Source organism: Neorhizobium sp. JUb45, from assembly GCF_004343585.1.
Classification (GTDB): domain Bacteria; phylum Pseudomonadota; class Alphaproteobacteria; order Rhizobiales; family Rhizobiaceae; genus Neorhizobium.
In genome coordinates this window covers 1-47,128 of the sequence record NZ_SLYW01000017.1, presented here as the reverse complement: position 1 = coordinate 47,128, position 47,128 = coordinate 1, and the positions used below count along the sequence as shown (strand labels likewise).

Genomic DNA, 47,128 nt, shown 5'->3' with positions numbered 1-47,128 from the left:
ATCATCGAAAGCATCGAGGAGGCACAGGAATTCGCCACGCAGTGGCTATGGACGTACAACAACGAACGGCCCAATATGGGCATCGGCGGCATAACACCCGCACAGAAACTGAAAATGGCCGCGTGAATTCTACTGCGGAGCCCCGTTAAAAACGGGGGGATTACCCAATCGCAATACAAACGAAGTGAACAAACGGTTTCATCAACAGATATACGTTCTTATCGCTGATAGATCTAAATTTCCGTCATAATACAATCGCAAAATGGGTATTTTTACGATAGAATTGGCAAGGTATATTTACCTTACGCTGATCATCGGGCGGCGTTTTTTCGAATCACAACCGTTGGCTTGTATAGGTTTAAGACCGCCGTTCAGCACGCTGAGAATACCTTACGAGATTTTCCTGAATTAGTCGCGAAACTCCGACACACCAGATGTGTCCGACCTCAAGCCTGCCACGGATTCACGAGGACAACGCCAGTGCCTTGGAAATCCTGAATGTTGCGCGTCACGACAGCAAGCCCGTGCACGAGCGCTGTGGCGGCAATGATTGCATCGGCTTCATTGCGGCGATCTGGAACATGTAAATGAGCGCAGCGCGTCGCAATTGCATCGTCGATAGGTAGGATACGTTCCGAAAACTCCGGTCGAACCCGGCTATCCATCCATGCCCGCAGGCGAGAACCCTGCGTAACATCACGACGTTGGATACCGAGGATCCCACGTTCAAGCTCTAGAATTGTTATCGCAGAAATATACAGATCACGGGCATCCTGCGCACTTATCCAGGCCGTCACGTTCGGATCAGCCTTGCCGTCGCCAACCTTCCGGAGTTCGGAAACGACGTTTGTGTCGAGCAAATAATTCAAGACAAATCAACTTCGCGAGCTGCTGTGATTGCTCTCGGCGGATCAAAATCGATATTCGCCAAGCCGGGCATTGATAGGGCATCGACAAGATTGTGACGTTTACCTGTCAGGCGCTCGAACTCAACATACGTCATCAACACGTGTGACGGTCGGCCTCGATCAGTGATAACAACCGGTCCCGCCTCAGCAGCCCTTTTTGCTCTGCCGACATCGTGGTTCAATTCGCGACTGGTCAAGCTGCTGGTACCCATATGCGCCTCCATGTAGGAACGTAACTACCTATAGCGCTCTCACATTCAAGGCGCAATGGTGCTCAACGCACTTCGTGTCCCGACCTGAGCTTTTAAGCTCTTGATGAGAATCGAACCCACAACCCGCTTCTCATTTTAAATGAAATAACAGTGAGCCGTGAAAGGGCTTTGCTAAATACCCGGAAATTCGAATTCGCCTCTCGAAACTGCCGTGTGGCTGCTTCATGTCAGCTGCACATGAAGAAGCTATCAACTGACTTGATCTTGCTCACCTAGAACACAACCCGGGTTCATTATGCCCTGCGGATCGAATGCGTCTTTAAGTCGCTGCATTGACTGAAAGCCGGCTTGGTCGGTTCGCTTTCTTAATTCATCGATCAACTTGCGACCAATGCCATGTTCTGCACTGAAGCTGCCGCCCAGCGCATCCGCGCAATCGTTCACGATGGTGCGGATAGCGACCACCGTGCCGGCCGGATCATCGTAGCGACCCCAATCTCGGTGGCTGAATCTAACTGCAAAATGCACGTTGCCATCTCCCATGTGGCTAACGACAACGATTTGCGCCTCTGGATAAAGTGTGCGCACTGCGGCAGACGCGGCGGTCAAAAACCGTGGCACAGATGACACGGACACGGAAATGTCGGCGGACAGCACATGCCCGATATTACGGTTGGCATCAGCCGTGCCATGTCGTAGCGCCCAGAAATTATCGCGTTGCGTGCCGTTCTGCGCAATAGCGGCATCCAAAATCTCACTTGCATTCATTGCCGCTTCCAGAGAGGCAAGCAGCATTTCACTTAGCAATTCCGGACCTGACATATCGGCGAGTTCGATCAGCAGATGCCAGGGAGCATCGATCGGTGATGCGGCAATCGGTCGATAAGCGATAACGCTCGCAAGCTGTTCTTCGTTCATCAGTTCGAACGTCGTCAGCCGTTCACCGCAACACGATTGAAGCCTGTTTAGAAGCCGCAACGCTAATTCGGGATCCGCAACACCGACCCAAGCGGTTGAATGAACGTTGGGCAAGGGATGAAGCTTCAACACCGCACCGGTGATGATGCCAAGCGTTCCTTCCGCCCCGATGAACATATGCCGCAGAGCATAACCCGCATTGTCCTTGCGAAGTGCCTTCATGCCGTCCCAGGTCGTACCGTCGGGCAGTACGACCTCAAGACCGAGAACGTTTTCGCGGGTCGTTCCGTAACGCAGAACATTGGTGCCGCCGGCGTTGGTGCTGATGATGCCACCAATCTGACACGAGCCTTCTGAACCGAGGCTAATGGGAAACAGGCGGTTCATACAGATTGCGGCATACTGAACATCGGAAAGAACACAGCCGGCATCGACGTCGATGGAACCGTTGATCGCATCGATCTTGCGGATGCGCCGCATTTGCGAAAGGGACAAAATGACCGGCGGCCTGTCGCAGGCACCCGGCACACCAGCACCGGTCAGCCCGGTCCTCCCACCCTGTGGAACAATGGCACGCCCGGCGTCTGCACAGGCGCGGACGATTGCAGCTACATCTTCCGTCGTTTTGGGCAGGGCCACGCAGAGCGCGGGACCTGTCTGCCGCCCCCACCAATCTTGCAGATAGGCGGACATGTCATCGCCGGTGAGGACGGCACCAGCCCGCAGAAGCGAACCCAGCTGTGCCGGCAAATCCATCAGTAACCACCGGTCAGGAAAACGGTCTCGCCGGTCATGAAACTGCAGGCCTGCGACGACAGGAAGATTGCGGCACCCACCATTTCTTCCGGCTGTCCGGCCCGTCCCATCCAGTTTAACGTGCGGGCATATTCTTCCCAGCCTACTGGATCTGCATCCCGACGATGAGCGTTGCGGTCGGTATCGATCAGGCCGGGCGCAAGCGTATTGAGAAGAACATCGTCGCGTGCGTAATCGCGTGCCTGGCTTTGAATCAGATTATGCTGCGCCGCTTTCGTGGCGGCATAAGCAGTGACAACGCCTTTGGGGCGAAGCTGGTTAACCGAGCCGATCGACACCACACGCCCCCATTTTCGGGCAGCCATGAGCGGCAGGACCGTCTGCAGCATGTCCACAGTGGATCCGAGGTTGACCGCCAACTGAAAGGCAAGATCGTCCGGCGTCAGATCCACCAACGTCGCGTTAACCTGGGCGCTGGCATTGATGACGAGGATGTCCAAAGGCGCAATGGCTTCGGCGCGTTCGATGAGGTCGCGGCCGGCACCGGGGGCGGAAAGGTCGCCTGCCAGTTCCTGCGCCGTACCCCCCGCATCCGAAATACGCTGTTGCGCAGCGGCCGCGCTCCCGGATTTCGTGCCGTGCAGGATGACATGCGCGCCGGCACCGGCCAAACCTTCCGCAATCGCAGCGCCGATGCCGCGGCTGGAGCCAGTGACAAGCGCTGTGCGACCTTTCAGGCCAAAGACGGTTTCGAGACGCATCTTCTTATCCTTGAAACAGGGGAATGCGCGCACCGGCAACACCGGGACGACAGGAGAACAGGCCGCCGGACAAGGGGGCATCCGCCAGGGCGGAGGCCGGCAGGCGCGTGCGGGCGCTGGTAATGAACATGGTCGACAGGTCCTCACCACCGAAGGCGATGCTGGTCGGGCGCGGCACCGGCAGTTCGATCACTTGGTCGAGTTTGCCGTTCGGCAGGTAACGGCGCACGCTCCAACCATCCCAGATCGCACACCAGACGCCGCCTTCGGCATCGACCGCAAGCCCGTCAGGCCGGCCATCAGCCACGGGAACCCGGGCAAATTCACGCCGCCCCGACAAGGCGCCGGTCAGCGGATCGCAGTCATAGGCATGGATGAAACCCGGCACCGTATCGACGAAATAGAAGGTACGCCCGTCAGGGCTCCAGCCAAGTCCGTTCGAAACGACGATGCCGCCTTCCTTGCGCTCGAAAGCGCCGGCGGCGTTGATCCGGTAGAGCGCTCCGGTCGGTTTTGAGGCATCAATGCGCATGGATCCCACCCAGACGGCACCATCCGGTCCGCATTTGGCATCGTTAAGGCGATTGTCGACGATGCCGGCTTCCGGGCTGACGAACGGCGTCAGGCGACCGGAGGCAAAATCCAGCCATTCGATACCGTCCTGCGAAGCGACCAGCAGGCGTTCCTGCGTCACCGGAATGACGGCGCTGACGAGTTTGCCGGTTTCGGTGGTTTCGTTGCGGCCGGTGGCCGGATCGAAGCGATGCACCGCCGGATGCAGGATGTCCACCCAGTAAAGCGCCTTTTCGGCCTCATGCCAGACAGGGCTTTCGCCCAGTTGGGCACCCCAGGGCAGAATACAGCTGAGATCCGCCATCGGTCGGCCGACGGCGGTGCGCGGACGGGGGCGCGAACTGATGGCAACGGCGCCCGCCGCACCGGTGATCCGGCGAGCGGCCGCAATCAGCTCACGACCGGCCGGATGGATGTTGGAGGCATCGAGGCGCGAGGACGGGCCAAGCGCCACGAGCACGCCGATCGGCGTGTTGTCGCGACCCATGACGGGCGCCGCTACAGAATTCACGCTGCGAAGATGTTCTTCGTAGGAAATCGAATATCCCCGTGCCCGCGTCAGCGTCAGGTCGGCCTGCAAGGCATCGAGCGCGGTAATGGTCTGCGGCGTCTCGGCGTCCAGCGTCAGCCGGTCGATCAGGGCGCGCCCGACGGCGGGATCCTGGAAGGCGAGAAGCGCCTTGCCGGGTGCCGTGCAATGCAGCGGCACGCGACGACCGACCTCGACACGCACCGAAAGCCCGTTGGGAGAACGCTCGGCCAGATATTGCGTCACCACCCCATCGAGGCGACACAGTGCGACGGTTTCACCGAGTTCGGATGCAAGCCGCTCCAGTTCCGGCATCGCCGCCGAGACGAGATCGAAACTCTCCCATACCTTGTGGGACATTTCGAGAAAACGTTGCCCTAGCACATAGGTGCCTCGCGCCTCGTCCTGTCGCACCAGCCCGTAGGCGATCAGAGTGCGCAGAATACGGGCAAAGGTGGGCTTGGGCAGGCCCGATGCCCGCAACAGTTCGGCAAAGCGCAGCGGTTCGGGCGCATCGGCCACCATGTCGAGAAGCGTCAGCCCTTTTGCAAGTGCCGCCGTGCCGCCGGGTGTTTCCGGTTTCATTGCCTCGTCCTCCCGGCGAGACGGTGCAGCCTTGCGGCGGCCGCCTCTTCCAGCATCCGGTCCATCGTCCATTCCGCTTCAAACCCCAACGTGTTCCTGATCCGCGCGTTCGAAGTGTGGTAATAGACGCCTGCGCCGGGAAAATCGACTGGCACAAGTGGAAGGCCCGTCAACTCCGCCATGCGCGGCAGAAGTTCAGCAAAGTCTGCCGGTTCATCGGAGCCGAGATTGAAAACGCCGCCTGCCGCATCGGCATGATCGAGCGCCAGCAGAATGCCGGCGACCATGTCGCGGGTATCGGTGATATGCATGCGGAACGGCCGGCCGTTTTCATTTCGCGCCAGCACATGAGCGGGCTCGCCGATATCCTTGGAGCGCAAAAGATCCGCCATGGCCGTGTTGCCGAAATTGTACTGCTGCCGGATGCGAGGCTTCAGGAAAAAGCGCGGGCCAGAGAAGAAACTGTCTTCGTCCAGCAGCTCGGCCGCATCCTGCGTATGGGAAAAACGCAGGGTCACCGTCTCCATCCGGCCGGTTCGCTGATGGAAACGCACCAGCTCCTCGCCCAGAAACTTGGTCAGGCCGTAGGGAGAATTTGGTGCCAGCGGATGATCTTCGGTTACCGGCAGGAATTCCGGACGATTTTCCGGGTAGACTTCACCGGAGGATGCGAACACGAAGCGACGCACAGATTGCGTGGACGCTGCATCCAGCAGTCGCCGCGTGCCTTCGACATTGACGGCAAACATGCGATCGCGATCCGCCGGTGCCCAAGACATGAAGGCACCGAGATGCAGGATGTCGCTCACGCCCTCGACAGCTCGTGCCACGGCATCCGCATCTTCAAGCGACCCCACGATGTCTTCGCCGTCGGCTGAGGACGGCCGCAGGTCGAAGCCGCGCACGGCTCGGCCTTTTGCCCGCAATGCAGCGACCACGGCACGGCCGACACGACCAGCCGATCCCGTGACGAGGATCATAGCCGTTCACCCGTCTTGAAGTCGAAAAGGTAGAGCTGGGCAGGATCGAAACCGAGCCTGATCTCCTCGTTTCTCGGCAAGGTGCCGCTATGAGACACGCGGGCAATCAGGCCTTTCGACTTGCCGTCTTCGCCATCGGTGATCCGGGCGCCTTCAGCTTCGAAATAGACGTATTTCTCCGAGCCGAGGCTTTCGACCAGCGTCGGCCGCACGCGGAAGGTCACGGGCCCTTCACCGAGCGTCAGATGTTCCGGCCGCAGGCCAACGACGACCGGTCCCTGATGGGTGGTAGCACGCGGGAGCGAAATCTGCTGCCCGAAGGCGGTAAGCTGGCCATCACGCAGTTCCGCATTGAGGAAGTTCATCCCCGGCGAACCGATGAAACCGGCAACGAAGAGATTGGCGGGGTTGTTGAACAGCTCGTCGGGTGCGGCTATCTGCTGGATGAGGCCTCCCTGCATGATGACGACGCGGTCGGCCATGGTCATCGCCTCGACCTGATCGTGGGTGACGTAGACCGTGGTGACGCCGATGCGCTTGTGAAGCGCGCCGATTTCGGCGCGCATATGGACACGCAGCTTGGCATCGAGGTTGGAGAGCGGCTCGTCCATCAGAAATGCCTGCGGCTGGCGCACGATCGCACGGCCCAAAGCCACACGCTGGCGCTGCCCACCCGAGAGATCCTTGGGCTTGCGGTCGAGATAAGGCGTCACCTCGAGGATGCGCGCCGCGTCGTCGACACGGCGGTCGATTTCCGTCTTGTCGGTGCCGCGCATTTTCAGCCCGAAGCCAATGTTCTGGCGAACGGTCAGGTGCGGATAAAGTGCGTAGTTCTGGAACACCATGGCGATGTCACGATCACCGGGCGCTAAGTCTGTCACCTCGCGTTCGCCGATGAAGATCTGACCTCCGCTGGCGGGTTCCAGGCCGGCCAAAATTTTAAGCATCGTGGACTTGCCGCAGCCGGAGGGACCGACCAGCACAACGAACTCGCCATTCTCTATTTCAAGCGAGAAGGGTTGCAGGACATTGAGCGCGCCATAGGACTTGCTGACATTGCGAATGGAAATATTGGCCATGCTTATTTCTCCGCGCCAGCGGTCAGGCCGCCGACCAAATAGCGTTCAAGGAACAGATAAATTGCGATGATCGGCAGGGCGATGAAGACCGAGGCGGCGGAAATGTCATTCCAGTAGGTGACATATTCGCCCTGCATCGTGGTGATGCCGAGATTGGCCGTCCAATTGTCGGGCGAGTTCACAAGGAAGGTCCGCGCGTATGCGTAATCCGCCCAACTGAGCACGAAGGCATAAAGCGCGGTGGCGGCCAGGCCCGGCGTTGCGATCGGCAGAACGACGCGCACCATGGCACCGATCGGCGAGCAGCCATCGACCATTGCCGCCTGTTCGAGTTCTTTCGGTATGGTGTCGAAATATCCCTTCAGCATCCAGGTGGCGAAGGGAATTATCATCGTGGAATGCGCGAGCACGAGCGTCCACAGGCTGCCGATCAGGCCAAAACTGGAAAAGATCGAGAACAGCGGGATGACCAGCAGCGTCGCCGGCAGCATCTTGGCTGTCAGAACAAACAGCCCCATCGTTGCGCCGCCGCGCATCGAATAGCGCGACAGAGCGTAACCTGCACTGACAGAAACCAGCATGGACAGCGCCACCGAGCCGACGGCGGCCAGCATCGAGTTCCAAAGCCACATGAGGATGGGCTTTGCCGCCCAGACACGGGCGAAAATATCCCATTGCGGATCGGCAGGCCAGAAGGTCGGCGGCAGGCGATAGAGTTCGTTTGTGGTCGAAAGTGCCGTGACGACCAGCCAGTAGACCGGAAACAGGATCATCAGCAGCGTGAAGATCACCGTGGCATAAAGAGCGAGGCTCTGGGCGAATGTACGTCTCATCGAGGCCTCCTCAATAGATTGATTTCGAGCGCCGGCCGAGCATCAGCAGGCTGGCGATGATGCAGATGACCAGCGTCAGCACGCCGACGGCCGCGGCACGGCCAAAGTTGTGGTACTGGAAGGCCTGGTCGTAGGTCATGATCGACAGCGTCTGCGTCGAGCGCAGCGGACCGCCGCCGGTCAACACCTTGATGATCGAGAAGTCGCGGAACACCCACAACAGTGTCAGGACAAGCGTGACGCCCAGAACCGGCATCAGAAGCGGCATGGTGATCCAGCGGAAACGCTGAAAGACGCTGGCACCATCCACCTTGGCGGCGGCGTAGTAGTCGGATGGAATGGACTGTAGGCCGGCAAGGCACATGATCGACACGAAGGGAAAGCCCTTCCACACCATCGTGATCGCCACCGCCCAGAAGGCCGCCGTCGAACTGCTGACCCACGGGATCATCTGGTCGGAGAAGCCGAGCTGGATCGCCAGCCAGCCGAACAGGCCGAAAGAGGTGTCGAACATCCAGGCAAAGATGACGACCGCGATGATTTCTGGCACCGCCCAGGGTAGTGCGATGCCGAGACGCGCCACGGTGCGGCCCTTGAAGCGGTTGTTGGCAAGTAGTGCCGTACTCAACCCCACGGCGACGCTGCCAGCTGTTACGACCACCACAAGCTTGAATGTGACCCAGCAGGCCAGCCAGAATTCCTCCGAGGAAAACAGCCAGGTGTAGTTGTTGAGCGAGAACGGACGGCTGGCGCCGCCAAGCCGAGGGATCTTGACCTGCTGGAACGACAGATCGATCGCCAGGATCAGCGGCCAGACGATGATGGCGGCAACCATCAGCACCGCGGGCGCGATAAGGATGTAGCCGAGAAGATGCTGACGGCTGGGGCGCGCAAGGTCAAAGAACTTGCCCCGCCCCGCCCGAACGGTGTCGGTCATGAATGGTTCTCCTGCCGGATGCTTTCGTGATGTCCATGGCCCGCGAGACGGCGGGCCATGATCTCGAAACGGATCAGCCCTTGATGCTTTCTGCCTTGGACTGCATGGTTTTTGCCACTTCCGCCGGATCGAGATCCTGAATGATCATCCGCTGGGTTTCTTCCATGATCATCTTGCTGAACTCATTGTAATAGAGCTCCAGCCCGATCGGCACCCGGTCGATGCCCTTTTCGGACGCCGCCTTCATCGTTTGCAGCAGAACAGGGAAATGCGGAATGGTCTTTTCGACGCCCGATACATCGGCCTTCGGGCTTGGCGGCGTATTGCCACCCATCGTCGCATAACTGCGCTGGAATTCAGGTGTCATCGTCAGCTTGATGAAATCCCAGACAAGTTGCTTCTGATCGTCGGGAATGTCGGACGGCATGGCCAGCACATTCGACGAGCCGCCGAGCGGCGGCGTCAGCGGTGGCGCGGCGTAGACGATATCGCTCTTGGCCGTTCCCTTTTCGGTAGTGCCATAGAGCCATGGACCATCCAGGCGCATGGCCATCTTGCCGTCTGCAAACAATTTGCGCACATCGCTGGCGCTCATGTCGACCGGGCTGATGCCGCTTTTCATCACGGTTTTCCAGCGCGTCAGGCCCTCGACCATTTGCGGCGTATCGATGGTGATATTGCCGTCCTTATCGGTCCAATAAGCGCCGGCATCGATGATGTAGTTCAGCATTTCGGTCAGATACTGGCCCGGACCGCCCTTGGTTTCATGGCCGGTTCCGAACTGGTCGACAATGCCGTCTCCATTGAGATCCTTGGTGGTGGCCTTGGCGGCGGCAAGAAACTCGTCGTAGGTTTTCGGCACAGCGATGCCGGCAGCATCTAGCATCTTCTTGTTATAGGCCATGACGAAACCGAAATAGTTGGTCATGATGCAGACGGTTTCGCCGTTCCATTCGCATGTCTTCTGGCCGGCCCAGCCGGTCATGTCGATGCCGTCCTTCTTCAGCCACGGATCGAGCGGTTCAAGCCAGCCGCTATCGGCAAACATCTGAAATTCGAAGGATGCGAGATGCACGATCTGCGGCGGCTGGTTGGCCGCAAACAGCGTCGTCATCGTGTCCGCGTAGGAACTGCGCTCCGCCTTGGTGAATTCGATTTTGACGCCGGGATGCTGTTTTTCGAATTCGGCGATTGCCGAATGCCACCATTCTCCAGTGCCGGCATCATCGGTCTGCCACGAGATGAATTTCAGCACGGTGTCGGCCATGGCGGGGCCAAGGCCGCTCATCATCATCACGGTTGCAGTCGCGGCGCCGAGCGCCAGGTTTTTCACTCTCTTGTTCATGGTTTCCTCCTCCAAAGAACCAATTCAGATACGTTCGAGTAGCGCGAGCGCCGCCTCCGACGGCTTCACCCCTATTCCCGGCCCTGATGGCAGGTAATAGCGACCTTCGCGGCAATCCATGTCGCCGGAAAGAAGGCGACGGTTCGGCTCGAAGATCGAATGCTGGAATTCGTGTCCTTTAAGCGTCGGTAGTGTCGACGACGCCTGCAGGCTGGCCGCCAGAAAGATACCGGCGCCGACGGTGGCATGCGGGATCACGTCGATGCCGTATTCGCTTGCCAGCGCGCCGATGCGAACGAAATTGGTGATGCCCTTGTGACCCATTTCCGGCTGCACGATGGCGATGCGGCAACGCCCTATCCGGGCGCGCATGTCCCAATGGGTGCGCCATTCCTCGCCGACGGCGATCGGGATATGGGTGCCTTTGGAAACCTTTTCGAGACCTGCGATATCCTCGGTCCACACCGGCGCCTCGGCAAACCACGGAGAGAACGGCGCCATTTCGGCAATTAGCTCCAGCGCCCGCTCCGGCGTCTGGTTCCAGTGCATGTCGGCAGCGATTTTTGCGTCAACGCCCAAAACCTTACGCAGGTTTTCCATTTCGGCCGCCGGGCCGTCATCGGCCACCGGCGTCGCAAACTTGAAGGCGTCAAAGCCGCGATCCTGCCAGTATTTCGCCAGCTCGCCGCGCGCCTGCAGCGTCTTTTCCGGCAGGCCGGACACATAAACCGGAAAACTTTCGACCCCGCCGCCCAACAGATCGCGCACGGACTTGCCCGCTTCCTGGCCGGCAATATCCCAGAGCGCGATATCAAGCGCTGCCAACGCATCGACGTAGAAGCCGCCGGTATAACCGCGCACGCGCATCATGTCGTAGAGATCGTCGTAGATCGCAGAAGGATCCGTCGCATCTCGGCCGATAACGAAACCGGAAAGAAGATCGTTTATCAACGCCGCCACCGCGCCCGGCGCGACAATGCCATAGGTTTCGCCCCAGCCAACAATGCCGGCCTCGGTCGTCATGCGGACCAGCACGCTGCGGTCGAAAGTGGGATAGACCGTGCGATTGCCCTTGCGAACGATGTAGCCGTTCGCATTGACCACTTCACCTTCCCTCAATGCGCCGAGATAGGGCACCTTGCGCGGCTGCGTGAGCGTGAAAACCTCGACCGTCGAAATGGGGCTGTTCATGCGGCCTCCGCAGAAAGCAGACCGAGCTCCACCAGATTGCCATCGATATCGGCGATTGCCGCCGCATCGAGATCAGGTGTCGGCGCGCGAACACCCACACCATCGATCACGCCACGCCGCACAAGTACATGCTTTGTCAGCCGCATGCGGTAAACCGCCTGCAACACCAGAAGCGGCAGGGTGCGCACATAGATATTGCGCGCTTCATCCCGCCTGCCGGCAACAAGCGCCCGATCGATCGCAACATGCTCTCCGGCAATCTCCAGCGCCGGCATGGCGGCAGTCGCGCCGCGGGCATATTCGTCGAGAATATAGCGCGCACCACCGCCGCCGATCACACCCTTCAGCGTCTTGGGCGCGTGCGCAATGATATGACTGATCGCCGGGCCGGCTGGAAGCGTCTCTTCCTTCACATAGGCGACCTGCGGAAGCGCTTCGATGATCTCGACAATTGCCTGTGGCGACAGGTCGGAACCGCGCGGCGCTGGCGCGTTCTGAAGGATGATCTCCACCTCCGGCAGCGCTTCGACGATCTTGCGTAGAAATTCGATCAGCGCCGGCGCATCGGTGCCCACCGATTTCGGCGGCTGCACCATCAGGTAACGGATGCCGAGATCTGCCGCAATGCGACCATGCGCAACCACGTCGCGCCAATCGGCGGCACTGGCACCGGCCACCACCGGCACCCGGTCGGCCACAGTGGTCACCACGATCTTCAAAAGCCTGGCGCGCTCGTTGGCATCAAGGTTTTCCACCTCGCTGGCAAAGCCCGGAAACACGACGCCATCAACACCCTGCTCGAGAGCGAACTGCACCAGCCGCGACATGCCTGCCTCATCCACGGACCCATTCGCCAAAAAGGGTGTCGGCAGGACGGGCAAGATGCCCTTCAGACCAGCTACCATTTCCTCACCTCCCAATAAAGTATCATATCGTGGCACTATAAACTCACAGATTGACACTATACGCAGTGACGCCTTATGACAAGCCCCAAGATGAAACGAGCGGAGGAGGCTTATTGCATGGGAAACGCAGCATCGATTGTGGTCGACTGGGGAACAGCGTCGCTGAGAGCGGTACTCGTCGGCAATGACGGCGAAGAACTCGACAGTCTGGAAACGCCACAGGGCATCTCGTCGCTCGGAAAAGGCGACCATGAGGCCGCACTCATGACAGCGCTTGACCCCTGGTTTTCCGCCCACGGCGCCTCGCCGGTCGTCGCGCTTGGCATGATCACCAGCCGCAATGGCTGGGTCGAAATTCCCTATGTGCCCTGCCCGGCCGGTCCGGCAGAGCTTGCACGCGGCACGGTTCGGATGGTTCTGCCGAACGGTTCGGAACTGGTGCTTCTGCCGGGGCTGACCGATCCCGCGCGCCGCCCCTTCCCCGACGTGATGCGCGGCGAGGAAACCCAGGTCGTGGGTCATGGGCTGGACTGCGATGCAACGGTGATCATCCCCGGAACACACAGCAAATGGGCAAAGGTCAAGGCAGGCCGGATCGACGGCTTCCAGACATTCGTGACAGGCGAAATCTTTGCACTGCTGCTGAACCATTCGTTCATCGCGCGCGGAGCGACGCAGCCTGTTGTCAACGATCCGCAAGCATACCGCTGGGGTCTCGAGGAAGCGAAGAACTCCGGCGCCATGCTGTCCCTGCTGTTTTCGGCGCGAACGGGCGGCCTTGCGGGCAAGCTCTCCGGCGATCAGCTGCGCTCCTACGTCCACGGCATGGTGATCGGACAGGAATTCCGGCAGGCGCGCGAATCCGGCTGGTATTCGCCCGGTGACGAAGCGACGATCGTCGGCAATGACGGGTTGAACGATCTTTACGTCATCGCTGCGGAAGTGTTCGGACTGGCCATCGTCATGGGCGCCGACGACGTGCTGACCCGTGGCGCCATGGATGTGCTGCGCCATACGCGTTCATGAACCCTGGCGCGCAGCGCGACGTCGCAATGGTCGGCAATGCGCTGCCCCACCATTCGCTTGAGGACCGACATGTACGATTTCCCCGCCAGCATCTGCACGAGCCGACACGAAAACGATATCATCACCGTATTGGCACGGCTGGAGCGGCTCGGCCTTCCCGCTGATCCGATCGCCTTCTACGGGTCATCTTCCTTCCGGATCTGGAATTCCATCGCGGAGGATCTCGGGTCTCTCGACGTCGTCAATCTGGGTTTTGGCGGGGGCACGTTTCTCTCCGGCATCCATTATCTGGACCAGCTTCTGGCACCTCTCAAGCCGGGCAAAATCGTGCTCTATTTCGGCGAAAACGACATAGCCAGCGACGGCCTTACGGCTCAGACGACCTTTCGGCATCTCAAGGGATTGCGCGACCGAGTTTCTGAGATGCTGCCGCAATCCGAGGTATTCGTTTTGTCGATTAAGGACAGCCCCGCACGCTGGATCTACCGCCACGAATTCGCGGAGTTCAATCAATTGGCCCGCGACTGGTGCACGGAGCGCGAGAACACGACATGGATCGAGGCCAGCACCGGGCTGATTGGCGAGAACTGCCTGCCGATGTTCAGATATTATCTGCCCGACCTAGTCCACATGAATGCGGCGGGATACGCTGTTTGGTCATCAGCCATCAGGAGAGTTCAAGGTCTCCTTAATTAGGGCACGAGCCGGCGTCACTAAGCTCTTGAGCGGATGCGAACCGTCGATCAAAGGCTCAGATCTGCTAAGCATCTGCGAAAGCGTCTCTTTGGATGGTAAACCCCCGGTTGAAACGCAAAGCTCCATTATGGAAAATGTCGAATATCAAAGGCCATCAGACGGTGTATTTGTTTAAGCAGCGGCAATCAGATTTTTCGGTTACCTCAGTCGCTGATTTTCGGCGCTGAGGTAACCGTGACTTCTCGGCTCTTTATGGATACGCCGTTGAGCCATCCGGCTTGCGGGTGACCTTACGCTCCCAGTGGACATAATCGTCCTTTTCGAGCACCTTTTCATCGACCTCGATACCCCAGCCTAGGCGATCAGGACGCAGTTCCATATGACCATCGACCGGCATGTACGGGTCGAGTGCCCAGGGCGCGTGGCCATGCGGCTTGAATTCCAGAACATGGAAATTCGGCTGCGCCGCGCAGAAGTGAACATTGACGGCAGTCGCCAATGGTCCCATCGGGTTGTGCGGTGCGACCGTGACGTAGTGGGCCTCTGCGATCGTCGCAATACGCCGCATTTCCGACACGCCGCCGACCACGCAGATATCCGGCTGGATGATATCTGCGCCCTGCTGGGTCAACAGATTGAGGAATTCGAAGCGATTATAAAGCGACTCGCCGGTGGCGAGCGGCACGTTCACCTTCGACTTCAATTCCTTCCATGCCGGGATATGTTCCGGGCGGATCGGCTCCTCGTAGAACATCGGATCATTCGGCGCTATGGCCGCGGCAAGCTGGACGGCCTTGTAGGGCTCAAAAATCTTGGCATGCGCATCGAAGGCGAATTCGAAATGCGAAGGCGTGATCTCGCGGATGCGACCGAACCAGTCGCCGGTCTCCTTCACCAGCTCACCCCAGCGGCCTGAATGCAGGTCGCGGCGGTAGGGACTAAGCTTGAAGGCGGTATAGCCATAATCCGCATTGAGCTTCAGCGTCTGCTCAAGCACCTGTTCGGGATCAGGTGCGGTATAGACGCCGCAATAGACCCGCACGCGATCACGTACGCTGCCGCCGAGCAACATGTAGACGGGAAGCCCCGCAGCCTTGCCGGCGATATCCCACAAGGCATGGTCGATTGCGGAAATCGCGGCAAGACCGAGGGCTCCGGGAGGAAAGCGGCATTGCTGATTGAGTTTCAACACGAGGAATTCGACCCGGCGCGGATCTTCTCCCTCGATCTGGTGGAAAAGATAGTCGAGAAGCGGCGGCAGCGCCCAGTCGGGGCCGTGATTGTAACATTCCCCCCAGCCGGAAATGCCTTCGCTCGTCTCTATCTTCAGAAGAAGGCGCGGACGCTCATCCACGCGCTGCATGTAGGTCTTGATACCGGTAATATGCACGTCATTTCTCCGATCAGGCAGCCAGCGCTTCGGCTTTGACACGATCGACGATGCCGCGAAGAATGCTTCGCTCCTCGTCGTTGAGCGCGACCACGCCGGGAAGACGCACCGGCCCAACATCAGTGCCGAGCATGCCGAGCGCTTCCTTGACGACCGTGACATTGGCGCCGTTATTGTATTTGGTGCGCAACATCTCGAAACCGGCAATGCCGTCGATCAGGGCACGCGCACGGGCATAATCCCCCGCTTCTAGCGCCTGATGGACGGCATGCGAGCGTTCCGGAAAGACGTTGACCAAGCCCGATGTGAAACCGCGAGCGCCCATGGCGTAGAAAGCCGGCGCCCATCCTTCGGCAAGACCGCAGACCCAGATGGCTGGCGCATCCTGCGTGGAGCGAATGACCTCCGACAGAAGCATGAGGTTCGGCGATGCGAACTTGATGCCGGCAATATTGGGATGAAGGGCGAGTTTTCGGAAATCGGTGACCGAAAAACCGTCGCTGCGGACATAGGCAATGACCGGAACCGTCGAAAAATCGGCCAGTTCCAGGAAATAGCCGGCCTGATAGGACGGACCGGCAAACGGATCCATCGGGTGATGACCCATGATCGCATCGGCACCGGCGGCGATCGCATCCTTGGCAAGCGCCTTCGCTTCCGTCAACGAGCGGCCGACAGCGGCGCTGACCAGCGCCTTGCCATCCGCAGCCTCGATCGTCGCGGCATGCACCTCCCGCACCTCATCCATGGTCAGGGTGAAAAATTCGCCCGTGTTGCCGGCGGCCATCAGGTTGTGCACCCGCGCCTGCGCCATTCCCTTGATCAACGTCTTCAGCTTGGCAACATCGATCGAGCCGTCGCCCCTGTAAGGTGTCACCGGAACACCGGAAATTCCGGTTAGCGCCTTCCTGACGGTTTTCATTTTATCACTCACGTCAGACCTCTCCCTTTTTCTTGAAAACGATGCTCAGATACGTGTCGCCGGATCGCACGACATGGTCGCGCATGGTCCGCTCCGCCTTGTCGGCGTCGCCTGCGGCAATCGCCTCGGCAATGGCAACATGCTCGTCCAGCGCCTTCTGCCGTTCGGTTGGATCGAGATGAATGACGCGGCGAATGCTGGCGTCATAAAACTGCTGCCGCTCGATCAGCTTGGCGAGATAGCCGCATTGCGAACTTCTGTGGACGTGATCGTGAAACGTCTCGTTGAGCGCAATCAGGCTGTCGGCATCGCCGGAGGCGGTTGCTTCCTTCATGCGATTGGCAATCACCGAGAGCGCGGCCTTGCCTTTTTCATCGATACGCTTTGCCGCCAGATGCGCGATCATCGATTCCAGCGCGGCGCGCGCAAGAATCATTTCCTCTGCCCAGGACATGCTGAAGCGAATGACCACGCCGCGACGCGGCAGCGCCTCCACCAGTCCTTCCGTCTCGAGCTGGCGCAGGGCTTCCTTGATCGGCGTCGTGCTGACCCCGAACTGCTCGGCGAGATTACGTTCGTTGATTTTCTGGCCGGGCTGAAAACGCCCCGAAATGATGGCACTGCGCATGGCGCGATGAACATGATCGCGCACCGTCATCTGGAAGCTGGCGTCGATTTTTTCGAATTCGGCCTGGCCAGAAGCGGATGGGCTTGCGGCGGAGGGGTTGGCAGCGGTCATTTTCCGAAAATCCGTTGACGAGGATCAATTTGTGTGAAACTTGATATATCAGATTTGAAATCCATGTCGATACTGAAATTTCGATATGGCGAGGTTGAGGAGCCTTGGGAGGTAGATATGAAGATGTTGAAACGTGCGCTGCTTGCGTGCGCCATGACCGTAACGGCCGTCGGTCCCGCCGCCATGGCAGCGACACCGAAGGACGAGCTTGTCATCGCGATCATGATGACGACGATGCGCGGCCTCGACCCGCATGAGATCAATCAGCTGGAAGCGGCAGAGGTGGTTGCGAACCTCTATGACCGCCTTATCGCCCTGCCGCCCGACAACATCGCCGATCCCCAGCCATCCCTCGCGGAAAGCTGGACGATCTCCGAGGATGGCAAGACCTTCACCTTCAAGATCCGGCAGGGCGTGACCTTCCATTCGGGCAATCCGGTGACGGCACGCGATGTCGAATGGTCACTGCATCGGCTGGTCAAGCTGGGCCTCGCGCCCTCTACGGACCTTCGCCAATGGGGATTTTCGGCAAAAAACGTGGATGAACTGATCCGGGCGGAAGACGACCACACGCTGGTGCTGCAGACGCCGGAAGTCTGGAACCCCAATCTCATCCTCTACTCCCTTGCCAGCTATTCGACCTCCATCGTCGACAGCGTGTTTCTCGCCACCAAGGAGAAGGACGGCGACTGGGCGCGCAACTACCTGCAGACGGCAGACGCGGGCTCCGGCCCCTACTCACTCGTCACCTGGCGCTCCAATCAGCTTCTGATCGCCGATGCCTTCAAGGATTACTGGAAGGGCATGCCCGCAATGCGGCGCGTCTATATGGGGCACGTGCCGGAATCGTCGGCGCAGCGCCTGCAGATCGACGCCGGCGACGTCGACATTGCCACCCGCCTGTCATCGACGGACCTTGCCGGTCTTGAGAGAGACGGCAAGGTGACCGTCCAGAAGGTACCGGGCTTCGGATTTTATTATCTGGCACTGAACCAGAAGGACGAGATCCTATCCAATCCCAAGGTCCGCGAGGCGTTCCGATATCTCATCGATTATGACGGTCTGGCCAATTCCGTGATGAAATATTACGGCACCAAACAGCAGACCATCATCCCGGCCGGCCTGCCCGGCGCGTCGGACGCGATGCCGTACAAGCTTGATATCGACACGGCCAAGCAATTGCTGGCCGAAGCGGGTTATCCCGACGGCTTTTCGAAGGTCTATTTCGCCCAGCCCGGCACGCCGGAATCCGAAGTCGGCATTTCGCTCCAGAACAATGCCGCCAAGGCCGGCATCAAGCTCGACCTGCAGATCGGCGACCAGATCGGAAAATTTCGCGCCCGACAGTTCGAACTTTTCTCGTCGCGCACCGGCGAGCGCCTGCCCGATCCGCATGCGGTCCTGCAATCCTACGCCACCAATGCCAACAATGCCGACGACTCGAAGCTGGCAGGACTGGTGGCCTGGCGATCCGCCTGGGACGTTCCCAAAGATATTCAGGACATGGTCATTGCGGCCGCGCATGAAACCGACGCGGAAAAACGCGACGCGCTTTACGCACGGATCAACGAGGCCTATCTGCGCGCCTCCCCCGCACTCGTCACCTCTTTCCAACGCACCGATCCGAAAGCGGTTCGCAACGAAGTGAAGGGGTATGTCGGCCACCCGACATGGCTGACCCGCTGGGACACAGTGACCAAGTCCGAGTGACCTCATAAAATTTCAAGGATAGCGGCATGAGCATTATCCAGACCTCAGAGACCTCTGCGCCCAGAAAATCCGCGCTTCCAAAAGCTGCAGGCAAGGTCGTGACCTCGTTCGTGGTGATCCTGACGACCCTGCTGGGCCTGATGATGATCACCTTCACCGTCGGCCGCATGGTCCCCGCCGATCCCGTCATCGCGGTGATCGGCGATCAGGCGGATCAGGCCACCTATGATCGCGTCTACAAGGAAATGGGGTTGGACCGGCCGATCTATGTCCAGTTCGCCGGTTATCTCAGTGATGTCGTCCATCTGGATTTTGGCCAGTCTATCATCACCAAACAGCCCGTCTCGAAGGATCTCGCCCGCGTCTTTCCGGCCACGATCGAACTGGCAACGCTGGCAACGATCATCGGCGCAGGTCTTGGCATCCCGCTCGGGGTGATTGCCGCCGTGCGCAAGGGAACATGGGTCGACCATGTCGCCCGCGTCGTCGGGCTGTTGGGTTATTCGACGCCGATCTTCTGGCTCGGCACCATCGTCATTCTCGTTTTTTACGCTTATCTCGGCGCCATTCCACCCGGTGGCCGCATCTATCTCTATGACGAGGGCATCGTGCAGGCGCGCACGAATTTCATCCTGATCGATTCCGCCCTTGGTGGTCATTGGGATGTGTTTCGCAGTGCGCTGCATCACATCATCGCCCCGGCCGTCATCCTCGGCTACGCGTCGATGGCCTATCTCAGCCGCATGACGCGCAGCTTCATGCTCGAGCAGATGCGGCAGGAATACATTCTGACTGCGCGCGCCAAGGGCCTTGGTCAACGCCCGATCGTCTGGCGGCATGCGTTTCGCAACATCCGAGTCCAACTCCTGACCGTTATCGCGCTTGCCTATTGCGGCCTGCTGGACGGCACGGTGCTGATCGAAACCGTCTTCGCCTGGCCCGGCCTTGGCTCCTATCTCACCTCGGCACTCTTTTTCGCCGACATGAACGCCGTGCTCGGCAGCGTGCTTCTGATCGGCATCATTTCGATCGCCATCAACCTGCTCTCCGACATTGTCTACCGCTTCATCGATCCGAGGACCCGCTAAATGGCAAAGTCCGGCACTTTCTCAAATCTGCATGACTGGCTGATCAGCGAGGAATTCACCTCTGCGCGTCAGGCCAGACTGCACAGCATCTATCTCGCCTGGCTGAGCCTTCTTGCAAACCCTCTGGCGTTCGCAGGTTTTGCGGTCGTCTTTCTGCTCGTGGTCGTCGCGGCGCTGGCGCCTGTCATCGCCTTCCATGATCCCTTCACGCAGGATTTCGCCATCGCATTGCAGGCGCCCTCCTCAGTGCACTGGTTCGGCACCGACGAGTTCGGGCGTGATGTCTTCTCGAGGCTGATCTATGGGGCGCGCACGACGCTCTATATCACTATCCTCGTCACCGTCATCGTCGCACCGATCGGCTTCGTCATCGGCGCCACTGCCGGTTATCTCGGCGGCTGGGTGGATGTCGTGCTGATGCGCATCACCGATATCTTTCTCTCCTTCCCGAGCCTCGTTCTCGCACTGGCGTTTTCGGCAGCACTTGGTCCCGGCATCGAAAACGCGGTCATCGCCATTGCGCTCACCGTCTGGCCGCCGATCGCGCGTCTGGCGCGTGCCGAAACCCTGACCTTCCGTCATGCGGATTTCGTCATCGCCGCAGAACTGCAGGGCGCCGGCACCGGACGCATCCTGTTGCGCCATATCGTGCCGCTTTGCGCACCCTCCATCATCGTGCGTCTCACGCTCAACATGTCGAGCATCATCCTGACAGCCGCCGGACTCGGCTTTCTTGGGCTAGGCGCCCAGCCGCCGATGGCCGAGTGGGGCGCAATGGCGGCATCCGGCCGACAGTATCTGCTCGACGCATGGTGGCTGACGACGGTTCCGGGCATCGCGATCCTGACCGTCAGCCTTGCCTTCAACCTGCTCGGCGACGGGCTTCGCGATATCATGGATCCCCGCAATGGCTAACACATCCGACACAATTCTGACGGTCGAAAGCATGTCCGTCGAGTTCCCGACTTTGTCCGGCGTCACCACCGCAGTGCGCGACGTGTCCTTTAGCGTCGGCCGCGAAAAAATCGGCATTATCGGCGAATCCGGTTCGGGCAAAAGCACGACCGGCCGCGCCATCATGCGACTGCAACCGCCGCAGGCGATCGTAGAAGCCAGCCGCATGCAGTTCGAGGATATCGATCTTTTGACGGCAACCGAGGAAGAGATGCGCGCCATTCGCGGACGCCGCATCGCCATGATCCTGCAGGACCCGAAATATTCGCTGAACCCGGTGATGACCGTGGGCGAACAGATTTCCGAAACGGTGATCCTGCATGAACGCGCCACGCCGAAGGAGGCACGCAGCCGAACCCTTGCCATGCTGGAACGGGTCAACATCCGCGATCCGGAACGGGTCTTCGATCTTTATCCGCATGAAGTGTCCGGCGGCATGGGCCAGCGCATCATGATCTCGATGATGCTGATCGCCCAGCCATCGCTGATCATCGCCGACGAGCCGACTTCCGCACTCGACGTGACGGTGCGCCAGCAAGTTCTCTCGATCCTCGACGATCTCGTGGTGGAGCGCAATATCGGCCTGATCTTCATCAGCCACGATCTCAATCTCGTGCGCAGTTTCTGCGACCGCGTCATCATCATGTATGCGGGCCGTGTGGTCGAAACGATCGCCGCAGCCGATCTCGATCAGGCGCAACATCCTTACACACGCGGTCTCCTCAACGCGCTTCCAAGCCTCGACAATCCGAAGGACAGGCTGGAAGTTCTGCGTCGCGACCCGGCATGGCTGGAGAACTGAACATGTCCATGATCAAGGCCCATCATCTGGCCGTGTCCTACGGCCACGGCGAAGCAGCCCTCAAGGTTGTCAAAGACGTCTCCTTCGAAGTGCAGAAAGGCGAAACCTTCGGCCTCGTCGGGGAAAGCGGTTGCGGCAAATCCACCATTCTGGGGGCACTTGCAGGCCGCAACAAACAGTGGACCGGCACGCTTGAAATCGACGGCGAGGAGATCGGCCAGAAACGCACGCGCAGCCAGCTGGCAAAACAGCAACTGGTGTTTCAGGATCCGTTCGGTTCCATTCATCCGCGTCACACGATTGGCCGCACCCTGCTCGAACCGCTGGAGATCCACGGCAAGGACCGGCGTCAGGAGCGTATCGAAAAGGTGCTGACCGATGTCGGTCTGCCGCTGAACTTCCGCTACCGTTATCCGCATCAGTTGTCCGGGGGACAACGGCAACGCGTGGCCATTGCTCGGGCTCTGATTCTTGAGCCAAAAATCCTGCTGCTGGACGAGCCCACATCCGCGCTGGACGTGTCCATTCAGGCTGAAATCCTCAATCTGCTCAAGGATCTGCGCGAGCGCGAACAGCTGACCTATATCCTTGTCAGCCACGATCTCGCAGTGGTCGCGCATCTGTGTGATCGGGTCGCGATCATGCAGAGCGGCGGTTTCGTCGAGGTTGCGACGCGGCAGCAGCTGCTCGAAAATACCGTAGAGCATCCCTATACGCGTATCCTGATGGATGGCAGCCGCGGCTATGTGAGCGAGAGGCGGAAGTCTGACAGCGCGGCATTGCCCGCATAGTTTTTCGACGCGCCGGGTCATGACAGGCGTATTCAGAGATTCAAGCATCCGAGACCGACATGATCCAGAACCCCATTCTTCCCGGTTTCCATCCGGATCCTTCAATCTGCAGGGTCGGCAAGGACTACTACATCGCCACCTCCACATTCGAATGGTATCCCGGCGTTCAGATTTACCACTCACGCGACCTTCGGACCTGGACCTTGGCGGCCCGGCCTCTCGACCGCGCCGAACAGCTCGATTTGCGTGGCGCACAGGATTCCTGCGGCGTATGGGCACCGTGTCTGACGCATGCAGACGGCCGCTTCTGGTTGATCTACACGGACGTGAAACGCAAATCCGGTTCCTTCAAGGACTGCCACAACCATCTCGTCACCTCGGACACAATCGAGGGGCCATGGTCCGAACCGACCTATCTCAATTCCTCGGGTTTCGACCCATCGCTCTTTCACGACGACAATGGCCGCAAATGGCTGGTGAGCCTGACATGGGATTACCGTCGTCGGCCAACAGCCTTCGGCGGCATCGTCCTGCAGGAATACGACCATGGGCAAGGCAAACTAGTCGGCCCGGTTACCAACATTTTCCATGGATCCTCGCATGGTCTGGCGGAAGGCCCCCATCTGTACCAGCGTGATGGCTGGTATCATCTCTTGGTCGCCGAAGGCGGCACCGGCATGCGCCATGCCGTGACGATGGCGCGCGCACGCGATCTGATGGGACCGTATGAGCTTCACCCTGACACCCACGTCATCACCAGCCGCTTTCACCCGGACGCGGCGTTGCAACGCGCCGGCCATGGCGACATCGTCGAAACGCCGGACGGCGAGACCTATATGGTGCACCTGTGCAGCCGTCCGCTGCAGGGTATCAGGCGCTCCGTCCTTGGCCGGGAAACCGCCATTCAGAAATGTAAGTGGGGTGAAGATGGCTGGTTGAGGCTGGAGGGAGAGCCCTACGTGCCACAGGAACGCATCCTGTTGCCAAAAGGCGTCGATACGACCGAACGCATTGGGCGAACCGAGCGCTACTCATTCGCACCAACTTCTGGGTTGCCGGCCGATTTCCAATGGCTGCGAACGCCGTTTCCCGAACGCCTGTTTTCCCTTCAGGCGAGACCGGGTCACCTGAGGTTGACAGGCCGCGAAGCGATTGGCTCTTCATTCGAGCAATCTCTCGTGGCGCGGCGTCAGACGGATTTCGATTTTGACGCGGAAACGGAAGTCGATGCCGAACCTTCCAGCTATCATCAGATGGCCGGACTGGTCTCGTATTACAACAGCTTTGCGTATCACTATCTTTGCCTGACCCACGACGAAACGGCTGGTCGTGTGCTGCAAGTACTCTCCTGCGCAGGCGGTTGGCCGAAAGGTATGATAGATCTGGTGCTTGAGGTGCCGGTGTCTGTACCCGATGGTCCCGTGCGCATGAAACTGGAGGTAAGAGGAGCGGCCGGGCGCTTCTATTTCTGGAAAGATGACGATTGGGCAAGGATCGGCCCGGTCCTCGATCACTCCGTCCTTTCGGATGAAGGTGGCGAAGGGGAACATGCCAATTTTACCGGCGCCTTCATCGGCATGTCCGCCAATGACACGAGCGGGCAGGCAATGGCGGCCGATTTTTCCTGTTTCGTCTATCGCGTGAAAGAAGAGCAGGGACTGTGATGGCAGGCCGATCGTAAAGAAGGTCGTGTGCTTACGACGGCAAGAGAGTTGGCCTAGCCGATAGCGGTTTATGAAACCGTTCGACAAGCTGGCCGATTGCCAGATCCCTTGCCAGCAGGCAAGCCCCCAGAACGGTCGCCTCGGCACCCTTTCGAGAGATTTCCAGCTGCGTATCCTGGTTCCGGCTCTGGAATTCATCAAGAATGATCCGAGCAAAGGCTTCGTTGCGGGTGAGACCTCCGCCCAACACGATGATTTCCGGATCAAGAATGGTCGCGGCAGTCGCGGCAAGGCGACCAAGCGCCACGCCGTGTTCCGACATCAACAGCCTTGCCTTCTCATCACCGCTGGTCGCGAGCAGAAAAAGTGCTTCCGGTGAGGCGGGCATGAGATCGCCTGCAAAGGCCCCAGACACCGATTGCATGAGCCCGAGTGAACCGTACCTGCGCTCAATGGCATCAACCCCGGAAACAACGTCGCTGCTCCACGACAGCGGTATCTGTGCAAGTTCACCGCTGCCGCCCCGTCCGCCCCTGATCAGCGCGCCATCCGCAAAAAATCCGAGACCGATACCAACGCCAATCTGCATGTAGGCTGCATCGTCGTGGCCACGCATGAGGCCGTCCTGATGTTCGGCGACAGCTGCACAGTTGACATTGTTTTCCAGTAAAAATGGAGTGCTGCGCGGCAGCAGCGATGCCGCGACGAACATTTCTGCAATCTCGAGCGCCAGCGGTCGCGGCTTGCCCTCGCGCACCAGCCGCCGCGGCACGACCTGGTTGAGCGCAAGCGCGACCGCGAGCGGCGGCGTCCCTATCACCTTTAGCGCGGGAGAGTTGGCAACAAGCTGCCCCGCCAGCCCACCGAGCTTTTCCGCGCCTCCCTCGTGCTTGCGGCTTTCCTGCGCGAGAATGTGTCCATTGAGCAGACGGGCGGAAAAACTGATCTGTGTCGACCCGATATCGACGCCGAGAATCCAGCCCGCATCGTCGCTCACGCCGTATACGATCGTGGCACGCCCGCGCGCGCCCTGCTCTCGCCGCAACTCGCACACCATGGATTTCGCGGTCAGTTCCGTGAGCGCCAGAGTGACCGTGGGAAAGCTCAAACCGGCGCTCTCGGCAAGCAGTTTCCGCGTCGCCTCACCGACCTCAAGGAGGTGTGCGAAAACCAGCTGCGCCACTTCCGAAAGGGCACGATCCACAGCAGCGCTCATTAATTTCTCCATCAAATCACACCCTTGTGTAACCGACCCTGCATTTTCGTAAAAGACGCTTGACGCATTTATTAAAGTCGATAACTTTAATTTATCTCAAGGAGGGGATAAAGAGTTGAACACGGCGGTTTTTCCCAGACGCGAATGGATTTCGGCGCAGGCATCTTATGCCACGCAGGCCGACGAACTGATCGCGATGGTCGACAGGCTGGACGATCAGCTTCGTCAGGCGCGCCTTGAAAAACCTTTGCGTGTGACTTTGGTCGGCATCGGTGCAAGCCATGCGGCCGCCGCCACCCCGGTTTACGAAATGCGTCGTCATGGACTGGATGCTCACCGTTTTCTCCCAAGCGAGCTTCCGGCAGGACTGTCGGGTCATCACGGCCTGACAGTCCTGATTTCGCAGAGCGGCCGAAGCGCCGAGGTGGTCGATCTCGTACGCCATGGCATCGGCTCCGGTCAGGTTGCCATCACCAATTACACCCCCTCCCCGCTCGGCACGCTTTGCGGCCGCGAAATCAACCTCGGCAACCTTCCCGACAGTTCTGTTTCCGTCGTCAGCTTCACCGGCACGATGCTGGCACTTGCCATGCTGATCGAGCGCTGGACGGACCGGACCCGGACCGAACACTGGAAGCATCTGATAAGTCTCGCGGCGGAAACGGCCGATCGGCTGGACGGCGAAATCCGCGACGTGGCGGAAATGCTTCTTTATTCGGCGAGCATCGACATCGTGGCGCCTGCCCCCTTGATGTCGGTGGCGGAAGAAGGCGTGTTGATGCTGCGCGAGGGACCGAGGCTTTTTGCGACGGCGATGGAGACGCGGCAGTACCTTCATGGACCGATGGATGCCGCCGGACCGGGCGCGCATCTGCTGTTTGGTGGAAACCGTGAAGCACGGCTTCTTGCCCAGCTTTCGGAACGAACGAAACGCCTTGCCCTTGTCACCGGAAGCAGCACGGATGCCGTCCCCGACGGCTGCCACAGGCTGGTTCTTCCGTTCGAGACAAGCGATCCCATCTCCTTTGCGATTGCCTCCACTTTCATTGCCCAGAAACTGACGCTTCACGCCGCCGACATTCGCGGCTTCGACATCAATGAAGCTGCGTTTCAGCGGATCGACACAAAAACCGATAGTTTGACGAAAATATAATGAACGATTTTCAGACCCCCCTGCTGGTTGGCATAGATGCCGGCGGCTCCAAGATGCATATCCAGATCGCGTCGGCGCTGGACGGCCATGTGTTAGCTGACGAAGTTCAACCGAATACCGGCTGGGCCAACCTCGACGACGCGACACGCGCCGACACTCTGCTTGCGCTCGTGCGGGCCTCGAGCGCGCCTTACGGGCAACCTGTGGTGATCGTGGCAGGCGTGCATGGCAATGACAGCCCCGAACAGGAGGCAGTGCTGCGTGCGCCGCTTGCGGCCTATTATCCGGTCGTCCGCATTGTCAACGATTCCAACCTGCTGATCCTGGCCTACGGCAAATCCTCCGGCACCGGCGTGATTGCCGGCACGGGATCATCGGCGACGGCAACGCTCGGAGACACGGCATTGACCGTCGGCGGCTGGGGCTGGATCTTTGGCGATGAAGGCGGCGCCGTCGGTATCGTTCGGGATGCGGCAAGACAGGTGCTGGACGCGTATGACAAGGGCGAGCAGGATCCGCTGAGCGAAAATCTTCTTGCCCATTTCGGCGTCGATCATCCGCATGGCCTGACCCATGCCTTCTCGACCATCGATCCGCGCATCTGGTCGCAGGCCGCCCATCTGGTGTTCGAGGCCGCGGAACGTGGCTCGTTGCGTGCGCGCAAGATTATCGAGGACCATGCGCTTGCGCTTGCCGAACTCGTGGTGCTCTTGCAGCGACGTGGCGGCGACGTCGAAACGATCGTTTGCGCCGGCGGTGTCATCACCGGCCAACCCGCACTTTTCAACGCGTTCACCCGAGAAGTCCGCCGCCTGCTCGGCGCTTCGACGGAAACCGCACTTCTGCTCGATCCACCGGTCAGGGGCGCGCTCAATCTTGCCAAGCAGATCTACATAAAATCGCAAACGGGAACTACGAAGACCGATCAGCCTGTGGCAGATCGCGTTTCAATCTGAACGGAGGGAATTGCATGCAACATTTCAGCTCGAAACTGATGACAGGTGTCGCCTTCGCCATCGCGCTTACGACAGCGCCGATGGCACTGGCCGAAACCCCGAAGAACCAGTTGGTGATCGGCACTTCGCTGGCGCAGGTCCTGTCGGTCGATCCGCAGCAGGGCACTGAAACCAAGACCCAGGAAATCCTGGCGGCCACCTACGACCGCCTCGTCTATTCCGACGATGCCAACGGCAACACGGTGAAGCCGCAGCTGGCAGAGCGTTGGGAAGCCGATGACAAGGGCGTCACCTTCCACCTGCGTGATGCGAAATTTGCGTCCGGCAACGCGGTCACTGCAAACGACGTCGTGTTCTCGCTGGTGCGTCTGCTGAAGCTGAACCAGTCGGCTTCGCAGTACCTGAAGAGCGCCGGATACACCGCCGACAATATTGAGACACTCGCCAAGGCCGTCGACGACAAGACGTTTCGCATCGAACTGACCGACCGCGTCATCGCCGAGGACCTCATCTACCGTCTCGCCATGGGCGTCTCGAGCGTGGTCGACAGCGTCGAGGTGCAGAAACACGTCAATAACAACGATTACGGCAACGAGTGGCTGCGCACCAATACCGCCGGCTCAGGCCCATTCGTGCTGCGTCGCTGGGTTCCGAATGAAACTGTTATTCTCGAAGCCAACAAGTCCTATTGGGGCAAGGCACCGACGATGACGCGCGTGATCATGCGCCACGTACCGGAAAGCCAGACCGCTCGCCTCATGCTGGAACGTGGTGATATCGATATCGCCAACGCGCTGAGCGCGCCAGACGTCAAATCCTTTATGACCAACTCGAAGTTCAAGATCGAACAGATCAAGATCGGCGGCTTCTTCGTTCTCGCCATGAACGCCGGCAAGGAGCCGCTTTCCAACCCGCAGGTTCGTGAAGCGATCGCTTATGGTGTCGACTACAAGGGCATTGCCGAAACCATTCTCGGCCCCTATGGCCGCCAGCGCAATGTGCCGGTTCCGGAAGACTGGAAGGGTGCTATCGCCAATCCCGACTACTCACTGCAGCCGGAAAAGGCCAAGGAAATGCTTGCAAAGGCTGGATATCCGGACGGCTTTTCGCTGACGCTGAAGACCATTGCCCAGGCGCCGCGCGTCGACATCGCCACCGCCCTTCAAGCAAACCTCGCGCAGATCGGCATCAAGGTGGAGATCAAGCAGGGCAATGGCGCCGATATCGTCGCCTCCCACCGCGCCCGCGATTTCGATCTGCTGCTGCCGCAGGCAACCGCCATCATGCCGAATGCACTGGGCGCAATGAACGACTTCGTCACCAACCCGGACAACCGCCTGGAAGCCAAGAATGCCGGCAACTTCGTCTGGCGCTCGGCCTGGGACATCCCGGAACTGAACGATCTGCGCAACAAGGCCAACAGCGAGCGCGACGAAGCAAAGCGCGCCGAGATGATCAAGCAGCTGCAGGAAATGTTCATCGCCCAGAAGCCTGCGGTTCTGCCGATGTTCGAATCCTTCACGCCAATCGTTCTGAATGCAGGCGTAAGCGGCTACAGCACGAACCTCTGGTCGCTGAACCGACTTGAGAACGTCACGAAAACGGACGCGAAGTAAGCGAGACGGCCGATCATGAAGGAATTTACCCTCTTAGAACTCACGCGGCGGCTCGGACAGCTGGTTGTCAGCCTGTTTGCCCTGCTTGTCGTGACCTTCGTGATCGGCCGGGTTCTCCCGACCGATCCGATTGGTGCAATTGTGGGCGAGCTGGCGGACCCTGCCGCATTCGAAGCAATGCGGCAAAAGCTCGGCCTCGATCTGCCGATCTACCAGCAATTCTGGATCTACGTGACATCTCTGCTGCAGGGTGACCTCGGCACGGCGATCCTGACTGGCAATCCGGTCACCAAGGATCTAGCGCAGGCCTTTCCCGCGACACTCGAGCTGGCGACGCTTGCCGTCATCATCTCGACGGTCATCGGCGTGCCCCTTGGCATGGTCGCCGCTTTTTACCGCGATACCTGGATCGACCAGTTCGCCCGCGTCATTTCGCTGGTCGGCCATTCCATCCCGGTCTTCTGGTTCGGCGTGGTGGGTCTCGTCATCTTCTATGCAGGCCTTGCCTGGGTGGGTGGACCGGGCCGTGTCGATACCTATCTCGATGGGCTGATCGAGCCGCAGACCGGCCTGCTTCTGGTCGACAGCCTGCTGGTCGGTGATACGGAGACCTTCTGGAATGCTGTTCACCACATCATCCTGCCGGCTTGCATTCTCGCCTATTCCGCGATGGCCTACATTACCCGCATGACTCGCAGCTTCACGCTGGAGCAGTTGAACCAGGACTACGTGACGGCCGCCCGTGCCAAGGGTGCTTCCAGTGCTCGCATCGTCGTCGGTCATCTCCTGCCCAACATCGCCGTTCAGCTGGTGACCGTGCTGGCCATTTCCTATGGCAACCTGCTGGAAGGTGCGGTCGTCACGGAGATCGTGTTCTCCTGGCCCGGCATCGGCCAGTACATGACTAATGCCCTGATGATCGGCGACATGAACGCCATCCTCGCCGGCACTCTCATCATCGGTGCCATCTTCATGGCCTTGAACTTCATCTCGGATCTTGCCTATCTGGTTCTCGATCCGCGCACCCGCGAGGTGACGCAATGAGCGCGCAAAATACCGCCACTGAAATGCCGGGCCGCCCGCGTTCGGCCATTCTCTCCGGCCTTGCGGCGATCTGGGAAAAACTGTCTCGCGAGCCGGTCGGCCTTTGCGGTTTCTTCGTTCTGTTCGTTTTGCTTGTGCTCGCACTGTTTGCACCGCTGATCGCTCCATACGATCCGACCGTGCAGAACCTGCAGGCGGCCTTCCTGCCACCCAGCTGGTCGCATCTGGCCGGCACGGATGAATTCGGCCGCGACATCTTCTCGCGGCTCGTTTTCGGCGCGCGCATCACCATTTCCACAATCATGCTGGTGACGGTAATTGTCGGACCGATCGGGCTGATCGTCGGCGTCGTCTCCGGTTTCGTCGGCGGCCGCACGGATGCAATCCTGATGCGCTTTACCGATATCGTCCTGTCCTTTCCGTCGCTGATCCTGGCACTTGCCTTTGCGGCGGCCCTGGGCGCCGGTCTCGGCACGGCCGTCATCGCGATCTCGCTGACAAGCTGGCCGGCGATCGCCCGTCTGGCCCGTGCCGAGGCACTCGTTGTGCGCAACACCGACTATGTCGCGGCGGCCCGTCTTTACGGCGCATCGCCAATGCGTCTACTGTTTCTCTATATCGCCCCGATGTGCATTCCCTCCGTCGTCGTACGCCTGACGCTCAACATGGCCGGTATCATCCTGACGGCAGCGTCATTGGGCTTCCTCGGCCTCGGTGCGCAGCCACCGGCGCCAGAATGGGGTGCGATGATTTCGAGTGGCCGCAAGTTCATGCTGGATCACTGGTGGGTTGCGGTCATGCCCGGCCTCGCCATCCTGATTACCAGCCTTGCCTTCAACCTTGTCGGCGATACGCTTCGCGACCTGCTGGATCCTCGCCATGCACGCTCCTGATCAAGACACAATCCTTTCGGTCAAAAACCTGTCCGTGCATTTTGGCCGCTACGCAAAACCCGCCATTGATGGCGTCAGTTTCGACCTCAAGGCGGAACGTCTCGGCATCGTCGGCGAAAGCGGTTCGGGTAAATCGACCCTTGGTCGTGCCATCATGCGGTTGTTGCCACCGATCGGCCGGGTCACCGCAGACACATTGACCTTTGACGGCATGCCGCTGCTTGCCGCCAAGGAAAAACAAATGCGCTCGCTGCGCGGCAACCGCATGGCGCTGATCATGCAGGATCCGCGTTATTCGCTGAACCCGGTCCTGCCGATCGGCAAACAGGTGGCGGAAGCAGCACTCCTGCACCTGAAGGTCGGCAAGGCCGAAGCCTATAAAATCGCCGCGACCATGCTGGAACGCGTGCGCATCACCGATATCGAACGCACGATGAAGCTTTATCCCCACCAGATTTCCGGTGGCATGGGCCAGCGTGTAATGATCGCCATGATGCTACTGGCAAAACCGCGCATGGTGATTGCCGACGAGCCGACGTCGGCGCTCGACGTTTCGGTGCGCGGCGACGTGTTGAATCTGCTCGATGAACTTGTGCGCGAAAACAAAGCCGGCCTGATGCTGATCAGCCATGACATCCGCATGGTTGCCGCTTTCTGCGAACGCATCATGGTCATGTACAAGGGGCGCGTCGTGGAAACTCTGACCAACCTTGAAGAAGCACAGCACCCGTATACGCGCGGTCTGATCGCTGCCATGCCGGACTTGAAGGCACCGGTGCGGCGTCTGAAAACGCTCGACAGAAACGCAATCGATGCCGTGGAGACCCGCCCATGATCGACGTTCAGGATCTCTCCGTCTCTTTCGGCAGCGGCGCATCTGCCCGGCAGGTCGTCAAGAGTGTATCGTTTTCGGTCGCCAAGGGCGAAACGCTCGGCATCGTCGGCGAATCAGGCTGTGGCAAGTCGACGGTTCTGCGTTCGCTCGCCGGCCTCGACCGCCATTGGACCGGAAAGATCAACCTTGCCGGCACCGATGTGGACAAGACCCGCACCCGCGAACAGATGCTTTTGACGCAAATGGTGTTTCAGGATCCATACGGCTCCATCCACCCGCGTCACCGCATCAGCCGGGTTCTGGCCGAACCGATCCGTGCGATGGATCGCGGCAAGGGTTGGGACCGTGTACCGTCAGCACTGGAACAGGTCGGTCTGCCGGCGGCTTTTGCCGAGCGGTTTCCGCACCAGCTTTCCGGCGGCCAGCGCCAGCGTGTGGCCATCGCCCGCGCCCTGATGCTGGAGCCGGAAATCATCCTCCTCGATGAGCCGACATCGGCGCTCGACGTTTCGGTTCAGGCGGAAGTGCTCAATCTCCTTGCCGACCTCAAGGAAGCGCGTCAGCTGACCTATGTACTGGTCAGCCATGATCTGAGCGTGATCGCGCATATGTGCGACCGAGTTCTGGTGATGAAGAGCGGCGTCTTTGTCGACGAACTGACCAAAGACGACCTCTACGAGGGCCGCACCCACGACGATTATTCGCGCATGCTGTTCGAGGCGAGCGCAATCTGAAAAATCAGTGGCTCCGGCAGAGCCGCCTTCATTCACATCGATAAAAATGACGAGGCCAATATGTATCTCGGAACACAGGTGGACGCCCGCGACGATGACGAGTTTCGCATCTGGGCACAGCTCGGCATCAAGAACGTTTGTGCCGATCCGCCGGGCAAGCCGGCAAGCTGGACCTTCGACGATATTCTTCGCCAGCGCGAGAAAGTCGAAAGCTTTGGCCTGACGCTGGACATGGTCCAGTTGCCGATGTCGTCGCGGCCGATCGAAGAAACGCCTTATCAGGACATCCTGCTGGGCGGTGCCGATCGCGACCGTCAGATCGACGCCGTCTGCGCGATGATCGAAAACATCGCCAGGGCCGGCATTCCGGCGGCCAAATACAATCTCAACATCATCGGCATTCCGCGCACTGAAATGGAACGCGGCCGCGGCGGCTCGCTCAACGAGGCATGGCGCTGGGACAAGGCAGACCATGACGCCGCTCCGGGTCTTGCCGGCGTTCTTTCCGAAGACGAGAACTGGGAGCGCATCGATTATTTCCTCGAGCGCGTCGTGCCGGTTGCCGAAAGCAACAGGGTCCGTCTCGCCTGCCATCCGCATGACCCCTACACGCCGCCGGGCTACAAGGGCGTCACCCGCGTTCTAGGAACGGTCGAAGGCCTGAAGAAATTCGTGCAGATGCGCGAAAACCCGTATCACGGCCTGAACTTCTGCCAGGGTTCGATTGGCGAGATGCTCGACAATCCGCGCGAGGAAATCGACGACATCATCCGCTGGTTCGGCAGCCGGGAAAAGATCTTCAACGTCCATTACCGCAACATTCGCGGCGGCAAGCTTTCCTTCATAGAAACCTTTCCGGACGAAGGCGACATGGACATGATCCGCTCGCTGAAGATCTACAAGGAAGTCGGCTACAAATACATGGTCATGCCCGATCACGTGCCGACCATTTCCGGCCGCGACCCGGTCGGCGTCGCCTTCAGCTTCTGCTACGGCTACATCGCCGCCCTTCTCGAAGCGATGGACAAGGGTCACATCTGATCATCGGGCAGCCGGTTTCCGCCGGCTGCAATCCCGCCTCCAAATTTTAAAAGGTTTCAGTCTGATGGATCACCATCCCCGGATCGCGTCCGCTCGCGCCGCCAAGATCACCATTCTGCCAACGGCGGAAGAGGCGAGCCAATTCGTCGCGGAAAGGCTTGTCACACTGGTGCAGGCAAACCCGACCTGCCGGCTGGGGCTTGCGACCGGACAGACGCCGCGCCGTGTCTATGCGAAGCTGGTTGCGGCCGCACAGGACGAAAAAGTTTCCTTCGCTAAGGTCGAAACCATCAATCTCGATGAATATTGCGGGCTTGAACAATCACATCCGGATTCATTCGCTGCCTACATGCATCGCGAACTGTTTTCCGGTGCCAGTTTCGATACATCTAAGATCAACCTGATCGATGGTGCGGCGAAGGACGAAACGGCGGAGGCAGCACGTTATGCCGCGCTCGTCCGCTCCCGTCCCGTGGATCTGCAACTGCTCGGCATCGGCACCAATGGCCATATCGGCTTCAACGAACCGGGTTCGCCGGTGACGAGCCGCGTGCGGATAGTAGAACTTTCGCCGGAAACGCTAGTCGTAAACCAGCAGACACTGCTGCAACTCGATCGGGTACCGACACGGGCCATCACGATGGGCATTGCCGACATTATCGATGCACGCGAAATCGTTGTTCTAGCAACCGGAGCGGCCAAGGCGGAAGCCATTCGCAAGAGCCTGTCTGGACAGCTTGGCGAAGCCTGCCCGGCCTCTCTGCTGCAGATACATGGCAACGTGCACTGGGTGCTAGATAAAGGTGCCGCGCAGCTACAGTGATTACGCTAACGCTAATATCTCCCTATTAGCTCTTGACCAGACTTGAACCAACTACCCGCCCATTTCTGATTTGATGTACCCTCATCGTTGGGAGCATGGTTGAACCTCGTTCAGGTCGAGCTATTACCAGCCAGCGATCTTGCTGTTTACTGGTGCCACTACAATCAGTGATCCGCGTACGGTGGCCTCTCTCCTGTCAACGCCGTTTGCGCACTGCGTCGAGTTTGGTCTGCCATACAGGACTGATGCGAAAACCCTCAATATCCGCGCGTTGAGCAACTGAATCCGTCACCTGCGAAATTGGCTGGATGGCGGGAATGCGATCGGCATAAAGCTTTTCGATATCCTGATACCGCTCTGCCTGTTTGTCGGGGCTCGTCTCAGCGAGCGCTGCGTCAATTCTAGAATTGAGCTCATCATCCTTGAATGAGGTGCGCCATCCCACAAGACCGGTCAACTTCGCCTCGTCGCGATTGTCCGGATTATACGCAAGGCTTCGCATGTCACCATCAGGATGCGAGATCTGGCCCCCGCTACGCCCGACGATCAGTTCGAAATTCCGTTCACGCATCGGGCCATAAACTTGCTCGCCGCTGCCGGTAAGAATTTTGATGCGGATTCCAGCCTGGCCCAGCAGGCTTTGCAGGACGATGGCGAGATTATCAAACGGTGGTTCCGACAATGTGCGAATTGTCAGATCGATGCCATCGGCATATCCGGCTTCGACAAGAAGCTTCTTAGCCGCCTCCACATCCATCTTCAGGCCGGGATCGTAGGGATCCTTCGCCAAGCCAATCTGTATGGGACTTAGATGCCGCACACCGAAATAGGGCATGACAGTCCTGTTCAGTCCATCGAAATCAATGAGTTTGAGGATGGCCTCGCGCAGCTTCGGATTGGCGAGGTTCTCGTTCTTTTGAGACATCGCAAGGTAGTACAGGCCGTTTCCGATCGATGTGGTAACCTTGACGGCCTCGTTAGACTTCAGGGCGTCGAGATCGGCAGCACCGAGCGAATAGGCAATGTCCAGATCGCCTTTTTCGATGAGCAGCCGCTGGCTTTGGGGTTCGGGGATATGCCGCATCAACACGCGGCTCATGGCTGGCGCCGGCCCCCAGTAATTGTCGTTACGCGCCAGCACGACCATCTCATTCGGGCGAAGTGATTGCACCTTGAATGCAGCGGTTCCGGCGGAGTTTGTCGTCAGCCAGCCCGCCCCCAGATCGCCGTTCTTGTCATGGCTCAGAACTTCCTTTTTATCGATGACGCTCCCCGTCCCCGCCATCGCCAGGGTCATCAGGATGATCTGCGGATCAATCGGCTGAAGAATGGCGATCTCGACCGTCCTGTCATCAAGAGCTTTGAAGCTTTGCGCGGCATTGTCACTGTTATAGCCGCGCAGACGCAAGTTGGTTGCCTGCGCCAGATTGAGTTTCAGGACGCGTTGTAGCGACCAGACGACATCGTCCGCTGTCACGGCGTTGCCCGAGGTGAATTTCAAGTCTGGGCGCAGGTGAAAGCGAATTGATTTTTCATCCGGCCCCACCTCCCATCGCTCGGCAAGTGCCGGGATGACCTTCGCTCGCTCGACGGGATCGATGCCGACCAATCCGTCGTAGAGATTGGCAAGAACCTGAACCCGCTCCTTGCTCGAAGAGCCGGCCGGATCAAGTGTCAGCACATTGGTCATCGAGAAGCCGATGACCAACTGGTTCGCCGGTGTTTCGGCCAATGCCGGTGTCATGCCGAGCAAGCTCGTCGTTGTCATAAGGGCTACGGCGATCAACATTTTGCGTCGTTTCATGGTTCCTCCCATTGCGGCCAGATTGACGCCGCAGGCCTCCTCTGCCTCGCGTCGACCGCTCCACTTTTACTGTCGTGTCACTCCGCCAAATTGGCGTCGATGTAATCGAAATTGATATCCTCCCCGAGACCCGGCGCCTGCGACAGCCAGACGAAGCCGTCTTCGTCCATAGGATCAGGAATGGCATTCAGATATTCGGGGCAAGCATCATAATCGAGAAACGGGTGCAGCAGACCACGCTCATACCAGCGGCAATTCTTGGTGGCAGCGGAAATGGTGAGGTTTTCCGCTCCATGACCGTGCACCTCGCAGTTCATGCCAAAACTTTCGGCCAGATGCATGGTCTTCAGCGCCGGCGTGATGCCGCCGACATCCTCGACGCCGGTGCGAAGAATATCGCAGGCTCCCGCCTTGATCCACTCCGCGCGGTGTTTGTATTTGCCACCAACCGATTCCGGCCCGATCACCGGGATCTTCAACTGCTGCGCAAGCCAGGCGTACGAAGACATCGACTGCTCGTCCATCACCTCCTCGATCCAGGTGAAGTTCAACGCCTCGAGGCCCTTGCCGAGCTCGTAAGCCTCCTGGCGGGAATACCAGTGATAGGCATCCAGCATCAGCGGGATTTTGGGTCCGACAGCCTCACGCACGGCGGCACAGGCCTTGAGATCCATCTCGATGCTGGGCGACCAGCTGACCGGCGGCATCCAGGTGTGAAGCTTTATCGCCTGATACCCGCGGGTGACGAGCTGCTGGGCAAACCGACCGTAATCTTCCGGCGTTGCAAGCCCGCCTTCCAGTTCGTCACCGCACATGATGGAGCCATAGGCGGGCACCTTGTCCCGGTAGGAGCCGATGATCTTGTAGACCGGAGCCTTGAACAGATGGCCGGCGAGATCCCAGAGCGCACAATCGACGATGGCAACCGTCCGGTCACTGAGTTGACCTCCACTCCCCCGCTGCCAGTGCGCTAGATCCTGCCAGAGACGTTCACGGGCCAGCGCATCCTGATTGAGAACGACCGGGCGAATGAAACGATCGAGCAGATGCGGTCGCAGCTGTTCCGGGCTGCCAAAAGAATGCCCTTGGGTGCCGTCCTCACATGTCAGCGTCAACAGGGATTTGCGTACCTTGCGAGCCGGTCCCGGATGGGCGTGGCCATCACTGTCGATCTCCTCGTGTGTCGTGTACCAGAACGTGCGTACACTGGCATCAATGATGTTCATAGGTGTTCCCAACTTGTTCCGCCTTCGAAGCGGCCTGCTCGCTACGCCCGAGACATGAGGAGCAAACTTACTTGTCTGACTACCGATAGGTGACATAAGACAGGCTAGAGGCAAGGAAGAGTGTTCGTCAATCCCCTTAATCGACGATTTATTCTCACGCCCGAGGTAAACCATTTGGATCGCTGACAGCGAGGCCTTTTGCCAGAGCTGATAAACTATGCTTCAATGCGAGGAATCGCGTAAAAGATACCTGATGTCTGGCGTCATCTTGTCTGCTGGGTAACACATAAAATTGGAATGGAGACTTTTGGGTGGAGCAGAACAGGGATCCGGAAAAGATCGACCTAGTCGGTCGCTCGCTGGTGACACAGGTCGCCGCATCGCTGCGTCGGGATATCGAGGGCGGCAAATTCAAGCCCGGTGACAAGTTGCCGAGCGAAAACGATCTTACAGGACTGCATTCCGTCAGCCGTGCCGTCATTCGTGAAGCCGTGGCCATTCTTCGAGCAGAGGGCATGCTGGAAGCACGCCGCGGCGTCGGTGTTTTCGTCACAGATTCGGAACTTAAGGGAACGCCGTTTTCAGGCCTTTCACTCGAGCGGATATCATCGGTGATCGAATTGCTGGAGCTGCGAGCCGCATGCGAAACGGAAGCTGCAGGCCTAGCGGCGGCTCGGCGTTCTCCGACCCAGCTCGAAGCCATCATCGACGTGCATCGCCGGATTGGCGCCAACGTCGAAAAGGGTCTGTCTACGCGGGATGACGACTTCGCGTTTCACCTTGGCATTGCGCAGGCGACCCAGAACCGCCGCTTCAGCGAACTCCTTCTGCTCATCAAACCCGGCATAATCCTGAACCGCACCCAAACGGGAACGATGACGATGAACCCTCACCTGCAGGAGGAGCACGGGCGTATCGTCAATGCTATTTTTGGCGGGGACGCAACCGCCGCACGAGAGGCAATGAACACACACCTGCAAGGCAGCTTAATACGCTACAAGACATTGCTGATCGAGCGCATTTCGGAGTGAGGGAATTTGGTCGTCAGATGTAAGTTGGCGCTGCCAGTTGTTAAGCTCTTGATGGGATCTAAACCTACGACCCCTCTAAGCGACCACTAAACGTGAAATGAGGAAGATCGACCAAAGTTAAATATTGATTTCCATACTCATATTTTTTAAATTCCTTTAATGAGCATCTCTTCATCGCCCTCGCAACTTGTAACGACCCACCTTCAGGGTCAGTTGCTGGTGGAGACAAGTACCAAGATCTTCTCCGAGCCGCTCCACGTATCCTCACCCATCCGAGACGGGCTGCGCATCATCGTCGTATTGCAGGGTCGCATGCAGCTTGAGGCCGGCGATGCCCCTCTTTTGGACATTCGCACACCAACCACGTTCGCTGTTCTGAGCGAAGGAGAAAACCGGCGGCAGCAGGTATTCTCGCACGATACGCCTTTCAGCGTCGTTCTTCTGCAGATTGATCGTGAATTGATCGAGACCGAATACCAGCGCAATCCTGCGTCATTGCTATGTGGCATGCGGGATCGTTCAGGCGGCAGCCTTGTGCTTCGATCCAGAAAAGCTGACACCACAATCAGCGCTCTCGGCGCCCAATTGCTCGGCCATCGCGACGCAAACCATGGCTTTTACCGGTGCGCAAAAGCGCTGGAACTCGCCTCGCTTGTCTTTGAAGGCTTCTCTCCTGCGGCGGATGGGGCCTTTTCGGGGTACCTGACGCCGTCGGACCGCGATCGGGTGCGCGCAGCATGCGACCTCCTCGTTGCAAACTCGGTCGACCCGCCCGATCTCACGGATGTGGCACGCCGATGCGGCATCAATCTTTCCAAGCTCAATCGTGGCTTTCGCACAATCTACGGCATGGCCCCGTATCGCTACATTCAGGAATATCGCCTCGACCGTGCCTACAAGATGTTGGCCAGCGGGCACTTCACGGTGAGCCAAGTAGCGTCGGAAGCCGGTTATACTCCTGCGCATTTCTCGACCCTGTTCCGACGCCGCTTCGGCGTCGCGCCCAACACTCTGGTTCCGCACGCGTCATCCCGCGAAATCAATCGGCTTTCGTGATAGAATCACGAAAGCATTTCTCAGGATCGCGAAAGTGGAGATCATTGCTCACCATTCAGTGCAAACGCTAAAACGCCACCATCTATTTCGTGGGGGCAACCAATGATATTCTCTCGCCAGTCCGGCCTCGTGAAGCGCCAGAGCATGATGTTGGCTGCCAGCGCGGCAACCTTTACCCTGATGCTCACACAAGCGCATGCGCAAGATGCCGGCACGCAGCTTGCGCCGATCGTGGTGCAAGCGAATGGCGAAAACGCCAAAGGGCCGGTTCGTGGCATCGTCGCTAAACAGAGCGCAACCGCCACCAAGTCCGCACGAGCGGTGGCAGAAATACCGCAATCGATTTCGATCGCCACCGCAGACCAGATCCGCCAACAGCAGGTGACGACGACCAGCGAGGCGATGCGCTACACGCCGTCCACCAATGCCGAAATCTTTGGCGCCGATCCGCGCGCCGACTGGGTGCGCATGCGTGGCTTTATTGTTCCGGAACTGCTCGATGGAACTCGGATGCCGCGGGCCACCTATGCTTGGCCGCGGATCGACCCCTACATGGTTGAACGCATCGAAGCTCTTCGTGGTCCGGCAGCAGCCCTATATGGGCAGACACCACCCGGTGGTCTCCTCAATTTCGTCAGCAAGAAGCCAACAGACGAACCGCTGCGTGAAGTTCAGTTCACGCTCGGGGACCCGTGGCGCAAGCAGGCAGCTTTCGATTTCAGCGGCCCAATCGATGAGGAGGGCAAGTTCCTGTATCGCGTGACAGGCATGGTGCGTGACGCGGAAACACAGGTCGATCATGTCGACGACAACCGCATTTTCATCGCGCCCTCGATCACCTTCAAACCGGAGGAAGGTACGGAACTGACCATTTCCGGCCATCATATACGCGACGACGGCGGCTCCCTGCAGTTTCTGCCAGCGCCGGGCATGCTTTACCCCAGCGCCTACGGCTATTACGATCGCAGCACCTATATCGGAGAACCCGGCTACGACGATTTCCAAAGACGCCAGTCGGCGATCGGTTATCAGTTCGAGCACCGGTTCGACAACGGCATCACCTTCAATTCCTCGGCGCGACTTATGGAAGTTAGCTACGACCTTGACGTGGTGCGCGGTCATCCGGCAGCAGCGGCGGTTCCGCCGATGGTTAACCGTCTCGCTGTCGGGATTCATGACGTTGCCCGGACTTTCACCATGGACAACAACGTTTCCGGTACTGTCGAAACCGGCCCGGTAACTCACAACCTGCTGGCCGGCGTCGACGTGCTTATCCAGAACTACGATTACCAGTTCGGCACCGGAACGGCCTCGCCGATCAACATCTATAACCCTGTCTACGGTCAGGCGACGATCGGCACGATTACCAATACCGCCAATGCCAAGCAGAACGTCAATCAGGTCGGCGTCTACCTCCAGGACGAAATGTCGCTCGACAATTGGCGCCTGACACTGACCGGCCGGTATGACACGGCCGAGATGGACACCTATAACCGGCTCAACTCGACCCGTACCGTCAACGATGACGGCGCCTTCACAGGTCGAACCGGTCTGCTCTATGCTTTCGACAATGGTATCGCGCCTTATATCAGCTACGGCACATCGTTTGAGCCGACACAGGGTCTGAGCACCTCCGGCCAGCCTTGGGATCCGAACGAAGGCAAACAGCTCGAAGTCGGCGTCAAGTATCAGCCACTCGGCACCGATCATCTGTTCACACTGGCAGCCTTCGATCTCGAACAGAGCAATCTCGTCGTGACCAGCGGCGGTGTCTCCCAGCAGATTGGTCGCGTCGAGATGCGCGGTATCGAGGCGGAAGCCAAGATCAGCATGTGGGACGGGTGGGACATGATAGCATCCTATGCCTATCTCGACTCGAACGTCACAGCGACGGGCAAGCGCGTGATCTATGTGCCTAACCACCAGGCAGCACTGTGGGTGAACCATACTTTCTCAGGCAATCTGGAAGGCCTCAGTGCTGGCGCCGGCGTGCGTTATACGGGTGCAAGTTTCGGCGACACGGCCAATGCTCTTGAAGCACCGGCCTACACGCTGTTTGACGTGGCGGCACGCCTTGATCTCAGCGCAATCAATGAAAGTCTGAAGGGCACAGAGGTTGCGGTCAATGTCGCCAATGTGTTCGACAAGGAATACGTGGCATCGTGCAACACGGTCACCCAGTGCTATTGGGGAACGGGCCGCACGATCCGCGCGACGCTGACGCATCGCTGGTAGGCAAGGCAATGGTGGCAAGGGCATGGCGTTGAGACGGCGGGACATACTGGGTCTGATGGCTGGCGCAATGGCACTGGCAACCAGGCCGGCGCACGCCGAAAAGGCTGCGCTCGTCTCGGCTTCCCTGCCTGAGCTACAGTCTACTCCAAAAAAGATCCTCTTGGGTGACGGGCACTTGCTTCTGGCGCTGTCTCTGGTTCACCCCTCCCCGGGCGAGCTTGTCTGCGCCTGGCAGGGCGATCTGGTGCGGCACAGCAAGGAAATCTTTGCCACCTATCAGGCAGCCTTTCCCGGTCTTGCCACCGTACCCGTGGTCGGACAGGCGAGCCCGCAGACATTTTCAGTGGAAGCCGCCCTCGCCAGCCGCCCGGACGTCGTTCTTCTTGGCGGCTGTTACGGACCGGGGCCGGAAGATGAAACAGTGGTCAAGCGGCTGGAGGCCGCCGGAATACCGGTTGCGTTTGTCGACTTCTACGAAGATCCGATCGCTAATACTGCACCCAGCATGCGCCTGATCGGCAGGCTTCTTGGCGGGGCAGCCGAGGAAAAGGCGGAACGCTTCGCCCGCTGGCACGAGACCTCGATCGCCACCATTCGCGAGCGACTTGCCGCAGAAAAACCCAAGCGCCCGACGGTAATGCTGCAGGCGAATGCCGGAGCGCCCGGCTGGGACTGTTGCTGGGTGCCGGGCGCCGGCGGCCTCGGCGCCTTCATCGAGCTTGCCGGTGGCGACAATATCGGTGCATTACTTAGCCCCCTTCCCTGGATACAGGCACGGCGGGAATTCGTTCTGACAACCGATCCAGAGTTCGTCTTCGTCACCGGAGGTGGTTATCTTGCCGGCCGTGGCGGACTGGTGATCGGGCCGGGCGTAACGACGGACGCAGCAGCATCGAGCCTCCAAGACGTTGCCATGCGGGCCGATACCGCACCGCTTACGGCGTTTCAGGAAAAACGCGTGAGCGGCATCTGGCATCTGTTGCACGCGACGCCCTTTAATCTGCTTGCCGCCCAGTCGATAGCACAGCGACTGCATCCGCAATTGTTTGCCGACCTGGATCCGGCGGCGACCATGGCCCGCATCAACCGGGACTTTCTGGCCGTGCCACTCGAGGGCACGTACTCCGTGGATCTCCCCGCATGAACGGCCATCTTGCACAGCCCGCCAGAATGTTAGGCGAAAACGGCGAGCGTATCGTCGCCAGCCATCGCCGGCTGTCGGTTCGCCGCACGGTCCTGCTGATCTGCCTTCTGACAGCCGCCGTTGTTTTGCTGTTTGCAGACATCATCACCGGCCCGTCAGGCCTGAGCGCGACAGACGTGCTGACAGGTCTTATCGACCCCGCCTCGCTCGACCGGATCGAGGCCGTGATCCTCTATGACGTTCGGCTGCCGGCGGCTTTGATGGCGCTTCTGGTGGGGGCCGCGCTTGCAACCGCAGGCGTCGAGATGCAGACGGTGCTCGACAACCCGCTTGCCTCACCCTTTACGCTCGGCGTCTCGTCGGCGGCAGCGCTCGGTGCGGCGGTGGCCATTGTTACCGGCGCGAGCATACCGTTTCTCGGAGCAGGCTGGTTCGTTTCTGCCAATGCCTTTGTGTTTTCCATCGGTTCTGTCGCGCTGTTGCAAATTCTGACACGTCTTAGGGACGGCGGAAGCGAGCACCTTATTCTTTTCGGTATCGCCTTGGTGTTCTCCTTCAACGCCGCGATCTCGCTTCTGCAGTTTTACGCATCGGCCCAGTCGGTGCAGCAAGTGGTGTTCTGGATGATGGGCAACCTGCAACGGGCCGACTGGACGAATGTTGCCGTTTTGGCGGTGGTCACGGCGGTTGTGTTGCCGATGTCATGGATGGCATCGTCGCAACTGACGGCACTGCATCTTGGCGAAGAACGTGCCATGTCTTTCGGGGTTGACGTCAAGCGGTTAAGGCTAATGTCACTGATCCGCGTTAGCCTGCTGACGGCGACCGCCGTCGCCTTTGTCGGCACGATCGGCTTCATAGGCCTTGTCGGCCCGCACATCGCCCGCATGATCATCGGCGAGGACCACCGCTTCCTCATCCCCGCCAGTGCGCTGTCGGGCGGTATCCTTCTACTTGCGGCATCAATTGCCGCAAAGCTGCTGGTTCCGGATGCCAACTTACCTGTAGGCATCGTCGCCGCCCTCGTCGGCGTGCCCGTTTTCGTCGCACTTATCCTTCGACAGGGGACGCGCCGATGAGTGCGCTGTCGCTGCAGGATATTCATGCAAGCTACGCCGGCAAATCCGTGCTGGACGGTGTCAGCCTGAGCGAAATCGCACCCGGCCAGATCCTCGCGCTGACGGGCCCAAACGCGGCAGGTAAATCGACCGTCTTGAAAGCGATAGCGGGTTTTTTGCCGGTCAGGGGCAAGATCATGCTGGGAACGGAAGATATAACAGGGCTCAAGCCGTTCCAGCGGGCCGGTAAAATCTCCTACATGCCGCAGGCCCTGCCCCGAGGCGTTGGCCTCAATGTATTCGAAAGCGTTCTGAGTGCGCTTCGCATTGCCAGCAAGTACGGGACAGCAGTCTCAGGCCTGTCACTCGAACGTCAGGCGGCTGCCCTGATCGAGAAACTCGAGCTTGGCGAAATCGCCCTATCGCACATCGACACGCTTTCCGGCGGCCAGAAACAGATGGCAGCCCTTGCCCAGGCCCTGGTCGGCAATCCTTCGGTTCTCCTCCTCGACGAGCCGACGAGTGCGCTTGATCTTCGCCATCAGGATGAATTCATGCGGGTGATCCGCAGTGTCGCATCATCTGGAACGATCGTCGTCGTCATTTTGCACGAGCTTGCTCTGGCAGCGCGTATGTCCGACCGTATCGCCGTCCTGTCAAAGGGCCGGATCGACGCCGAAGGACCGCCGGCGGAGGTCCTGAGCCGGGAGGTTCTTGCGAGGGTCTGGGGAATTGATGCCGAAGTGACGTTCAACGAGCGCGGTTCGCTCATGATCGACGTGCTCGGCCCCTCTCGGGATATGCTCAGGAAGGAAATCAGATGACACAACTATCGGCGACAACGCGCGTCAACTGTCCTGATGCGGCACTTCTTGCGCGTGTCATGACCGATCATCTCATCGAACACGGGACCCAGATCGTCCCGGTTTCCGAAACCCTTTGGACGCTTGCCTCAAGCAATGGCGATGCCCGCATCATCGCCGATGGCAGCAGCCTATGCATCGAAACCTTCGCGCCTGACACCGAACGGCTGATGGAGATGAAATATCTCCTTGCCAGCCACGTGGGCGAATTCAACTTGGACAATGGCGCCGACATTCGCTGGCAAGGTGATGGCGAAGAAATCGCTTCACTGCCTAATCTCCGTCGCTTGAAAGTCCTCGCTGTCCTCGATCTTTCTCCAAATATGCGAAGGATCACGTTCGGCTCATCAAAACTGAAGCGGTTCGACACCCACTCAGCGCTGCATGCCAAACTCCTCCTTCCGCCCAACGGTGGTCAACTCTGTCTTCCGAAACTCACACCGCGCGGAACAATCGACTGGGGATCAGATACGGAGCGGGCGATCATCCGAAAATACACGATCCGCCGCATCGATCCTCAGGCCGGCACGCTCGACATCGATTTCGTGCTGCATGACCACGGCGGACCGGGCAGCCGTTTTGCCGCTCACGCAAAGGTCGGTGATGTCATCGGCATGATCGGTCCCGGCGGCGGTAGCGCAAGACCCGCTCAATGGAACCTTTTTGCTGGCGACGAAACGGCGCTGCCTGCTATCGCGAGGCTTATCGAAGCATTGCCGGCAGGTGCGCGCGGCGTGGCTATCATCGAAGTGGCAGACCGACAAGACGAGCAGACCATCCGCCAAGTCGCCGATATCGAGATAACTTGGCTGCATCGCAATCGCTCGATCAGAACCAACGCCCTTGCAAGGCGTGTGGCGGCCATCGAACTGCCAGCGGACAGATCAGTGTTCGCTTGGGCCGGCACCGAGTTCTCGAATTTTCGCAAGATCCGCTCAGACTGGCGCTCTCCTAATCGATTGGCAAAGAGCGACCACCTCGCGGTATCGTATTGGCGCGATGGCCACGCCCAGACATAGGTCTATTCGACAAGCGATTATTCTAATGTCTTGAAGATAAACTACCTTTTGACCTAGTGGATCGGAAGCATCGTGTGTCTGTTTGTTCTGCTAAGGCCATCAAAACGAATGTGCCAGCTGCGACGGCTTCCCACGCGCGATCATCGCATTCCCGGCCGTATTGCAACTTTTGCATGGTGTTCTTAACCTGATCGAGGCCGAACGCTATCCAGCAGTTGGCATCGGAAATTCCGGCATGTACTTCTGATTTGATACCGTCACTACCTTTAGCGGCGCTTTAAGTTGTACTCAAGAAATGGCCGTAGCCCCTCTTCGACGGAAAGCCTTGCAACGCTTGGCGCAGGACAAGGTCAAGCGTTTCTTGGACAATGCCGAACCGCTCAAAGGTTATGGCTCGATTTTGCGTCCAGGCCACACGCCTGGACACAGCTCGATCGTTCTGAAAGCTGAGAACGGCGAACGCCTGGTATTCTGGGGTGACGTCATTCACGGCGATTACATCCAGTTCGATCAACCAGACATTTTCGTCACATTTGACGTGAATGGTACTCAGGCTGCCACCACCCGCTCTGTGGCGCTCGCAGATGCCGCAGATGGACGCTTTATCGTGGCAGGTGCTCACCTTCCATTCCCGGGAGTCGGGCGCGTTGTAAGAGTCCGTCCGAGAATTCATGATGGTCGTGCGATGCGCCTTGTCAGCGTCATGATGGATGCAGCATAGAGAAATGCTTCGGCCGACTTTATCGTTGCCTCCGGGTCTTTCCACAGTCGTCGATTTCGGCTGATCCAGGCGAAGAAACGCTCGACGACCCAGCGCTTTGGATGAACGGCAAAGCCGACCTGATCCTTGGGCTTACGGACGATCTCGACATCGACCAGCGTCGCATTCTGCGGCCTGTCACCTGAATATCCCATGTCGGCGAATGCCTTTTCTACGAAGGGAAAGGACTTGCGGGATACCTGCAGAACAGGGATCGCGCCGTCTCTGTCTGGAATATCGGCAGGCTGGGGATCAAGGACCAGCGCACGACCATCCATGTCCACCATCGCCTGTCGCTTGCGACCTTTGACCTTCTTGCCCGCATCA

General features: G+C 59.2%; 45 protein-coding genes. 26 read left to right on the top strand and 19 right to left on the bottom strand.

Going from position 1 to position 47,128, the window contains the following annotated elements; translation table 11 throughout:
- Positions 1-126 (top strand): integrase core domain-containing protein (locus EDF70_RS28750; protein ID WP_165932087.1); only part of this gene is annotated, 126 nt, incomplete at its 5' end.
- A 320-nt stretch (positions 127-446) separates the two neighbouring features.
- Here EDF70_RS28750 and EDF70_RS28745 read toward each other — a convergent pair.
- The 12 genes from EDF70_RS28745 to EDF70_RS28690 all read right to left on the bottom strand — a co-directional run bounded on the left by EDF70_RS28745 (position 447) and on the right by EDF70_RS28690 (position 12,512).
- On the bottom strand, positions 447-869 hold the full coding sequence (locus EDF70_RS28745) for a type II toxin-antitoxin system VapC family toxin (protein WP_132281458.1): 423 nt from the start codon (positions 867-869) through the stop codon (positions 447-449).
- Positions 866-1,120 (bottom strand): type II toxin-antitoxin system prevent-host-death family antitoxin, encoded by a 255-nt coding sequence (locus tag EDF70_RS28740; protein WP_132281455.1) that lies wholly within the window; start codon positions 1,118-1,120, stop codon positions 866-868. Before EDF70_RS28740 ends, EDF70_RS28745 begins: the two co-directional genes overlap by 4 nt.
- A gap of 249 nt (positions 1,121-1,369) precedes the next feature.
- A complete protein-coding gene (locus EDF70_RS28735) occupies positions 1,370-2,794 on the bottom strand; it encodes an FAD-binding oxidoreductase (protein ID WP_132281452.1) in 1,425 nt (474 codons plus the stop codon).
- Positions 2,794-3,555, bottom strand: coding sequence for an SDR family oxidoreductase (locus EDF70_RS28730; protein ID WP_132281449.1), 762 nt, complete (start codon positions 3,553-3,555; stop codon positions 2,794-2,796). The genes EDF70_RS28735 and EDF70_RS28730 overlap by 1 nt, the downstream gene beginning before the upstream one ends.
- A 4-nt stretch (positions 3,556-3,559) precedes the next feature.
- The gene (locus EDF70_RS28725) at positions 3,560-5,314 is read right to left on the bottom strand and encodes an SMP-30/gluconolactonase/LRE family protein (RefSeq protein ID WP_207908352.1); all 1,755 of its coding nucleotides are present in this window, start codon (positions 5,312-5,314) and stop codon (positions 3,560-3,562) included.
- Positions 5,239-6,222 carry an NAD(P)-dependent oxidoreductase gene (locus tag EDF70_RS28720; protein WP_132281443.1) on the bottom strand — a complete coding sequence of 328 codons (984 nt, stop codon included), beginning with the start codon at positions 6,220-6,222 and terminating at the stop codon, positions 5,239-5,241. The genes EDF70_RS28725 and EDF70_RS28720 overlap by 76 nt, the downstream gene beginning before the upstream one ends.
- Complete coding sequence (gene ugpC, locus EDF70_RS28715) at positions 6,219-7,301, bottom strand: sn-glycerol-3-phosphate ABC transporter ATP-binding protein UgpC (protein WP_132281440.1); 1,083 nt, start codon at positions 7,299-7,301, stop codon at positions 6,219-6,221. The genes EDF70_RS28720 and ugpC overlap by 4 nt, the downstream gene beginning before the upstream one ends.
- A 2-nt stretch (positions 7,302-7,303) precedes the next feature.
- Positions 7,304-8,134 (bottom strand): carbohydrate ABC transporter permease, encoded by an 831-nt coding sequence (locus EDF70_RS28710; protein WP_132281437.1) that lies wholly within the window; start codon positions 8,132-8,134, stop codon positions 7,304-7,306.
- Between the two features lie 10 nt (positions 8,135-8,144).
- A complete protein-coding gene (locus tag EDF70_RS28705) occupies positions 8,145-9,071 on the bottom strand; it encodes a sugar ABC transporter permease (RefSeq protein WP_132281434.1) in 927 nt (308 codons plus the stop codon).
- A gap of 73 nt (positions 9,072-9,144) precedes the next feature.
- On the bottom strand, positions 9,145-10,416 hold the full coding sequence (locus tag EDF70_RS28700; RefSeq protein WP_132281431.1) for a sugar ABC transporter substrate-binding protein: 1,272 nt from the start codon (positions 10,414-10,416) through the stop codon (positions 9,145-9,147).
- Between the two features lie 24 nt (positions 10,417-10,440).
- The gene (locus EDF70_RS28695; protein ID WP_132281428.1) at positions 10,441-11,607 is read right to left on the bottom strand and encodes a mandelate racemase/muconate lactonizing enzyme family protein; all 1,167 of its coding nucleotides are present in this window, start codon (positions 11,605-11,607) and stop codon (positions 10,441-10,443) included.
- A complete protein-coding gene (locus EDF70_RS28690; protein ID WP_132281425.1) occupies positions 11,604-12,512 on the bottom strand; it encodes a dihydrodipicolinate synthase family protein in 909 nt (302 codons plus the stop codon). The genes EDF70_RS28695 and EDF70_RS28690 overlap by 4 nt, the downstream gene beginning before the upstream one ends.
- 117 nt (positions 12,513-12,629) lie before the next feature.
- Here EDF70_RS28690 and EDF70_RS28685 point away from each other — a divergent pair, with 117 nt between their 5' ends.
- Entirely contained in the window at positions 12,630-13,538 is a 909-nt protein-coding gene (locus EDF70_RS28685; protein WP_132281422.1) for a 2-dehydro-3-deoxygalactonokinase, read from the top strand.
- Between the two features lie 69 nt (positions 13,539-13,607).
- A complete protein-coding gene (locus tag EDF70_RS28680; RefSeq protein ID WP_132281419.1) occupies positions 13,608-14,234 on the top strand; it encodes a GDSL-type esterase/lipase family protein in 627 nt (208 codons plus the stop codon).
- Between the two features lie 250 nt (positions 14,235-14,484).
- Here EDF70_RS28680 and EDF70_RS28675 read toward each other — a convergent pair whose 3' ends face one another.
- From EDF70_RS28675 to EDF70_RS28665, 3 genes are read right to left on the bottom strand one after another with little or no spacing between them, the layout of a single operon-like run.
- On the bottom strand, positions 14,485-15,624 hold the full coding sequence (locus EDF70_RS28675; RefSeq protein WP_132281416.1) for a mandelate racemase/muconate lactonizing enzyme family protein: 1,140 nt from the start codon (positions 15,622-15,624) through the stop codon (positions 14,485-14,487).
- A 13-nt stretch (positions 15,625-15,637) separates the two neighbouring features.
- The gene (locus EDF70_RS28670; RefSeq protein ID WP_132281467.1) at positions 15,638-16,546 is read right to left on the bottom strand and encodes a dihydrodipicolinate synthase family protein; all 909 of its coding nucleotides are present in this window, start codon (positions 16,544-16,546) and stop codon (positions 15,638-15,640) included.
- A gap of 13 nt (positions 16,547-16,559) precedes the next feature.
- Positions 16,560-17,285: a GntR family transcriptional regulator gene (locus EDF70_RS28665; RefSeq protein WP_132281413.1), complete on the bottom strand. Its 726-nt coding sequence runs from the start codon at positions 17,283-17,285 to the stop codon at positions 16,560-16,562.
- Between the two features lie 117 nt (positions 17,286-17,402).
- On the opposite strand from EDF70_RS28665, the gene EDF70_RS28660 reads away from it, so the two are divergent.
- The 6 genes from EDF70_RS28660 to EDF70_RS28635 are packed head-to-tail and all read left to right on the top strand — an operon-like array spanning position 17,403 to position 24,294.
- Positions 17,403-18,995 carry an ABC transporter substrate-binding protein gene (locus EDF70_RS28660; RefSeq protein ID WP_245519419.1) on the top strand — a complete coding sequence of 531 codons (1,593 nt, stop codon included), beginning with the start codon at positions 17,403-17,405 and terminating at the stop codon, positions 18,993-18,995.
- Positions 18,996-19,021: 26 nt separating this feature from the next.
- The gene (locus tag EDF70_RS28655; RefSeq protein ID WP_132281410.1) at positions 19,022-20,083 is read left to right on the top strand and encodes an ABC transporter permease; all 1,062 of its coding nucleotides are present in this window, start codon (positions 19,022-19,024) and stop codon (positions 20,081-20,083) included.
- Complete coding sequence (locus EDF70_RS28650) at positions 20,084-20,998, top strand: ABC transporter permease (protein WP_132281407.1); 915 nt, start codon at positions 20,084-20,086, stop codon at positions 20,996-20,998.
- Positions 20,991-21,839 (top strand): ABC transporter ATP-binding protein, encoded by an 849-nt coding sequence (locus tag EDF70_RS28645; protein ID WP_132281404.1) that lies wholly within the window; start codon positions 20,991-20,993, stop codon positions 21,837-21,839. Before EDF70_RS28650 ends, EDF70_RS28645 begins: the two co-directional genes overlap by 8 nt.
- A gap of 2 nt (positions 21,840-21,841) precedes the next feature.
- Positions 21,842-22,630: an ABC transporter ATP-binding protein gene (locus EDF70_RS28640; RefSeq protein ID WP_132281401.1), complete on the top strand. Its 789-nt coding sequence runs from the start codon at positions 21,842-21,844 to the stop codon at positions 22,628-22,630.
- A 59-nt stretch (positions 22,631-22,689) separates the two neighbouring features.
- Positions 22,690-24,294, top strand: a complete 1,605-nt coding sequence (locus EDF70_RS28635) for a glycoside hydrolase family 43 protein (protein WP_132281398.1) — start codon at positions 22,690-22,692, stop codon at positions 24,292-24,294.
- Positions 24,295-24,325: 31 nt separating this feature from the next.
- On the opposite strand, the gene EDF70_RS28630 is transcribed toward EDF70_RS28635, so the two are convergent.
- Entirely contained in the window at positions 24,326-25,477 is a 1,152-nt protein-coding gene (locus tag EDF70_RS28630) for an ROK family protein (protein ID WP_165932179.1), read from the bottom strand.
- A gap of 148 nt (positions 25,478-25,625) precedes the next feature.
- Here EDF70_RS28630 and EDF70_RS28625 point away from each other — a divergent pair, with 148 nt between their 5' ends.
- From EDF70_RS28625 to EDF70_RS28585, 9 genes are all read left to right on the top strand, one after another.
- Positions 25,626-26,663 carry a hypothetical protein gene (locus tag EDF70_RS28625; protein ID WP_132281392.1) on the top strand — a complete coding sequence of 346 codons (1,038 nt, stop codon included), beginning with the start codon at positions 25,626-25,628 and terminating at the stop codon, positions 26,661-26,663.
- Positions 26,663-27,619, top strand: coding sequence for a BadF/BadG/BcrA/BcrD ATPase family protein (locus EDF70_RS28620; RefSeq protein ID WP_132281389.1), 957 nt, complete (start codon positions 26,663-26,665; stop codon positions 27,617-27,619). Before EDF70_RS28625 ends, EDF70_RS28620 begins: the two co-directional genes overlap by 1 nt.
- Positions 27,620-27,657: 38 nt before the next feature.
- Positions 27,658-29,235: an ABC transporter substrate-binding protein gene (locus EDF70_RS28615; protein ID WP_245519421.1), complete on the top strand. Its 1,578-nt coding sequence runs from the start codon at positions 27,658-27,660 to the stop codon at positions 29,233-29,235.
- Positions 29,236-29,250: 15 nt separating this feature from the next.
- Positions 29,251-30,279, top strand: coding sequence for an ABC transporter permease (locus EDF70_RS28610; protein WP_132281383.1), 1,029 nt, complete (start codon positions 29,251-29,253; stop codon positions 30,277-30,279).
- Between the two features lie 23 nt (positions 30,280-30,302).
- Positions 30,303-31,172, top strand: coding sequence for an ABC transporter permease (locus EDF70_RS28605; protein ID WP_245519420.1), 870 nt, complete (start codon positions 30,303-30,305; stop codon positions 31,170-31,172).
- The gene (locus EDF70_RS28600) at positions 31,159-32,007 is read left to right on the top strand and encodes an ABC transporter ATP-binding protein (protein WP_132281377.1); all 849 of its coding nucleotides are present in this window, start codon (positions 31,159-31,161) and stop codon (positions 32,005-32,007) included. Before EDF70_RS28605 ends, EDF70_RS28600 begins: the two co-directional genes overlap by 14 nt.
- On the top strand, positions 32,004-32,741 hold the full coding sequence (locus EDF70_RS28595; RefSeq protein ID WP_132281374.1) for an ABC transporter ATP-binding protein: 738 nt from the start codon (positions 32,004-32,006) through the stop codon (positions 32,739-32,741). The genes EDF70_RS28600 and EDF70_RS28595 overlap by 4 nt, the downstream gene beginning before the upstream one ends.
- Before the next feature lie 60 nt (positions 32,742-32,801).
- A complete protein-coding gene (locus EDF70_RS28590) occupies positions 32,802-33,782 on the top strand; it encodes a mannonate dehydratase (protein ID WP_132281371.1) in 981 nt (326 codons plus the stop codon).
- A gap of 64 nt (positions 33,783-33,846) precedes the next feature.
- Entirely contained in the window at positions 33,847-34,605 is a 759-nt protein-coding gene (locus EDF70_RS28585; RefSeq protein ID WP_132281368.1) for a glucosamine-6-phosphate deaminase, read from the top strand.
- A 196-nt stretch (positions 34,606-34,801) separates the two neighbouring features.
- Here EDF70_RS28585 and EDF70_RS28580 read toward each other — a convergent pair whose 3' ends face one another.
- Together EDF70_RS28580 and EDF70_RS28575 are read right to left on the bottom strand one after the other, a co-directional pair.
- Complete coding sequence (locus tag EDF70_RS28580; protein WP_132281365.1) at positions 34,802-36,409, bottom strand: ABC transporter substrate-binding protein; 1,608 nt, start codon at positions 36,407-36,409, stop codon at positions 34,802-34,804.
- Between the two features lie 77 nt (positions 36,410-36,486).
- Positions 36,487-37,635 carry a mandelate racemase family protein gene (locus tag EDF70_RS28575; RefSeq protein ID WP_132281362.1) on the bottom strand — a complete coding sequence of 383 codons (1,149 nt, stop codon included), beginning with the start codon at positions 37,633-37,635 and terminating at the stop codon, positions 36,487-36,489.
- A gap of 311 nt (positions 37,636-37,946) precedes the next feature.
- Here EDF70_RS28575 and EDF70_RS28570 point away from each other — a divergent pair, with 311 nt between their 5' ends.
- The 8 genes from EDF70_RS28570 (at position 37,947) to EDF70_RS28535 (ending at position 46,762) form a co-directional block, all read left to right on the top strand.
- The gene (locus EDF70_RS28570) at positions 37,947-38,666 is read left to right on the top strand and encodes a FadR/GntR family transcriptional regulator (RefSeq protein WP_132281359.1); all 720 of its coding nucleotides are present in this window, start codon (positions 37,947-37,949) and stop codon (positions 38,664-38,666) included.
- Between the two features lie 159 nt (positions 38,667-38,825).
- Positions 38,826-39,722, top strand: a complete 897-nt coding sequence (locus tag EDF70_RS28565) for an AraC family transcriptional regulator (protein WP_132281356.1) — start codon at positions 38,826-38,828, stop codon at positions 39,720-39,722.
- Positions 39,723-39,824: 102 nt separating this feature from the next.
- Positions 39,825-41,957 carry a TonB-dependent siderophore receptor gene (locus EDF70_RS28560; RefSeq protein WP_132281353.1) on the top strand — a complete coding sequence of 711 codons (2,133 nt, stop codon included), beginning with the start codon at positions 39,825-39,827 and terminating at the stop codon, positions 41,955-41,957.
- A 67-nt stretch (positions 41,958-42,024) separates the two neighbouring features.
- Complete coding sequence (locus EDF70_RS28555) at positions 42,025-43,101, top strand: ABC transporter substrate-binding protein (RefSeq protein ID WP_165932178.1); 1,077 nt, start codon at positions 42,025-42,027, stop codon at positions 43,099-43,101.
- Positions 43,098-44,180, top strand: a complete 1,083-nt coding sequence (locus EDF70_RS28550) for an iron ABC transporter permease (RefSeq protein WP_245519418.1) — start codon at positions 43,098-43,100, stop codon at positions 44,178-44,180. The genes EDF70_RS28555 and EDF70_RS28550 overlap by 4 nt, the downstream gene beginning before the upstream one ends.
- Complete coding sequence (locus EDF70_RS28545; protein ID WP_132281347.1) at positions 44,177-44,983, top strand: ABC transporter ATP-binding protein; 807 nt, start codon at positions 44,177-44,179, stop codon at positions 44,981-44,983. The genes EDF70_RS28550 and EDF70_RS28545 overlap by 4 nt, the downstream gene beginning before the upstream one ends.
- Before the next feature lie 209 nt (positions 44,984-45,192).
- Positions 45,193-46,041, top strand: coding sequence for a siderophore-interacting protein (locus EDF70_RS28540; RefSeq protein WP_165932177.1), 849 nt, complete (start codon positions 45,193-45,195; stop codon positions 46,039-46,041).
- Between the two features lie 334 nt (positions 46,042-46,375).
- On the top strand, positions 46,376-46,762 hold the full coding sequence (locus EDF70_RS28535) for a hypothetical protein (RefSeq protein ID WP_132281341.1): 387 nt from the start codon (positions 46,376-46,378) through the stop codon (positions 46,760-46,762).
- Here EDF70_RS28535 and EDF70_RS28530 read toward each other — a convergent pair.
- Positions 46,711-47,128 (bottom strand): transposase (locus EDF70_RS28530; protein WP_165932176.1); only part of this gene is annotated, 418 nt, incomplete at its 5' end. The two genes, EDF70_RS28535 and EDF70_RS28530, sit on opposite strands and share 52 nt — an antisense overlap.

Bases quoted from the DNA above. Each gene is read 5' to 3' on its own strand.
- EDF70_RS28740 (WP_132281455.1), bottom strand. From the start codon at position 1,120: ATGGGTACCAGCAGCTTGACCAGTCGCGAATTGAACCACGATGTCGGC.
- EDF70_RS28735 (WP_132281452.1), bottom strand. From the start codon at position 2,794: ATGGATTTGCCGGCACAGCTGGGTTCGCTTCTGCGGGCTGGTGCCGTC.
- EDF70_RS28730 (WP_132281449.1), bottom strand. From the start codon at position 3,555: ATGCGTCTCGAAACCGTCTTTGGCCTGAAAGGTCGCACAGCGCTTGTC.
- EDF70_RS28725 (WP_207908352.1), bottom strand. From the start codon at position 5,314: ATGGACGATGGACCGGATGCTGGAAGAGGCGGCCGCCGCAAGGCTGCA.
- EDF70_RS28720 (WP_132281443.1), bottom strand. From the start codon at position 6,222: ATGATCCTCGTCACGGGATCGGCTGGTCGTGTCGGCCGTGCCGTGGTC.
- ugpC (WP_132281440.1), bottom strand. From the start codon at position 7,301: ATGGCCAATATTTCCATTCGCAATGTCAGCAAGTCCTATGGCGCGCTC.
- EDF70_RS28710 (WP_132281437.1), bottom strand. From the start codon at position 8,134: ATGAGACGTACATTCGCCCAGAGCCTCGCTCTTTATGCCACGGTGATC.
- EDF70_RS28705 (WP_132281434.1), bottom strand. From the start codon at position 9,071: ATGACCGACACCGTTCGGGCGGGGCGGGGCAAGTTCTTTGACCTTGCG.
- EDF70_RS28700 (WP_132281431.1), bottom strand. From the start codon at position 10,416: ATGAACAAGAGAGTGAAAAACCTGGCGCTCGGCGCCGCGACTGCAACC.
- EDF70_RS28695 (WP_132281428.1), bottom strand. From the start codon at position 11,607: ATGAACAGCCCCATTTCGACGGTCGAGGTTTTCACGCTCACGCAGCCG.
- EDF70_RS28690 (WP_132281425.1), bottom strand. From the start codon at position 12,512: ATGGTAGCTGGTCTGAAGGGCATCTTGCCCGTCCTGCCGACACCCTTT.
- EDF70_RS28685 (WP_132281422.1), top strand. From the start codon at position 12,630: ATGGGAAACGCAGCATCGATTGTGGTCGACTGGGGAACAGCGTCGCTG.
- EDF70_RS28680 (WP_132281419.1), top strand. From the start codon at position 13,608: ATGTACGATTTCCCCGCCAGCATCTGCACGAGCCGACACGAAAACGAT.
- EDF70_RS28670 (WP_132281467.1), bottom strand. From the start codon at position 16,546: ATGAAAACCGTCAGGAAGGCGCTAACCGGAATTTCCGGTGTTCCGGTG.
- EDF70_RS28665 (WP_132281413.1), bottom strand. From the start codon at position 17,285: ATGACCGCTGCCAACCCCTCCGCCGCAAGCCCATCCGCTTCTGGCCAG.
- EDF70_RS28660 (WP_245519419.1), top strand. From the start codon at position 17,403: ATGAAGATGTTGAAACGTGCGCTGCTTGCGTGCGCCATGACCGTAACG.
- EDF70_RS28655 (WP_132281410.1), top strand. From the start codon at position 19,022: ATGAGCATTATCCAGACCTCAGAGACCTCTGCGCCCAGAAAATCCGCG.
- EDF70_RS28650 (WP_132281407.1), top strand. From the start codon at position 20,084: ATGGCAAAGTCCGGCACTTTCTCAAATCTGCATGACTGGCTGATCAGC.
- EDF70_RS28645 (WP_132281404.1), top strand. From the start codon at position 20,991: ATGGCTAACACATCCGACACAATTCTGACGGTCGAAAGCATGTCCGTC.
- EDF70_RS28640 (WP_132281401.1), top strand. From the start codon at position 21,842: ATGTCCATGATCAAGGCCCATCATCTGGCCGTGTCCTACGGCCACGGC.
- EDF70_RS28635 (WP_132281398.1), top strand. From the start codon at position 22,690: ATGATCCAGAACCCCATTCTTCCCGGTTTCCATCCGGATCCTTCAATC.
- EDF70_RS28620 (WP_132281389.1), top strand. From the start codon at position 26,663: ATGAACGATTTTCAGACCCCCCTGCTGGTTGGCATAGATGCCGGCGGC.
- EDF70_RS28615 (WP_245519421.1), top strand. From the start codon at position 27,658: ATGACAGGTGTCGCCTTCGCCATCGCGCTTACGACAGCGCCGATGGCA.
- EDF70_RS28610 (WP_132281383.1), top strand. From the start codon at position 29,251: ATGAAGGAATTTACCCTCTTAGAACTCACGCGGCGGCTCGGACAGCTG.
- EDF70_RS28605 (WP_245519420.1), top strand. From the start codon at position 30,303: ATGCCGGGCCGCCCGCGTTCGGCCATTCTCTCCGGCCTTGCGGCGATC.
- EDF70_RS28600 (WP_132281377.1), top strand. From the start codon at position 31,159: ATGCACGCTCCTGATCAAGACACAATCCTTTCGGTCAAAAACCTGTCC.
- EDF70_RS28595 (WP_132281374.1), top strand. From the start codon at position 32,004: ATGATCGACGTTCAGGATCTCTCCGTCTCTTTCGGCAGCGGCGCATCT.
- EDF70_RS28590 (WP_132281371.1), top strand. From the start codon at position 32,802: ATGTATCTCGGAACACAGGTGGACGCCCGCGACGATGACGAGTTTCGC.
- EDF70_RS28585 (WP_132281368.1), top strand. From the start codon at position 33,847: ATGGATCACCATCCCCGGATCGCGTCCGCTCGCGCCGCCAAGATCACC.
- EDF70_RS28580 (WP_132281365.1), bottom strand. From the start codon at position 36,409: ATGAAACGACGCAAAATGTTGATCGCCGTAGCCCTTATGACAACGACG.
- EDF70_RS28575 (WP_132281362.1), bottom strand. From the start codon at position 37,635: ATGAACATCATTGATGCCAGTGTACGCACGTTCTGGTACACGACACAC.
- EDF70_RS28565 (WP_132281356.1), top strand. From the start codon at position 38,826: ATGAGCATCTCTTCATCGCCCTCGCAACTTGTAACGACCCACCTTCAG.
- EDF70_RS28560 (WP_132281353.1), top strand. From the start codon at position 39,825: ATGATATTCTCTCGCCAGTCCGGCCTCGTGAAGCGCCAGAGCATGATG.
- EDF70_RS28555 (WP_165932178.1), top strand. From the start codon at position 42,025: ATGGCACTGGCAACCAGGCCGGCGCACGCCGAAAAGGCTGCGCTCGTC.
- EDF70_RS28550 (WP_245519418.1), top strand. From the start codon at position 43,098: ATGAACGGCCATCTTGCACAGCCCGCCAGAATGTTAGGCGAAAACGGC.
- EDF70_RS28545 (WP_132281347.1), top strand. From the start codon at position 44,177: ATGAGTGCGCTGTCGCTGCAGGATATTCATGCAAGCTACGCCGGCAAA.
- EDF70_RS28540 (WP_165932177.1), top strand. From the start codon at position 45,193: ATGGAGATGAAATATCTCCTTGCCAGCCACGTGGGCGAATTCAACTTG.